Source organism: Azorhizobium sp. AG788, assembly GCF_943371865.1.
Classification (GTDB): Bacteria; Pseudomonadota; Alphaproteobacteria; order Rhizobiales; family Xanthobacteraceae; genus Azorhizobium.
Genome location: NZ_CALRWL010000034.1, coordinates 1 through 57,159, shown reverse-complemented (window position 1 = coordinate 57,159; position 57,159 = coordinate 1). Strand labels below are relative to the sequence as shown.

Below are 57,159 nucleotides of genomic sequence, written 5' to 3'. Positions count from 1 at the left end.
CTCCTGGTGCACATCACACCCGGCGATCCCTTGGTGGCCATCCTGCCCGCCGATGCCTCCCAGGAACTGGCCGCGCAATTGCGCGCCGCCTATGGCTTCGACCGGCCGCTGCCGGTGCAGTTCGGCCTGTGGTTATGGAAGGCGGTGCACCTTGATCTGGGCACTTCCATCGCCTCAGGCCGCCCGGTGTTCACCGAGGTGATGAACGCGGTGAAGAACACCTTCATCCTCGCCTGCGCCGCCTCGGCCATCGGCTTCACGCTGGGCGTGTTCTTCGGGCTGGTGGCGGGCTATTTCCGCGACACCTGGATCGACAAGGTGGCCACCTCCATCGCGGTGGCCGGCGTGTCGGTGCCCCACTACTGGCTGGGCATGGTGCTGGTCATCATCTTCTCGGTGACGCTCGGCTGGCTGCCGGCGGTGGGCGCCGGCCCCGGCGGATCGTCCGACTGGCACTGGGACTGGGCCCATATCCAGTTCCTGATCCTGCCGGCGGTGACCATGTCGGTGATCCCCATGGGCATCGTGACGCGCACCATCCGCGCGCTCACCGGCGACATCCTCAGCCAGGATTTCGTCGAGGCGCTGCGCTCCAAGGGCCTGCGCGAGACCCGCGTGTTCCGCCATGTGGTGAAGAATGCCGCCCCCACCGCCATCGCGGTGATGGGCCTGCAACTGGGCTATCTGCTGGGCGGCTCGATCCTGATCGAGACCGTGTTCTCCTGGCCCGGCACCGGCTTCCTTCTGAACTCCGCCATCTTCCAGCGCGACCTGCCGCTGCTGCAGGGCACGATCCTGGTGCTGGCGCTGTTCTTCGTCTTCCTCAACCTCGTGGTCGATATCGCCCAGGCGTCCATCGATCCGCGCATCAAGCGGGCGTGACCCCATGACCGCGATCGACACCTCGCTCCAGGTGGCCCCGGTGCGCAATGCGCGCGGCTACTGGTCCACCGTGATGCGCCGGCTCTCCCGCGACAAGGTCAGCATGGTCTGCGCCTTGCTGCTGCTGGCCATCCTGCTGGCGGCGATCTTCGCCCCCTATCTGCATCTGGCCGACCCCTACCAGGGCTCCATGGTGCGCCGGCTCCGGCACATCGGCACGCCCGGCTATCCGCTCGGTACCGACGAACTGGGCCGCGACATGCTCTCCCGGCTGATCTATGGCGGGCGGCTGTCACTGCTGATCGGCATCCTGCCGGTGGTGCTGGCGTTCGGCATCGGCACCACCTTGGGGCTGGTGGCCGGCTATGCGGGCGGCTGGCTCAACACCGCCATCATGCGCACCATCGACGTGTTCTATGCCTTCCCCTCGGTGCTGCTGGCCATCGCCATTTCCGGCGTGCTGGGTGCGGGCGTGGTCAATTCCATCGTCTCGCTCACCGTGGTGTTCGTGCCGCAGATCACCCGCGTGGCGGAGAGCGTCACCACCGGCGTGCGCAATCTGGATTTCGTGGATGCCGCCCGCGCCTCCGGCGCCGATGCGCTGACCATCATGCGTGTGCACATGCTGGGCAATGTGCTCGGCCCCATCTTCGTCTATGCGACGGGGCTGATCTCGGTCTCCATGATCCTGGCCGCGGGCCTGTCCTTCCTCGGCCTCGGCACCAAGCCGCCGGAGCCGGAATGGGGCCTGATGCTCAACACCCTGCGCACCGCCATCTATGTGAACCCGTGGGTGGCGGCCATGCCCGGCGTGATGATCTTCGCCGTTTCCATCTGCTTCAACCTGCTGAGCGACGGCCTGCGCAGCGCCATGGACATCAGGAACTGACATGCTGGAGCCCATCGAAGACTTGGGCGGCGTTGCCCAGCCGCTCCTGGAGGTCAAAAGCCTCACCAAGCATTTCCCCGTGGGCGGCGGCTTGTTCGCCAAGAAGAAGACCGTGCGCGCGGTGGACGACGTGTCGTTCGCGGTGGCCAAGGGCGAGACCGTGGGCATCGTCGGCGAGAGCGGCTGCGGCAAGTCCACCACCGCACGCCTGCTAATGCAGCTCATGCCCCGAAATGCCGGCGAGATCGTCTTCGACGGCCAGTTGGTCGGCGAGGCCATGAGCCTGCGCGAGCTGCGCCGGGCCATGCAGATGGTGTTCCAGGACAGCTATGCCTCGCTCAATCCGCGCCTGACCATCGAGGAGAGCATCGCCTTCGGCCCCAAGGTCCACGGCATGGGCGATGGCGAGGCCCGCATCTTGGCGCGCGATCTGCTCAATAAGGTCGGTCTCAAGCCCGAGACCTTTGCCAACCGCTATCCGCACGAAGTCTCCGGCGGCCAGCGCCAGCGGGTCAACATCGCCCGTGCCTTGGCGCTGAGCCCCCGCCTCGTCATCCTCGATGAGGCGGTGTCGGCGCTGGACAAGTCGGTGGAAGCCCAGGTGCTGAACCTGCTGGTGGATCTCAAGCGCGAGTTCGGCCTCACCTATCTGTTCATCAGCCACGATCTGAATGTGGTGCGCTACATCTCCGACCGGGTGCTGGTGATGTATCTGGGCGAGGTGGTGGAGCTGGGTCCGGTGGACGCGGTGTGGGACGGCCCCGCCCATCCCTATACGCGGGCGCTGCTGGCGGCCATGCCGGCCAGCGATCCGGACAACCGCACCCAGACCGCCCCCATCACCGGCGATCCGCCCAATCCAATCGACCCGCCCTCCGGCTGCCGCTTCCACACCCGCTGCGGCTTCTGCGAGGACGTGTGCATCTCCACCTCCCCCAAACTCTCGTCCGTGGATGAGAGCGGCCATCAGGCCGCCTGCCACATGGTCATTCCCGGTTCCGGCCACACGCGGGCGCCGTCTAACGAGAAGGCCGCCGCATGAGCCCCTCCCCGCTCGCCCCCACCACCGACGACGTGGCTGCCACCGCACGCACCGCCGGCCTCGCGCTCTCACCGGAGACGGCGGCACGCATCGCGGTCGCCATCACCCCGGCGTTGCAGACCTTCGCCCCGGTGACCGCACATCTGCCGTTCGATCTGGATCCGTCCGACTTTCTCGCCGCCCAGCAGTCGGTGGGAGCCGCCAAATGAGCCCCCGCTCACTTCCCACCGATCTCGCAACCCTGAGCCTCACCGAGGTCGCCGCCGCTATCGCCGCCAAGCAGGTGTCGTCCCGCGAGGCGACACAGGCCTGCCTGGACCGCACCGCGCTGTGGGAGCCCCACCTCAACGCCTTCATTTCGCGGGAGGACGAGGCCGCCCTCGCCGCTGCCGATGTGGCGGATGCGGCCCTGGCCAAGGGCGAAAGCACCGGCCCGCTGCATGGCGTGCCGCTCGCCCACAAGGACATGTTCTACGACGCCGGCAAGGTGTGCACCTGCGGCTCCAAGATCCGCTGCGACTTCGTGCCGGACACCACCTCCACCGCTCTGGCGCGGCTGAAGGCGGCGGGCACGGTGCGGCTCGGCACCTTGCACATGGTGGAATTCGCTTATGGCCCCACCGGCCACAATGTGCACTTCGGCGACTGCCACAATCCCTGGAACGTCGCCCATGCGCCGGGCGGATCGTCCTCCGGCTCGGGCGCGGCGGTGGCGGCGCGGCTCACTTATGCGGCGCTCGGCTCCGACACCGGCGGCTCGGTGCGCATGCCGGCGCATTTCTGCGGCATCACCGGGCTGAAGACCACGGTGGGCCGCATCAGTCGCGCGGGCGCCATGCCGCTGTCGCACTCGCTGGACACGGTGGGCGTGCTCACCCGGTCAGTGGAAGACGCTGCCTTGCTGATGAGCCTCATGGCCGGCGCCGACCCGCGGGACCCCACCTGCATCGGCGGCCCAATTCCCGATTATATGGCGGCGACGCGCGGCACCTTGGCCGGCATCACCATCGGCATCCCCACCGACTTCTATGTGGAAGGCCTCGACGGCGAAACCGGTGCGGTGCTGGACAACACCATCGCCACCCTGACGCGGGAAGGCGCCCGGGTGGTTCCCGTCACCTTGCCGGACCAGAAGCAACTCTCCGCCGCCTCGCAGGTGCTGCTGTCCGTGGAGGCCGCCGCCTTCCACAAGCCCTGGCTGCTGGAGCGGCCGCAGGATTACGGCGCCCAGGTGCGCGCCCGGATCGAAAACGGCTTTGCCTATGCGGGCGTGACCTACATGGAAGCGCTGCGCTGGCGCGGCCCGGCGCTGGCCGCCCATCTGGCGGCGGTGGCGGGCGTGGATGCGGTGCTGGCACCGGTCTGCCCCAGCCCGGCCCCGAGTCTCGCCGAAAGCGACGTGGGCGCCAGCCTCAATGCGGAAGCGGTGATCCAGGGCATCACCCGCTTCACCCGTCCGGTGAACTATCTCGGCCTGCCCTCGCTGGTGGTGCCGGCCGGGCGCGCGTCCAAGGGATTGCCCATCGGGCTGCAATTCATCGGGCGGCCTTTCGCCGAGGACGTGCTGCTGCGCATCGGCGCGGAATTCCAGCGCGCCACCGATTTCCATCTCGCCATGCCGGAGCTGCCCGCATGAGCCTCTCGCCCCTCGTCCCGACGCCCCCGCCCGCCCCGCTGGTGGAGCTGGAAAACCTCACCATCCGCTTCACCGGCGAACGCACGGTGCATGCGGTGAATGACGTCTCCCTCACTTTGCCGGAAGGCCAGGTGCTGGGCCTGCTGGGCGAATCCGGCTCCGGCAAGAGCGTGACCTTGCGCGCGCTCATGCGCCTCTTGCCGAAGAAGCGCACCCAGATCGCCGGGCGGGTCCGCGTGGCCGGGCAGGACGTGCTGGCCATGGACGACGACACGCTCTCCGCGTTCCGTGGGCGCACCATTTCCATGATCTTCCAGGAGCCGGCGCTGGCGCTGGACCCGGTCTATACCATTGGCGATCAGATCACCGAATCCGTGGTGCGCCACGAAGGCGCCAGCCAGGCGGCGGGCCGCGCCCGCGCGCTGGAAATGCTGGAACTGGTGCGCATCCCCTCCGCCAAGCGGCGGCTGGATGCCTATCCCCACGAGATGTCCGGCGGCATGCGCCAGCGGGCCATGATCGCGCTGGCACTCGCCTGCAAGCCCAAGATCCTGCTGGCGGACGAGCCCACCACCGCGCTCGATGCCACGGTGCAGATCCAGATCCTGCTGCTGCTGCGCGAGTTGCAGCGGGAACTGGGCATGTCGGTGATCTTCGTCACCCATGACATCGGCGTCGCCATCGAAATCTGCGACCGGGTGGCGGTGATGTATGCGGGGCAGATCGTCGAGACCGGCACCATGTCGGAGATCGTGCGCGCGCCCAAGCACCCCTATCCGCGCGGCCTGCTGGCCTCCACCGTCCATGGCGCCAAGCGCGGGGCACGGCTGGAGACCATTCCCGGCACGCCGCCCTCCTTGGCGGAAAAACCGAACGCCTGCTCGTTTGCTCCGCGCTGCACTTTTGCAATGCCGGTCTGCCAGGAACGCTTGCCTGCGCCGGTAGAACTCAGCCCCGGCCGGATCGTAAGATGCGTTCTGGCCCAAGAAACCGTTCCGGTGACCTGATGCGTGATGCGCCGTCCAATCTCCAGATCCATGCCGACCGTCTGTGGGGCACCATCCTGGAGACCGCCCAGTTCGGCGGCACGCCCAAGGGCGGCGTGCGCCGTCTGACCCTGAGCCCGGAAGACAAGACGGTGCGCGACTGGTTCCGCGCCGCCTGCGAAGCCGCCGGCTGCACCGTCACCGTGGATGCGCTGGGCAATATGTTCGCGCTGCGTCCCGGCCGTGATGGCTCCAAGCTGCCCGTGGGCTTCGGCTCGCATCTGGACACCCAGCCCACCGGCGGCAAGTTCGACGGCGTGCTCGGCACGCTGGCCGCGCTGGAAGTGTTGCGCACCTTGAATGACGCCGGCATCGAGACCGACGCGCCCTTGTGCGTCGCCAACTGGACCAATGAGGAAGGCTCCCGCTTCGCCCCGGCCATGATGGGCTCGGCAGCCTATGTGGGCGACTTCACGGTGGAGAATATCTTGGCCCGCACCGACGCCGAGGGCGTCACCGTCGCGCAGGCGCTCAACAGCATCGGCTATGCCGGGGCAGAAGCTGTGGGCGCGCAGCCGTTCGGTGCCTTCGTGGAACTGCATATCGAGCAGGGGCCGATCCTGGAGGCCGAGGGCAAGACCATCGGCGTGGTGGAGCATGGCCAGGGCATCGTCTGGTATGACGGCCGCATCACCGGCTTCGAGAGCCATGCGGGCTCCACCCCCATGCCCCTGCGCCGCGACGCGCTGGCGGCCTTTGCCGAAATCGTGCTGGCGGTGGAGCGGCTGGCGCGAGACTTGGGGCCGAATGCGGTTGGAACCGTGGGCGAGGTCACCATTGTCAACGCCTCGCGCAATGTGATTCCCGGCGATGTGATCTTCTCGGCGGAGTTTCGCTCGCCCGAAGCCGAGACGCTGAAGGCTCTGGAGACCGGGCTCGCCGCCGTGTTGGCGGATATCGCCAGCCGCCGCCCGAAGGTCGACATCCAGCTGGAGACCATCTGGCGCAAGGAGCCCACCCATTTCGACGCCAAGGTGATCGGCGCCGTGCGCGAGGCTGCCAATGCGCTGGGCTATTCCAACCGACCCATGGTGTCTGGCGCCGGGCACGATGCCTTCAACCTCGCCACCAAGATGCCTGCGGCGATGATCTTCGTGCCGTGCAAGGACGGCCTCAGCCACAATGAGCTGGAGGACGCCACCAAGGACGACTGCGTCGCCGGCGCCAACGTCCTCCTGCACGCAGTGCTGGCATTGGCCGGCGTGGCGAAGGCGGCATGATCGTCCGCGCCGAACCGCTGACCGTCGCGGCGTTCGCGCCCTTCGGCGGGGTGATTCAGACGCCGCCCACGCCGGGCGCGCGGCATTATTTCGACGGGCCGCTGGAGAACCTGCGGCCCGGCGCCAAGCCGAGCCTGTCGGTGGCCTTCGCCAAGCCGGTGGATCTGCCCCTGGCGGTGAGCATGATGGAGCGGCACTGCTTTTCCTCGCAGAGCTTCATCCCCATGGCGACGACCCCGTGGCTGGTGATCGTCGCCCCGACCGCCCCCGATGGCGGTCCACAGATGGAGGCGCTGCGGGTGTTCCAACCCGGCCCCGGCGCTGGAGTTACGCTGGCCGCGGGCTGCTGGCACTTCCCGCTCACGGTGCTCGACCAGCCCGCCGCCTTCACGCTCACCATGTGGCGCGACGGCGGACCGGACGACGAGGAATTGCGCGAGGTCGTGCCCGTCACCGTGACCGCGTGATCCGCAGCCTGCGGATCAGGTTTTCACCTGGATCTTCAGCACCTGCGCCAAGTGATTTTGCATGATCGGCAGCGTCTCGGCCGCAAACGCCTTGAGCGCGGTTTGGTCACCGTCATTGGCGAAGGCGCCGAACAGTCCGACCGCCTGCTGGTGGGCGGTGGTCTGGATCTGCACATAAAGCGCATCGAACGCAGGCCCGGAGGCGGCGCGGAGCTTCTCCAGCAGCGAGGCATGCTCGCCATCAAGGGCGGTGGGGAACGTGAAGTCGCCCTTGGCATCCGCGGCCGCGCGCTTGAGGCGGGCGGCGATCTTGGTGTGGTCTTCAACCATCATGTCCGCGAAGGCGCGAATCTGCGGCGACTGGGTGCGCGCCAGCGCCAGCTTGCTCGTTTCCAACTCGAACAGGTTGGAGATGGCCGCAGTTTCCAGAAAGCCGGGGCCGGATAGAGTCCCGGGCGATTGAGCTGACGCGCGCTGCGCACAGCACAGGGCGATCAGGGCCATCATGATGACGGCCAGGAGCGGGCGCGAGCGCGGACTGGAATTGGACAGGGGCATACGGCCCTCCTTCTGTCCTCACCCAAGCTCCCCCAGTCGCTTTTGTTCCACCGCGCTCTCGTTTTGCCCTCACGACTTCAGCAGCGACCCCACTTCATCCGTGAGCCGCCCGGCATAGCCGGTGACCTGGTCGGCGATGCGCCGGACGGCCATGGCCGCTCCGCGGATCTCGCCGGTGGCGTCGGAAACGCCGGTAATCATCTGGCTGACCGAGCGGTTGGTGACCACCTGCTCCTCCACGCCGGCGGAGAGGGCCATGAACACGTCGCTGAGCTGGCTGACGTTACCGGTGATGTCGGAGACAGCGCGTGCCGCAGCTTCGCTGGCGTTCTGCACCGTCTCCACCTGCTGGCGGATGTCCTGGGTGGCGTTGGCCGTCTGAACCGCCAGGGCCTTCACCTCCTGGGCGACCACCGCGAAGCCCTTGCCGGCCTCACCTACCCGCGCCGCCTCGATGGTGGCGTTGAGCGCCAGCAGATTGGTCTGCGCTGCGATCTTGTCGATCAGCGAAGTGATGGCGCCGATCCGCTCGACGCTCTGGGCCAGGCCGCCCACCAGACCGTCCGCAGCCACCGCCTTGTCGGCCGCATCGCGGGACATGCCCGTGGCCTGGCGGATCTGGCCGGAGATTTCGTCGAACGAGGCCGACATCTCGACCGCAGCCGCGGACACTGCCGAGGCGGTCTGGTCGGAGTGCTCGGTCAGTTCCAGCAGACGCGAACTGGACGATTGCATCTCGCCGGACGTGTTGGTCATCGAACCGACCACCTCGGTGACACTGGTGGCCATGGTCACGTTCTCGGTCATGATCGACCACGTGATCATCGGCCCGATATAGGTCTGCGCCGCATCGCGCATGGCCGAGACCCGCAGCTGAAGAAACTCGGGGCCGACCTTGATGGTCGCCACATGGGGGAGATTGGACGGATCCGACAACATCCGGTGCTGGTGCGATGGGTTTTTGTGGAACACATCAATGGAGGAGCCGATCAGCTCGTCCACCGAGATCGGCAAATGTTGCTCGATCCGCCGCAGCGTCTCGAGACTGGCGCGATTGGCATAGTTGATGCGGAAGTCGCCCAGCGTACAGGTCATGACATTGATGGGCATCTCCTCGATCATATTGAGGAGATTCTCGGTCTTGCGCTGCTGCTCAAGAACCTGGGTGACCACACTCCAGCTCAGCTGCGCATAACGATACGTTCCGCGTGCATCCCGAACCGCATTGATCTTCAGCTCCAGCGCCTCGCCGCCGGCCCGGATCACCGCCGTATGCGGCAGGTTGCGGGGATCGGCAAGCAACTTGCGCTGATGCGCGGGCGCCTTGTGGAACACGTCGATGGAGGCGCCGATGATGTCTTCAGCGGGCAGCGGCAGGATATGCTGGATGGTTTTGAGAAGCGCGATCGAACTCTTATTCGCGTAGCAGATCAGAAAACTCTGCGGATCGCACAACATGATCGCCGCTGGAAGATCATCAAGATACATCGAAGCGGCGCCAAGCGCGTCGTGCTTTCCCCAAAGTGCTGTCTTGAATGCTTGAACGGCCATCGCTTCCCCCTTGAGATCTTATGCGGCGGCCACGGCTCTTGAATACGGAATACAAGCCAATTCTCGACGCCACCACCGTCGTTGATTTGCACAACAACGCAGAGAATTTCCGCGAAACAGCTTGCGTGGAGCTGGCGAAATATGTCGGAAAGGTTGTGCATCCCATCCATTATGGTTGTATTTTGGATTGTACAAGCGTCCAAACGTGATGCGAGGAGCGGCGCTGGAGGCCGGTATCTCAGACCCCGATCAGGCCACCACCAAAGCCATGGCGAAGCCGTCGTAACCTTTGGCGCCCACCGTCTGGATCGCCGTCGCCACAAGACGCGGCTCGGCTGCCACCAAGTCGAAGAAGCGGCGCACGCCTTGCACACTGGGATCTGTGCTGTCGGCCGCGATAACCTTGCCACCACGCACCACATTATCGCAGATAATCAATGTTCCGGGTCGCGAGAGCCGCAACGACCAGAACAGATAGTCCGGGTTGCTGGTCTTGTCGGCATCGATGAAGATCAGATCGAACGGCCCGATGCCATCGGCTTCCACGCCGGGCAGCGTATCGATCGCCCGCCCTACCCGCAGATCGATCTGCGCGCCTAATCCCGAACGCGCGAAGGTATCGGCTGCCACGGCGGCGTGATGTGGGTCGGCCTCCAGCGTAACCAGACGGCCATCCTGCGCCAGTGCGCGCGCCAACCACAATGTGCTGTAGCCGCCCAACGTGCCGATTTCCAGAATCCGCCGGGCGCCTTGCATGCGGGCGAACAGTTCCAGCATGCGGCCCTGGGCTGCGGAGACGCTGATCGCCGGCAGGCCCGCGGCCGCGCTCGCCGCCAGCGTTTGCGCGAACATCGCCTCATCGGGGACGAGGCGATCGCAGATATAGTCGTCCACCTGGGACCAGAGGGATGGACCTGAGGCCGTCGACATGCGGGGCGTCCTTCGCAGTGTGCGCGCGGCTCAGTCCTGGTCACTCTCCCGCGCGGCGCGGATGGAAAGGATGGCGTAGGACACCACGAGGGCGACCTCGAACAAGGTCAGCACCAGCAGGCGCGACAGCCCCTCGGGCGCCCATGCCCCCACCACCACCTGGCTGGCGGTGGCCAGCAGCCACAGCACCACTGCCCAGCCCGCGCCCAGCCACAGCCCGACCCCGGCAATGGGATCGATGATGGCAGCCCAGATCACCACCCCCTGTGCGGTCATGGGCAGGGACTGGAAGCGGGTATCGGGGCCATCGCCGATGCCGCAGATCACCGCCCAGTGGTAGACGCCCTCCAGCAACAGGAAGCAGGCGACCGCCCGCAGGAAGAACACCAGCCGCCGCCGCCACGGGGTGAGGCGCTCCATATGGGCGCGAGCACTGGCGTCGATGGGGTCGTAATGGCTCATGAGGGACCGATCGGGAAAACGAGTTCATCAGGGATCGGATCGAAATGCGCCGCAATGACGGCCGGATCGATATGCTCCAGCCGATCAGGCTGCCAGCGGGGGGCATTGTCCTTGTCCACCAGCAGGGCGCGGACGCCCTCATAGAAATCATGGCCGTGCAGCACCCGCGTCACCACCCGGAACTCCGCCTGCAGGCAACCCGCAAGGTCGAGATTCGGCCCCCGGCGCATCTGCTCGGCGGCGAGCATGAGGCTGGTGGGGCATTTGCCGCGCAGCGATGATGCCGTGTCGCGGGCAAAATCTGCCGATGCCGAGGTGCCCGCCGCAGCCGCGTCCAGGGCCTCCAGCACCGCAAGCACATCGCCATGGCCGAACGCCTCGGCCACGAACGCCTCGTGTTCAAGGGCCGGCGCGGGGCCGGGATCATGGGCGTGCGCCGCCAGGGTCGCAGCCACATCGCCACCGGCCACCAGCGCCGCCTCCAGAGCCGGCAGGCGCGCGGACGGGACCGCGTGGGTCAGCAGGCCGAAATGCAGCGCGTCGGCCGCCTTGATGCGCGCCCCGGTGAACGCCAGATAGATGCCGCTGGCCTTGGGCAGCCGGGGTAGCACATGGGTGCCGCCCACATCGGGGAACAGCCCGATATTCACTTCCGGCATGGCGAACAGATAGCGCTCGCCGCCCACCCGATAGCTGCCGTGCGCCGAGAGGCCGAAGCCGCCGCCCATGCAGATGCCGTCGATCAGCGACACATAAGGCTTGGGATAGGTGCCGATGAGATGGTTGAGGACATATTCGTCGCGAAAGAAGGCCAGCGACTGGTCCTGATGCCCCGCCCGGCCCAGATCATAGATATGCCGGACATCGCCGCCGGCGCAAAAGGCGCGCTCGCCGGTCGCCTTCAGGATGATGCGTGACACCCCGTCATCCCGGGCCCAGGCCCGCAATTGCGGATCGATCTCGCGCACCATGGCGTGGGTCAGGGCGTTGAGGGCCTTGGGCCGGTTCAAGGTAATGATGCCGGCTTCACCGCGGCGTTCCAGCAGGACCTCGGGCTCGGTCGTCACGGTGGCTCCTCGGGGTGGGACGCCGCCTGATGGGGCGCGGGCGGGACGCGGCGCGGCAATGGTCGAGCGAGGGTTAGCGGTGCCGCGTGCCAGCGTCAACGCATCCCGCGTCACCACGCACCTCGCCGCGGCTCCTTCGAGAAGCTATAAGGAAGCGCAATACCCCCACCGCCCGTGCCGAAAGCGCCGGGCGAAAGGCAGCGAGCGGCGCCTCAGGACGCCGCAGCTGCAAGTCCCGAGCGTCGGCATGAGCCCCCAGCGCGTGCCGAGCCGCAGCAGCGAGATCGCCCGATGACCGTGTCCTCCACCCGCCTCCACGCCGCTGACTACCGGATGGCCTTCAGCGAACGCGGGCTCGATCTGGCGACCCGGCCGCGGCGGAACCGCAAGTGCGACTGGTCCCGCCGGATGGTGCGCGAGAACACCCTCACCGTGGACGATCTGATCTGGCCGATCTTCGTGACCGAAGGCGAGAAGACCCGCACCCAGATCCCCTCCATGCCCGGCGTCGAGCGGCTCACGGTGGACGAGGCGGTGCGCGCGGCCGAACAGGCGGCCAAACTGCACATCCCGGCCCTGGCGCTGTTTCCCTATACCGAGGCCAGCCTGCGCGATGCGGAAGGCAGCGAAGCGCTGAATGAAGACAATCTGGTCTGCCGCGCCCTGCGCGCCATCAAGAAGGAAGTGCCGCACATCGGCTTGATCACCGACGTGGCCCTCGATCCCTATACCAGCCACGGCCATGATGGCCTGCTGGACGGCGAGCGCATCCTCAATGACGAGACCGTGGCGGTTCTGGTGCACCAGGCGCTGGTGCAGGCGCAGTCCGGCGCCGATGTGATCGCCCCGTCCGACATGATGGACGGCCGGGTCGGCGCCATCCGCTCCGGCTTGGACAAGCACGGCCTGACCGACGTGCAGATCATGTCCTATGCGGCCAAATATGCCTCCGCCTTCTATGGCCCGTTCCGTGATGCCATCGGCACCTCCAAGACCCTGATCGGCGACAAGCGCACCTATCAGATGGATCCGGCCAATGGCGACGAGGCCATCCGGGAAGCGGCGCTGGACGTGGACGAGGGTGCCGACATGCTGATGGTCAAGCCCGGCCTGCCCTATCTCGACATCGTCTACCGGCTGAAGCAGACCTTCGGCCTGCCCACCTTCGCCTATCAGGTGTCCGGCGAGTACGCGATGATCGAAGGCGCGATCCGCAACGGCTGGCTGGACGGCGACCGGGTGGTGGTGGAAGGGCTCATGGCCTTCAAGCGCGCCGGCGCCGACGGAATTCTCACCTATTTCGCGCCGCGGGTTGCGGAGCGTCTTGCCGCCGGCGCGTGAGCCGGCGCCGCCCCTTTCTCTTCGCATTGGCCCTCGGCGCCATCTGCGCCGGTCTGTCGGGATGCGGCAGCGTGGTGGATGCCGATCAGGCCGGCCTGTGCGAACGGGTGGCCGCGGCCCTGCATCCGGACGGCACCCGCCTCTCGCGGGCCGCCTTCGCGCCCGCCGGCAACGGCGCCAGCGGGGTGCGGCTGACCTATGTGGCGCGGGAGCCCGACGAGGCCTTCTCCCGCCCCGGCGTCGTCCTCTGCCTGTTCGCGGCGCCCGCCGGCGCTGGGCGCCTGGATCTCACTGCGGTCGAGACCGCAGACGGCGGCATGGATGACAGCCAGTTGTTCATCCTTAAGCGCTGGTGGCTGGACCAAGGGGCCGGCGCCGATGCCGCCCAGGCCTCGGCGCCCTGGGTGTCGCTGCCGCTCGGCCCGGCGTTCGGTTTGCAGCAGGGACTGAACGCGCTCGGCCCCGCGGCGCTGTTCGCCGCCCTGGCCACCGCTTTCACCCTCATCCACGGACTGACCGGGCGGATTGTCCTGGCCGTTGGCGAAATCGCCGTCACGGGTGGGGCGGCGCTCCTGGTGTATGCGAGCCTGGCGCAGCAATCAGGCTCGCTCACCCTGGCGCATGTGGGCCTCGGTATTCTCGCGGCGGTGCTGACTGGCGCGCTGTGGGCCTGGGCCATGGGCCGCTTCGTGCTGTGGCCGTTCCAGCACCGGCGCGGCGGCGGGCAAGGGGTGCTGATCGCCAGCATCGGCCTCGCTCTGGTGCTGCGCGAGGCCCTGACCCTGCGTCAGATTGGTGCCGCGGAATGGCTGCCGCCCCTGCTGCACCAGCCCGTGCCGCTCGCCGGCACTCCCGCCTTCACCGCCACCACCACGCCCGCCCACCTGATGTCGGTGCTTCTGACCGGCGGCGCCGTCGCCGCAACCGTCCTGATACTGCGCAGAACCCCGTTCGGCCGCGCCTGGCGGGCCATGGCCGATGATCCGGGCATGGCGGCCTTGTGCGGAGTTTCGCCCCGCGCGCTGCTGGGGATCACCTGCGCCATGTCCGGCGCCTTGTGCGGGCTGGCCGGGGCGATGATGGTGGTGTCCTTCGGCAGCGTCGATGCCGGCCTCGGCCTGCCGCTGACCTTGAAGGCGCTGGCGGCCGCGGTTCTGGGCGGGGTGGGCTCCGTGGGCGGCGCGGCGCTGGGGGGAGTGGTTGTCGCCGCATTGGAAATGCTCTGGTCTTCGGCGTTCGACATCGCCTATCGCGACGTGGTGATGTATGCGCTGCTCATCGTGGCGCTGGTGGCGCGGCCGCAAGGCCTGCTGGGCGCCGCACCGCGCGACGTGTGACTCTACCCGTACCGGGTGCGGGCCGCCGACCGACCCGAGGATGCCCTATGACCTTGCCTGCGGCCGATCCGCTTGTGTCCGCTCTGACCGTGAGCGATCTGCCGGTCACGCTCGCCGACGTGGAAGCCGCGCGGCCCATCGTGTCGGCGGCGGTGGTGCGCACCCCCACCCTGCGGGCGCCACGGCTGTCGGAACTCACCGGCGCCGATGTCTATGTGAAATATGACAACCTGCAGGTCACCGCCAGCTTCAAGGAGCGCGGCGCGGTGGTGAAGCTGGCGCGGCTGTCGCCAGAGGAAGCCAAGCGCGGCGTCATCGCCATGTCGGCCGGCAATCATGCCCAGGCGGTGGCCTATCACGGCACGCGCCTCGGCATCTCCACCACCATCGTCATGCCCGAGAACACCCCCCAGGTGAAGGTGACTGCCACCCGCGCCTTCGGCGCCCGTGTCGTTCTCCATGGCGAAGGCGTGGGCGATGCGGAGCAGGAAGCCCTGCGTATCGCCGCACTCGAGGGGCGCGTGTTCGTGCATCCCTATGACGATCCCGATGTGATCGCCGGCCAGGGCAGCATGGCGTTGGAGATGCTGGAAGATGCCCCGCCGCTGGATTGCCTGCTGGTGCCGGTGGGCGGCGGCGGCCTGATCTCGGGCATGGCCATTGCCGCGAAGGGACATTCTCCGCAGACCCAGGTGCTCGGGGTGGAGGCCGCGCTCTACCCTGCCATGTGGACCGCACTGACCGGCATCCCCCGCGACAGCGGTGGGCCGACGCTCGCGGAAGGCATCGCCGTGCGCAATGTGGGCCGGCTGACCACGCAAATCGTCCGCGCCCTGGTGCCGGAAATCCTGCTGGTGGAGGAACCGGAGCTGGAACGGGCGGTGAATGCCTACATCACCTTGCAGAAGACCCTGGCGGAAGGCGCCGGGGCCGCCGGTCTGGCGGCGCTCTTGTCCGACCCCGAACGGTTCCGTGGCCAGCGGGTGGGACTGGTGCTGTGCGGGGGCAATATCGACCCGCGCGTGCTGGCTGCCATCCTGATGCGCGAGTTGGAGCGGGATCACCGCATCGTCTCGTTCCGCCTCACCATCCTCGACCGCCCCGGCATGCTGGGCATCATCTCCACCTTGCTGGGCAAGCTTGGCGCCAACATCCTGGAAGTGCATCACCGCCGCACCTTCCTGGATGTGCCGGCCAAGGGAACCCGGCTCGATTTGACGGTGGAAACCCGCGATCAGATCCATGCCCAAGCGATCCAGGACGCGCTGGAGGCGGAAGGACTGGAGGTTCTGCGCCTCGGCGCCGGCGGCGCGGAGGGCTAGCGCCGAGCTTTCCCGCGCAGTCTCTGACCGGCGCCAGCAGGAATCCAGCGTCCGGGCGGGCTTCGCGTCTTGCGCGCAGGCGGTCCCCTCACCACCTTCAAGCGCAAGCAGGAGGAGGACCATGAGCTACACGTCCCGTTATGCCGACCGCAGCGCGCCTTACGCGGGCGTGCGGCCCAACGCCTACGACCCGGTGACCCAGCCGGAGTATTTCCAGGGTGTCCTGTCCCGGCGCATGGTCGCGTTCCTGGTGGATGCGGTCATGGTCACCGCGCCCATCGCCTTGATGGCCATCTTCATCTTCGTGTTCGGCATTGTGACGCTGAGTCTGGGCTGGATGTTGTTTCCTATCCTCGGGCCGGCCTTCGTGGTCTGGGCGGTGGTCTATAATGCCATCACGCTGGGCTCCCCGGCCTCGGCGACGCTGGGCATGCGGCTGATGGATATCCAGATGCGCACCTGGTACGGCGCCCCGGCCTATTCGGTGCTCGGCGCCGTGCATGCGGTCTGCTTCTGGGTCTCGGTCAGCGCGTTCACGCCGTTCGTGCTGCTGGTGGGGCTTCTCAACGGCCGCCGCCGCCTGCTGCACGATTTCTTGCTGGGCACGGTGGTGGTCAACAGCGAAGCGCGCGCTGCCTCCTTGAGGCGGTACAACTGAATTGGTTGCGCTTTGGAACCATAAACCTTTGACCGACTCGATTCGGGGGTGCGATGCTATCGGACCTGAGGCCCGATAGCCGTGACTGAGCACCCGCGCGACACACCGCAATTCTATCTCACCGCTCCCTCCGCCTGCCCTTATCTGCCGGGCAAGGAGGAACGGAAGGTATTCACCCATCTGGTGGGTGAGCGCGCGGCCACGCTTAACGACGTGCTGACCCAGGGCGGCTTCCGGCGCAGCCAGTCCATCGCCTACCGCCCGGCCTGCGAGGGCTGCCGGGCCTGCGTTTCCGTACGCATCCTGGTGGATGAGTTCGTCGAGGGCCGCAGCTTCCGCCGCACCGCCAAGGACAATGACGACCTGATTGGCGTCATGCGCCAGCCCAGCCCCACCTCCGAGCAATATGGCCTGTTCCGCGCTTATGTGAATGCCCGCCACGGCGCCGGTGGCATGGCCGACATGAGCGTGCTCGACTATGCCATGATGGTGGAAGACACCCATGTGCAGACCAGGCTGGTGGAATATCGTCGGCGCGGTCCGGACACCCGCATCAACGGCCGGGGCGTCGGCGATTTGTTCGCGGTGGCGCTGACCGACGTGCTCAGCGACGGGCTGTCCATGGTCTATTCCTTCTACAACCCGAATGTCCCCGAGCGTTCGCTCGGCACCTTCCTCATCCTCGACCACATCGCCAAGGCCAAGGAGATGGGGCTGCCCTATGTCTATCTGGGCTATTGGGTCAACGGCTCGCGCAAGATGGACTACAAGCGCCGCTTCCTGCCGCAGGAACGCCTGTCCCCCCAGGGCTGGGACCGCATCGAGGCCTGAGAGGTCCGCGCCTGAGGGGGCCCGCTCGTCTTGCGGCGGCACCAAGGTCATGCGAAGCACGGGTAACCGGCGGCGGGGGATCGCATGAGCCAGTTCATCAATATCTTCGTAGCGGTGTTCGCGGCGCTGTTTCCCATCGTCAATCCGCTCGGCGGGGCGCCGATCTTCGTGGAGATGACACGGGCGTGCAGTCCGGCGGTCCGCGCGGTCCTGGCGCGCAAGGTGGCCGTGAACGGCTTCCTGCTGCTGGTCTTCTCCATGCTGTTCGGCTCCCGCATCCTCACCTTCTTCGGCATCAGCCTGCCGGTGCTGCGGGTGGCGGGCGGTCTGGTGGTGACCTTCGTGGGCTGGAACATCCTCAACCAGGGCAACACCCCGTCGGAAACCGGCTCCAGCGAGGCAGCCAGCGATGTGGATCTGAGCCGAGTGGAGGCGCAGGCCTTCTATCCCTTGACCATGCCGCTCACCATGGGACCGGGCTCCATCGCCACCGCCGTGGCGCTGGGCACCCAAAGCTCGTTCAGCAGCCATGCGGGCTATGGCATCTTCGCCATCGAGGCGGTGGGCGCCATTCTCGGCCTCGCGGCGGTCTCGCTCAGCGTCTATCTGGCCTATCGCTACGCCAGCCAGATCGAGCGCCTCCTGGGCCGCAACGGCACCAATGTGCTCGTGCGCCTGTTCGCCTTCATCCTGCTGTGCATCGGCATGCAGATCATGTGGCAGGGCATCCGCGACCTGATCCTCAGCCTGCCGTCCCACGCCTAAGTGCTGCTTATTCCAGTTCGTCGCCCAAGGCGTTGCGGCGCAGTTCATCCACCAGCACGGTGATGTTGTCCGCATAATCCACCGGCACCTCCACCAGATGCACGCCGCCGCCGCGGAAGGCGGCGTCCAGCTTGGGCAGCAGGTCGGCGGCGGAGGTGACGCGCGAGCCCTTGGCGCCATAGCTCTGGGCATAGAGCACGAAGTCCGGATTGCCGAAGGTCATGCCGAAGTCGGGGAAATCATCCACCGCCTGCTTCCAGCGGATCATGCCGTAGGCGCCGTCCTTCAGCACCATCACCACCAGGTTGAGGCCGAGACGGACGGCGGTCTCCATCTCCTGCGAATTCATCATGAAGCCGCCGTCGCCGCACACCGCCATCACCCGCTTCTCCGGGTTGAGGATGGCGGCCATCATGGCCGAGGGCAGGCCCGCGCCCATGGTCGCCAGCGCATTGTCCAGCAGCAGGGTATTGGCCACCTGGGTGCGGTAGTGGCGGGCGAACCAGATCTTGTACATGCCGTTGTCCAGGCAGACGATGCCATCGTCCGGCACCACCGCGCGCACATCATGGACGATGCGCTGCGGGGTCAGCGGGAAGCGGTCGTCATGGGCCTTCTCGCTCAGCCGCTCCAGAATGCCGGTGCGCAGATCCATCAGTTCCGGGCTCGGCGCAAGCTTGCCCTCCAGCCGATCGGCCAGGGCGGTGACGGTCTCACCAATGTCGCCGATGACCTCCGCGTCGGGATGGAACACTTCCTCCACGTCGGCGGACAGATAGCCGATGTGGATCACCCGCAACGCCTCCCGCCCCTTCATCAGGAAGGGCGGCTTCTCTACCGTGTCGTGGCCGATGGAGATGATGAGATCGGCCCGCTCAATGGCCTGGTGCACATAGTCCCGCTCGGACAGGGCTGCGGTGCCCACATAGAGATGAGACTCGGCGGTGACGGCGCCCTTGCCCATCTGGGTGTTGAAGAACGGCAGATTGGCCCGCCGCACAAAAGCCGACAGCGCCGCCACCAGGCGCGGGCGATTGCCCGCCGCGCCGATCATGATGAGCGGCCGCTCCGCCGCCAGGATCATGGCCGCCGCCCGGTCGAGCGCCACCTCAGGGGCCACCGGGCGATCCAGCGGATGCAAGGGAATGATCGCCGCCCCGTCGGCGTCTTCGGCAGCGATATCCTCGGGCAGTTCCAGATGCACCGGGCCGGGGCGCTCTTCCATGGCGACGCGGAAGGCGTCGCGCACCGTGGTGGGGATGGCCTGGGCGGAGACGATCTGGCGGGTCAGCTTGGTCAGCGGCTTCATGGACGCCACCACGTCCACGATCTGGAACCGGGCCTGACGGCGGGTGAGAATAGGCTTCTGGCCGGTGAGCATCACCATGGGCATGGCGCCGAGATAGGCATAGGCGGCACCGGTGGAGAAATTCAGCGCCCCCGGCCCCAGGGTGGAGATGCACACGCCGGGCTGTCCGGTCAGCCGGCCATGGGTGGCGGCCATGAAGGCCGCGGCCTGCTCGTGGCGGGTGATCACCAGCTCGATGCGGGACTGCCGCAGCGATTCCACCACGTCGAGATTTTCCTCGCCCGGAACGCCGAAAATCCGCTCGACCCCCTCGTTCTCGAGGGCCGCTACCAGCAGATCAGATCCCTTGGCCATGTCCGATTTCCTCGGTGCGTGATCGCAACCGCAGACTAGCCCTCCGTCAGGTCCTGTCCATGCCGGAGCTCGCAGGGCAGATCTGACCCCACCGCGCCCACATGGCACCCCGGTGCCGGGCGGTGGCGCTAGCGGTCGCCGGAAACGTCCCGGCGGGCCTTGTCCAGTTCCTCCGCATAGCGCTTCAGCGCATGAGCCTCGCTCAACATGCCGACCACCACGCGCGAATGCGGGGCATCCACCACCACCAGTTCGTCGCTCTGGGTGCGGTCGAACAAGCCGGCGGCCTCCTTCACGTTCATTTGCGGCAGCAGCACATCGTCCACATTCTGCGCCAGGGTGGCAATCCTGGTCTCGGGCTGCTGCACGTCCGAATGCGCCTGGGCCACCGAGACGATGCCCGCATAGCGGCCCTCTTCGTCCCGCAGCACCACCTTGCGCACCGAGCCCAGGGGAAAGGCCGCACGGAAGGTCTTCAGCGGGGCGTCCATCCCGAAGGCCGGCACATCGTGACGCATCATCCGCTCCACCGTGAGCGCGCGCAGCCAGCCGATATCCAGCGCGCTGCGGATGGTCTCGCCGCGCAGATGCATGCGCCAGGTGGAGAAGGAATAACCGAACGTCTCGCGCACCAGCAGCGAGCAGACGATGGACGCGGTGAGCACCAGCCCGGCAATGGGCAGATCGCCAGTGATCTCCAGCGTCAGGAAGGTCATGGTCAGCGGCCCGCCGACCACCCCCACCGCCAGCGCGCTCATGCCCACCACGGCGGCAATGACAGGATCCAGCGCCAGATGCGGCAGCACAATCGCCGCCACCCCGGCGAACAGCTTGCCCAGCAGCGAGCCCATGAACAGCGCCGAAAAGAACAAGCCGCCGCGGAACCCTGCCCCAAGCGACAGGGAGGCGGCGGAAATCTTCAGCAGGAAGATGATGGCCACGGCGCTGGTCACCCCGGTGCCCACCTGGATGTGCAAGGCCCCCTCGCCGCTCGCCAGCACCTGCGGGCTATAGAGCCCCAGCGCTCCCACCCCGAGCCCGCCCACCATGGGGCGCAGGTAGCTGGGAATGCCGCTGCGGACAAAACCCTGTTCCACCAGCGTCACCAGCCGCATGATGCCGATGGACACCACCCCGGCCACCAGCCCCAGAAACAGGAACGGCGCATAGGATGAGGCCAGCAGCGGCCCCAGCGGCGGCAGGATGATGGGCGTGGACACCGCCCCCAATTGCTGCGCCGTCAGATAGGCCACCAATGCGGCGGTCATCACTGGCGCCACGGCGGGAATGGCATAAACGCCGATGATCAGTTCAAAGCCGTAGAAGGCGCCGGTGAGCGGGGCCTGGAAGGCGGCGGCGATGCCACCGGCGGCACCGCACCCCACCATCACCCGCAGATCCGCCCGCCGCAGCCGCAGCAGGCTGCCAAGGGTGGAGGCGATGCCGGAGCCGGTCTGGGTATAGCCCGCCTCCATGCCCACCGAGGCGCCGAAGCCATTGGCCAGCATGGTCTGGCCGGCCAGGATGATGCTGTCCACCAGCGACATGCGACCGCCGTGCAGGGCATTGGCCTCGATGGGATCGACGATGGGCCATGGCCGCCAACGCTTCAACGCCAGCCCGAGCCCCCCGACCACCAGCCCGCCCACCGCCGGCCAGAGCAGCAGATGCAGTGGCAACGGACCGGGGAGAGAACTGATGCGCGGGGCGCCATAGAGCCACTCGTGCATCAGCTGCGCGCCGCGGCTGACCGCGGTGACGCCGATGCCGGCGCAGACCCCGATCACCGCCGCCACGACCACCAGCGAAATCTCCCGGGCACGCACGAGGCGGCGCAGAACTCCGAGCAGCCCCCGCCCGGCATCGGCAGGGGGCGCGGACACCTCGTCGATCGCGCCCGCGCTCATGGTCTCACCCGAACTTGTTGTTACGCGGGAAGCCCTTCGGCGGCAGCCGGCCGGACGAGGCCCGCTCGGCTTGCCAGTCCAGCAGTTCGGTCACCGTCCAGGTGCGGCCGGAGGTGTCTTCCCAGGTCAGGCCCTCGGCGCGGTTGAACACCTTCAGGTCGGACAGCGCGCCTTCGCGATAGCGCTGCAGGCGGACGCCGCGGCCGCGGGTCATGTCCGGCACCTGGGACAGGGGGAACAGCAGCAATTTGCGATTCTCGCCGATCACCGCCACCGTGTCGCCATCCGCTGGCACCGCCAGCGCCACCGCGTCGGGCGGATCCACCACCAGTACCTGCTTGCCCTTGCGGGTGGTGGCGATGCAATCGTCCTCCGCCACCAGGAAGCCGCGGCCCTCCTTGGAGGCGACCAGCAGCTTGTGGCCGGGCTGGTGGGCGAACACCGAGACGATCTCCGCCTCCTGCTCCAGCTCGAACATCAGCCGCATGGGTTCGCCATGGCCGCGCCCGCCGGGCAGCTTGGAGGCCTCCAGGGTGTAGAAGCGCCCGTTGGAGGCGAACACCATGATCTTGGAAGTGGTCTCGGCATAGAAGGCGTGGGCCAGGGTGTCGTCGCCCTTGAACTGGATGCCGGTGAGATCGGGCACATGGCCCTTCAGCGCCCGGATCCAGCCCTTGGCGGACACCACGATGGTTACCGGCTCGCGCTCCACCAATGCCTCGGTGAAGGCGTCCTCGCCGAACACCGGCAGCGGGGCGAAGCTGGTGCGGCGCTTGCCGATGGCGGTGTCCGGGCCATAGATCTTGCGAGTCTGGGCGATCTCCTTGGCAATGGCCTTCCATTGCGCCGCCTCGGAGCCCATCAGCTTGTTGATCTGGTCCTGCTCCTTGCTGAGCTTGTCATGCTCCTTGCGCAGTTCCATCTCTTCCAGGCGGCGCAACGAGCGCAGGCGCATGTTGAGGATGGCTTCGGCCTGCACATCGCTCAGCTCGAAGGTGCGCATCAGCTCCGCCTTCGGCTCGTCCTCCTCGCGGATGATGCGGATCACCTCATCCAGATTGAGGTAGGCGATCAGATAGCCGCCCAGCACTTCCAGCCGGTGGGTGATCTCGGCGAGGCGATGACGCGAGCGGCGCAGCAGCACGTCGCGGCGATGGGCCAGCCATTCGCGCAGCGCATCCGCCAGGGACAGCACCTTGGGGATCTGGCCGCGCACCAGCACATTCATGTTCAGCGGCACCCGGGCTTCCAGCTCGGTCAGCTTGAACAGGCTCTCCATCAGCACGGCGGCATCCACCGTGCGGGCACGGGGCTCCAGCACCAGGCGGATGTCCTCGGCGCTCTCGTCGCGCACATCGGCCAGCAGCGGCAGCTTCTTGTCGATCAGCAGTTCGGCGATCTTCTCCACCAGGCGCGACTTCGGCACGCCATAGGGGATCTCCGTGACCACCACCACGTAAGTGCCGCGGCCGGTTTCTTCCTTCTCCCAGCGCGCCCGCACGCGGAACGAACCGCGGCCGGTGGCATAGGCCTCCGCCGTGCCGATGGGGTCTTCCACCAGGATGCCGCCGGTGGGGAAATCCGGGCCCGGCACGAATTGCAGCAGGTCGGAGGCCGGGGCGTTGGGGTGGTCCAGCAGATAGAGCGCCGCATCCAGCAATTCGGCCGCATTGTGCGGGGGAATCGCCGTGGCCATGCCCACCGCGATGCCTTGCGAGCCGTTGGCGAGCAGGTTTGGGAAGGCCGCCGGCAGCACAACCGGCTCTTCTTCCGAACCGTCATAGGTGGGGCGGAAATCCACCGAATCTTCGTCGATGCCGTCCAGCAGCAGGCGGGCGGTCTCGGTCAGGCGGGCTTCGGTGTACCGCATGGCAGCGGCATTATCGCCGTCCACATTGCCGAAATTGCCCTGGCCATCCACCAGCGGGTAGCGCTGGGCGAACTCCTGGGCCAAGCGCACCAGCGCGTCATAGACCGACTGGTCGCCATGGGGATGGAACTTGCCGATCACGTCGCCCACCACGCGGGCGCACTTCTTGAAACCGGAGCCGGGATCCAGCTTGAGCTGGCGCATCGCATGAAGAATGCGGCGGTGAACCGGCTTCAGTCCATCACGGGCGTCGGGCAGCGCCCGATGCATGATGGTGGACAAAGCATAAGCCAGATAGCGCTCCTCGAGCGCGGCTTTCAGCTGCACCGGCTCGATGGTGCCCTCACCGGGCGGAAGGGGTCTGGTTGCCATGTGCTGCAAGTAGCGCGCTGCTTCGCGTCAGACAAGGAGAAGCATGCCCCTGCACAGCTTTGTCGCGGGTCTGCCTTGGGCGCGACCCATGGATGAACGGAACGGCAGCCGCCGTTCAACTTGATGAACGCAGGTTCAGACCCACTGTATCAGGGCACCAGAAAACGATCCATAAATTCATCTGCGCCGGCCCAATTGAACATAATAGAGACATTCAATTTTTTAAAATTTGATGACAGTGCAAACACGCACGAAGAAGCTTCGAAGGAGAAGCTGCCATGACCAAGATCTTTCTCCCGCTGTGCGGTGCTGCCATTCTTGGTTTTTCCATGCTGTCGACTGGCGCGTCTGCCGCGACACTATCCAACGTCGGCGGACCGATGCCGCTGCTCTCGACTGAGGTCGAGGCCCCCGTCGAGACGGTGGGCTGGCGACAGGTCTGCCGTCCGGTTCCGCGTTGGTTCAACGGCCGGCAGGTGTTCGTTGAGCGCTGCCGGAACGTCTGGGTGGACCGCCGTGGCCCCGGCTATGGCTACGGTGGCTATGGCCGCCCGGCCTATGGCCCTCCTGGTCGCGGTTATGGTGACGGCCGTCCCGCCTATGGCCCTCCCGGCCCGGCCTATGGCTATGGCGGCCCCTACCGCGGCGGCCCCGGCTATTATTGACCGGCGTCCGCATGCCTGAGGGGCGCCCCCGCTCAGGCTCCCACCACTCCACCGCCTGCCCCACCCCTGGGGCAAGGCGCCCGGGGACCAGAAACAGCGGCAGCGATCTGGGAACAAATCACAGACCCCAGACTTGTCTCCTGCGATGACAGTGCACAAACGCACGAAGAAGCTTCAAGGGAGAAGCTAGTATGAAAAAATTCATTATTCCATTTTGCGGCGCAGCCATACTGGGCTTGGTAGCACTGTCAACTGGCGCTTCTGCCGCGTCTTTGTCCAATGCGGGCGGACCGTTGGTTAATTCTTCTGCCGCCATTCAGTCTCCCGTCGATAACGTGGCATGGCGCCGGGTGTGCCGTCCCGCCACCATTTGGCGCAATGGCCGCCGCATCGTGGTGCAGCGCTGCACCAATGTGCGGGTCAGCAACGGTCCGGGCTACGGCCGTCCCGGCTATCCCGCCGCCGGTCGTCCCGGCTATCCCGATGCCGGTCGCCCCGGCCCCGGCTATCAGGGCGGCATGGGCGGCCCGGCTCCCGGTCCCGGCTGGGGTCGCTGAGGCTAAGGTGTCTCACTGGCCCGCTTGAGGGCCGATAGAAATCCCGCGCGGGCCTCGGATAGAACGAGCCCGCGCGGTTCCATGACTCGGCTCGCCAAAAAGTGACCGGTGATCCGCAGCGCCGCCTCCATGTCGTCATGGCTGGGCGGCATTATGCCCCCGATCAGGAACGTGGGCAGCACAAACAGCTTGTCCGCATAGGGGTCGCCGGCGCTGCGCGATACCGCGCGCCCGGTCCGCGGCGAGACGAAAGCCAGATCGTTATTGCCGCCGGTGGCCGCGCAGCGGCTGAGATCCAGGCCGAAGCCCAATTCCGCAAGCATCGCCATTTCGAACCGCGCCATCAGCTCGCCCGCATGGGCCGGCGCGTCGAACGCGTCGAGGATGGCATCGGCGGTGGCGAACAGGCCGGGATGGGGATCCCGCTCGGGCAGCAGGCGCAGCAGCCCGGTGAGATGGGTTACGCCGAAGCTGCCATGGGGCGTCTGCATCAGGGCGTCCGCCCGCAGCGTCACCGGCTCCACCAGGAAGTGGCCCAATTGGCTTTCGATGCGGGCGCGCCAGGTGGCGTGCAGCGTGTTGCCGGGCTGGAGCAGCGGCGTCATGCGCCGCGCGGCGCCACCCCGCACCAAGCCCATATGACGCCCGCGGGCGCGGGTCAGCAGCTCGACGAGGGCGCTGCTCTCTCCGTGGCGCCGAACGCCGAGAACGATGCCCTCGTCGGTCCACTCCACGGCGATGTCAGTCTCCCCGCGGGAATTCCAGGCCCATTTCGCGATAGCGCTCCGGATCGTCCGCCCAGTTCTCGCGCACCTTCACGAACAGGAACAGATGCACCGGAACTTCGACGATCTCGGACAGTTCCGCCCGCGATTCGGACGAGATGGCCTTGATGGTCGCGCCCGCCTTGCCCAGCACGATCTTCCGCTGGCTCTCGCGCTCCACAAAGATGGTCTGCTCGATGCGGACCGACTTGTCCTTCAGTTCCTTCCACGATTCGGTTTCCACCGTGGAGCGGTAGGGCAGTTCGTCATGCAGGCGCAGGAACAGCTTCTCGCGGGTGATCTCGGCGGCCAGCATGCGCAGCGGCGCGTCGGAGATCTGGTCTTCCGGATAGAGCCAGGGACCGGCCGGCACCGTCTCGGCGAACCAGCGGCGCACGTCTTCCACGCCATTGCCGTTGAGCGCCGAGACCATGAACACCCGCTCGAAGGCCAGCTTCTCGGTCAGCGATGCGGCGAGCCCCAGCAGGGTGTCGCGGCGGATCAGGTCGATCTTGTTGAGGATCAGCGCACGGGGCCGCTTCACCTGCGCCAACGGCGCAAGCAGGGCCTCGATGTCCGCATCAACGCCGCGATTGGCGTCCACCAGCAGCGCCACCAGATCCGCGTCCGAGGCGCTGGTCCAGGCGGTGGAGACCATGGCCCGCTCCAGCCGCCGCTTGGGCGCGAAGATGCCTGGGGTATCCACCAGGATGATCTGCGCCGCGCCTTCCAGGGCGATGCCGCGGACAATGGCGCGGGTGGTCTGCACCTTGTGGGACACGATGGAGACCTTCGAGCCCACCAACTGATTGGTGAGCGTGGACTTGCCCGCATTGGGCGCCCCGAGCAGGGCCACGAAGCCGCACCGTGTCGGCTCCGCACCCTCTCCGTCCGCCCGTACCAGCTCGTTCATTCACCACTCTCCGTCACCACACCCTCACGGGCGAGAAAGGCAGCCGCCGCAGCCTTCTGCGCCGCCTGCTTCGAGGCCCCCGCCGCCTCCACCGCGGTCAGACCAGGAAGGTCCACCGCCACGCGGAAGTTGGGGGCATGGTCGGGGCCGGTTCGCCCCACATCCCGATAGACCGGCGGCGGCAGGCCGCGCGCCTGGGCCCATTCCTGCAACACCGTCTTTGCGTCCCGCAGCGGGCGGCGGGGCGTCTCCAGGCGGCTGCGCCAGAAGCGCTCCACCACCTTCAGGGCCGCATCATAGCCGCCATCGAGATAAACCGCAGCCACAACCGCTTCGGCCACGTCCGCCAGGATCGCCCGGCGCTCGCGGGCGCCGGACTGGCTCTCGCCGGGACCGAGCCGCAGATGGGCGCCAAGGCCCATGTCCTGCGCCACCTCGGCACAGGCTTCCTCCCGCACCAGTTCCGCCAGGCGGCGAGACAGCTCGCCCTCCTCCGCCTTTGGAAAGGTGGTGTAGAGCATGTGCGAGACAACGCTGCCCAGCACGTGGTCGCCGAGAAACTCCAGGCGCTGATAGGAGCGCACGCGGGGGCCTTCGCCCTTCACGGCGCTGATGTGGGTCAACGCCAGATCGACCAGATCGCGGTCGTTGAAACGATGGCCGATGCGCTCCTCCAGGAGCGCCAGATCGGGGGAGGCTGTCATCGGACCTGACTGAAGATCCGCGACCACCGCACGGCCCACGGCCATGTCCACACCTGCCAGGCGGCGGCGCGTTCATCGATGGAGAAGAAGATCATCTGGGCCTTGCCCACGAGATTGTCGAACGGAACATAGCCCACCTGGCTCAGGACGCGGCTGTCGGCGGAATTGTCCCGGTTGTCGCCCATCATGAAGAAATGCCCGGCGGGCACATGATAGACTTGGGTGTTGTCGTAGAAGCCGTTGTCGACGATATCGAGGGTCTCGTAGGAGACGCCGTTGGGCAAGGTCTCGCGCCAGCGCTTCACCGGCGCCATGCGGCCGGTACCGTCATCCTCGGTCACGTCGGACAGGCGCTCGCGCTTGACCGGAACCCCGTTGATGTTCAGCACGCCGTCGATCATCTGGATGCTGTCGCCGGGCATGCCGACCACGCGCTTGATATAATCGGTCTCATTGTCCTTGGGCAGCTTGAACACCACCACGTCGCCGCGGGTCGGCTCCTGGCCGAGGATGCGGCCGGAGAACAGCGGCGGCGAGAACGGGATCGAGAACCGCGAATAACCGTAGCTGTATTTGGAGACGAACAGATAGTCCCCGATCAGCAGCGTATCCTTCATGGATCCGGAGGGGATATTGAACGGCTGGAACAGGAAGGTGCGGATCACCAACGCGATCAGGAGCGCATGGACGATAACGCGGACGGTTTCGAGAAAACCGCCGTCCTTCTTGGAATCACTGGTCGCGGTCATAGAGGGTCCGATGAAACGAGGTCCGCGCAGTGTGCAGCAAACTGCGCCGAAAAACGGGCTGAAACCCTGTCGTAGCGGCAGCATCCGGCACGTACGGATTGTGCTGCTATAGACGTTTCACCGGCGCGCGGCAACGCGCGGCCCGCCGAAGCTTGCCTCAGGCAACAGGGCCGGACGCGGCGCCCACCGGCTCGGCGCTGATGATCACATAGGCCGCCGACAACGGCCCCTCGTCGGTCAGCGATAACGCGATGCGCGGCTCGTAGCCCGGTGGTACCAGTTCCTGGAGGCGGATCGCGGCGCCGCCGGTGAGTTCCAGGGTCGGCTGGCCGGAGGGCAGATTGACCACGCTCATGTCGCGCCAGAACACGCCGCGGGCGATGCCGGTTCCCAGCGCCTTGGCGCAGGCTTCCTTGGCGGCGAAACGCTTGGCATAGGTCTCGGCCGGCCGTGCGCGGGCCTGCGCCTTGGCCTGCTCGGCGGGGGTGAAGATGCGCTCGACAAAGCGGTCGCCAAAACGGGCGATGGATTTCTCGATCCGCCGCCGATCGGTGAAGTCCGAGCCGATACCGAGGATCATGCCGCGCGCTCCCCCATGGCCTGGCCTCGGGAGATGGCCTCCCGCATTTGCAGGACCACCCCGTCCAGACCGTCGAAGATGGCCTCGCCGATCATGAAATGCCCGATGTTCAATTCGGCAATCTCGGGAAAGTGAGCGATTTGCGCCGCGGTGTCGAAATCGAGCCCATGCCCGGCGTGCACTTCCAGGCCCAGGCTGGCAGCCTGACGCGCCCCGAGTCGCAGGCGCTCGAACTCTCCATCCGCGCCCGTCTTATCCCCCTCCGCCAGCGCCTCGCACCAGGCGCCGGTGTGCAGTTCGACGATGTCCGCGCCCAGCGCCTTGGCGGCCGCGATCTGCGCCGGATCGGCGGCGATGAACAGCGAGACCTTGATACCGGCGGCCTTCAGTTGCTTGATCTTCGGCATCAGGTCGGCGGCTTGCCCCGCCGCATCCAGGCCGCCTTCGGTGGTGCGCTCCTCGCGCCGTTCGGGCACCAGACAGCAGGCATGGGGATGGGTGGCCAAAGCGATGGCCACCATCTCGTCCGTGGCTGCCATCTCGAAATTGAGCGGCAGCGCCACCTGCGCCTTGATGCCGGCGATGTCCGCATCGCGAATGTGGCGCCGATCTTCCCGCAAATGGGCGGTGATTCCATCTACCCCGGCGGCTGCCGCCAGCAAGGCCGCGCGCACCGGATCGGGATGGGCGCCGCCGCGCGCGTTGCGAACGGTGGCGACGTGGTCCACGTTCAATCCCAGCCGGATGGGCGCGCGCGCGGTCATGAAGCAGATCTCCTGGAGCAGGGTGCCAAAAGCGGGCCTGTGCCCGGTCGGCAAGATGCGGTTGGCATTGATCGGGCTTTGAAGCTGTAAAATCAATCGCCCCACCGCCGCAGGCGCGGCGAACACGGCTCTCGCTCAGCCGTTCACCCGTTCGACGCTGGAAATCACCGGCCGTGCCCGCAGGTCGGCGAGAATGCCGTTGAGATGGCGCAGGTCGAACACTTCCAGGTCGATCACCAACTCGGTGAAGTCCGGCGAGCGCGAGCGCATGTTGATGCCGGCGATATTGCCGTTGCGCTCGCCGATGATGGTCGCCACCTGCCCCAGCGTGCCGGGCTCGTTCACCGCCGTCACCAGGATCCGCGCCGGAAAGCGGCCGTCGCTCAGTTCGTCCACATCCCAGCGCACGTCCAGCCAACGCTCGGGCGCGTCCTCGAAATGCTGCAGGGCCTGGGACTGGATCGGATAGATGGTGATCCCCTCCCCCGGCGCCAGGATGCCGACAATACGGTCCCCCGGCACCGCGCCGCCCTCGGGGGCAAAGCGCACCGGCAGATCGGAATTGATGCCGCGGATCGGGATGGCGGAGGCGTAGCCCTCCTGCGCCCCGTCGGGGATCTTGAACTTGAGATTGTGCCCGCGCTTCAGCTCGAACCAGCCCTCGCCCTGGGGCGCCTTGTTGCCGCCGGTGGCGCGATCCTCGGGACGCTGGGCGGTCCATTCGGGATAGACCGCGCGGATCAGATCATCGGTCTTGATCTCGCCGCGTCCGACCGCCGCGAACACATCCTCCACGGCGGTGCGGGCAAGCCGCGGCATACCCTTGGCCACGGATTCCTCCGAGAAGGCCTTGCCGGCGCGGGCAAACGCGCGTTCGGCAATCTTGCGGCCAAGGCCGGCATATTGGGCGCGCACGGCGGTTCGCGTCGCGCGGCGCACGGCGGCGCGGGCCTTGCCGGTGACGGCAATGGTCTCCCAGGCGCCGGGCGGGGTCTGGGCCTTCGAGGTGATGATTTCCACCTCGTCGCCATTCTTCAATTCCGACACCAGCGGCGCGATGGTGCCGTTGATCTTGCAGCCCACGGCGGTGTTGCCGATGTCGGTGTGCACCGCATAGGCAAAATCGATCGGCGTTGCCTTGCGCGGCAGCGCGATCAGCCGCCCCTTGGGTGTGAAGCAGAACACCTGATCGTGGAACAGCTCGAGCTTGGTGTGCTCCAGAAACTCTTCCGGCGACAGGCCTTGCGCCAGATTTTCGATGGTCTTGCGCAGCCAGGCATAGGCCCGGCTCTCATTGGACAGCATCACGCCGGGGGCGCCGGTGTCGTCCTTGTAGAGCGCGTGGGCGGCGATGCCGTATTCGGCGATTTCGTCCATGTCGCGGGTGCGGATCTGCAACTCCACCCGCTGGCGGCGCGGGCCGATGACCGTGGTATGCAGCGAGCGATAGTCATTGGGCTTGGGCGAGGAGATATAGTCCTTGAACCGGCCCGGCACGGTCCGCCATTTGGTGTGCACCACCCCCAAGGCCCGGTAGCATTCCTCCACACTGCCCACGATCACGCGGAAGCCATAGATGTCGGAGAGCTGCTCGAAGCCGATGGCCTTGCGCTCCATCTTGCCCCAGATGGAGTGAGGCTTCTTCTCGCGCCCCTTCACCTCGGCCTTCATGTCGCGGCGCGCCAGTTCCTCGGTCAGCTCGCGCTCGATCTCCTGCACCAGGGGGCCGTTGCGCTCGCGCAATTCGGTCACCCGCCCGGTGATGGAGCCATAGGCTTCCGGGGAGAGCTGGCGGAACGCCAGATCCTCCAGTTCCTCGCGCATCTCCTGCATGCCCATGCGGGCGGCCAGCGGCGCGTAGATGTCCAGGGTTTCCTGGGCGACGCGATCGCGCTTTTCCTGCGGCACATATTTCAGCGTGCGCATGTTGTGCAGACGGTCGGCGAGCTTCACCAGCAGCACGCGCACGTCGTCGGCGATGGCCAGCAACAGCTTGCGCAGGTTTTCCGCCTGCTTGGCCTGCTTGGACACCAGGTCCAGCTTCTTGATCTTGGTGAGGCCTTCCACCAATTGCGCGATCTGGCTGCCGAACAGGCGCTCGATCTCGGCCTTGGTGGCCCCCGTATCCTCGATGGTGTCGTGCAGCAGCGCGGCGATGATGGTGGCGTCGTCGAGCTTCAGCTCGGTCAGGATCGCCGCCACTTCCAGCGGATGGGAGAAATACGGGTCCCCGGAGGCCCGCAGCTGGGTGCCGTGGGCCTTCATGGCATAGACATAGGCGCGGTCGAGCAACGCCTCGTCGGTCTGGGGATTGTACCGTCGAACGCGCTCGACGAGCTCGTATTGGCGCATCATGGCCGGAACGGGTCCGTCGCAGCACGGGCAGGCCGAACAGCCCCGCCGTGTGGTTTTATGGAATCGGACATATCATGCAGGATGCGGACGCGCGCAAGTCACGCGGCGCATTTTTGCGAATGTTTCGCATGATTTGCGGCCGACGCACCGCCATCCGGCGGACCGCAATGGCGCCTCCCCGTGGGTCAGGATCGAAGCCGCGTCCCCTACGGCAGCAGCACCGTGGAGCCTGTGGTGGCACGGCTTTCCAGGTCGCGATGGGCCTTCTGCACCTCTTTCAGATCATAGCTCTGGTGGATGGGCACCTTCACCGCGCCGGTGAGCACCGCCTCGAACAAATCGTTGGCGGTGGCCACCAGGGAGGTGCGCGTGGCCACATGGGTGCCCAGCGTTGGGCGGGTGGCGTAGAGCGAGCCCTTCTGTGACAGCGCCAGCAGATCGAAATTGCGGATCGCGCCGGAGGCATTGCCGAACGAGACCCACAGGCCGAACGGCTTGAGGCAATCCAGCGAGGCCGGATAGGTGGCTTGGCCGACGCCGTCATAGACCACGTCGCACATCTTGCCGCTGGTGATCTCCTTCACCCGATGCACGAAATCCTCGTCGCGATAGAGGATCACATGGTCGGTGCCGCTGGTGAGCGCCAGCTCGGCCTTTTCCTTCGAGCCCACGGTGCCGATGACGGTGGCGCCCAGCGCCCGCGCCCATTGCGCCAGGATCAGCCCGACGCCGCCAGCCGCCGCCTGGATCAGCACCACGTCGCCCGGCTTCACCGCATAGGTGTGCTTGACCAGATAGGAGGCGGTCATGCCCTTCAGCATCATGCCGGCGGCGGTGCGATCATCGATGGAGGCCGGCAGGTGCAACAGGGCGGAGGCGGGAATGTTGCGCACGGCGGCATAGGCGCCCATGGCGGTGGCATAGGCCACCCGATCGCCCACATGGAAATCGGTGACGTGCTCGCCCACCGCCTCCACCTCGCCGGCGCCCTCGCTGCCGGGAATGAAGGGCAGAGCCGGGGCCTTGTAGAGGCCGGAGCGGAAATAGGTATCGACGAAATTCAACCCGATGGCGGTGTGGCGCAGCCGCACCTCGCCCGGCCCCGGCGGCGGCAGATCCATGCGCTCGTAGGACAGCACCTCGGGCCCGCCCACCTGATGCACCCGAACTGCCGCAACCATGGCCAACTCCCCCTCACTGCAAACGGGTCGGATCATAGGGGTGTCTGCGGTCCCGGCAAGGGCGCCGCCGCGATCACAACACCCCGCCTCAGGCGCCGTTGCGCGCAGCCGCCCCGCTGAGACGATGCGCCCGCGCGACGGCGCCGGCCTTCGGCGCTAGACTGCACGCCGAAATCAGCACCGACCGGGCGGCGCGCGTGGCGCGCGGTCCCGGTCCCCGCACAGGCAGGAGATGGTCATGTCGCAGCTCACCCAGACCGATGTGGCAGTGGTCGGCGCGGGACCGGCGGGACTCGCCGCCGCCATCGGGTTGGCCGCCGCCGGGATCTCCACCACCCTGATTACCGGCCCGGAGCGCGGCAACGACCACCGCACCACCGCCTTGCTGGATGGCTCGGTGAAGATTTTACAGCAATTCGGCGTGTGGCAGCATTTGATGCCGCACACCGCGCCGCTGCGGGACATGCGCATCGTCGACGGCACCCGCCGCCTGATCCGCGCGCCCGAAGTCACCTTCCGCTCCGGCGAGATCGGCCTGGAGGCGTTCGGCTACAATATCGAGAACGACGTGCTGCGGCGCGAGTTGAGTGCCGTGGCGCGGACCATGCCCGCCTTGCGGCTGGCGCGGGCCTCGCTCGCCGGGCTGACCTCGGAGATGGACGCAGCCACCCTGACGCTCGACACTGGCGAGGCCCTCGCCGCCCGCTTGGTCGTCGCCGCCGACGGGCGCAACTCCAAGGTGCGCGAGATCTGCGGCATCACCATGAAGAAGCGGGAATATCCGCAGGTGGCGGTCACCGCCACCGTGCGCCACACCCGGCCCCATTGGGACATCTCCACCGAATTCCACACCGAGACCGGCCCCTTCACTTTGGTGCCGCTGCCCGGTGACCGCTCCAGCATCGTCTGCGTGGTGGACGACAAGGAAGCGGTGCGCCTGCTGGGCCTGGATCTGCCGGCACTGGCGCGGGAGTTCGAGCGCCGCGCCGGGTCGATCCTCGGCGCGTTCGAGGTGGAGGACGGCCGCGCCGCCTTCCCCCTGGTGGCGGAAACGGCCACCGACCTGACCGCCCCCCGCGTCGCCCTCATGGCGGAGGCGGCCCATGTGATGCCGCCCATCGGCGCGCAGGGGCTCAATCTGGGCCTGCGCGATGCCCTGTCCATCGTCGATCTGGTGTCCGCCGCCCTCCCCAGAGGCGGCGACATCGGCGGGGCCGATCTCCTGGCCCGCTATGCCGCCGACCGCACCCGCGACATCGACGGGCGTATGAAGGCGGTGGACCTGCTCAATCGCTCGCTGCTGTCGGACCTCATGCCGGTGCAGGGCGCCCGTGGTCTCGGCCTCTATCTGCTGGACCGCATCGGCCCGCTGCGCCGCCAGGTGATGCGTCTCGGCCTCGGCAGCCGCGCGGCCTGAGCGACGGATCGGCGGCGGCGGGAGACCGCCCCCCGCCTCCCAGCCCCAGCACTGGGCGCAGCCGCCCTTCCCGCTCAATGCAGCAAATGCAGCGGCAGCAGCTTCTGCTGGATCAGATAGAGCAGTCCGGTGACGGTGGCCACCGACAGGACCGTGCCCACCAGCACCCCGGCCGAGGCCTGCTCCATATAGACGCGATACTGCCGCGCCAGCACGAAGCAGTTCAGCGCCGGCGGCAGGGACGCCATCAAGACCGCCGTCTCCATCCAATGGTCCGAGAACGGTCCGAAGGCACTGAACACCACCAGCGCGATGGCCGGGTGGAAGAAGAGTTTCAGCGCCAGCAGCGGCGGCAGCTCCCGCGGCACGCGCTGGAGCGGACGCAGCGCCACGGTAACGCCCAGCGTGAACAAGGCGCACGGCGCGGCCGCATTCTTCAGGAAATCCAGCATCCGCTCCACGGCGCCGGGGGCGCGGAACTCGAACGCCGCCGCCAGCACGCCGAGGAAGGTGGCGATGTTGAACGGATGCGTGGCGATTCGCTTCACCACCGTCAGCAGCGTGGCGCCCAGATGGCCGCTGCGGCCGTGCACGGCGATCAGCAGCGGCACCAGCGTGAAAAACAGCAGACTGTCGCAGGCGAAGATCAGCGCCGCCGGCGTGGCCGCATCCGCGCCCAGCGCCGCCAGGGACAAGCCGGGGCCCATATAGCCCACATTGGCATAGGCGCCGACATTGAGCGCGATGGCGGATTGGGCGAGGTTGCCGCGCAGGAACCAGAGCGCGATGGCCAGCGCCAGCGCTGCCGTGGTGGCGGTGGAGATCACCGCCGCCAGGATGAAGCGCGGATTGGCCAGCTCCGCGAACGGGGTCTGGGAGACGATGCGGTAGAACAGCGCCGGCAGCGCCACATAGATGATGAAGAAGGACAGCCACGCGAGCCCCTCCTCCGGCAGACGCACGAAGCGCCCGCACGCAAAGCCGAGGAAGATCAGGCCGAAGAAGGGAAAGGCGAGGCCGAAAAGGTCGGTCATGGCACCTGCAGACACTGGCAGGCGCGAAGAGACGATGTTCGCGGGTCCCTCACAAGTCACGCCGGACGCAAGGCGGCACGCCAAGCTATGCGCGATGCACTGCGGTAGGCCTCAGGGTCGCGCCGGTTCCAGGGTGCGCGCGGGGATCAGATAGCGCGCCGCATAGTCTTCGCTCAGCAGCCGCCGGGCAAAGGCCGCCTCTGCCGGCGGCGTGGTGGCCAGCAGGCGGTCAATGGTGCCCGCGGACGGGTTGGCCGACCAGGGCCGGCGGGCAAACGGCCGGTCATTCAGCCAGAAGCTGTCCCAGCCGAAGGTGGTCTCGACCACCTCGCGAGCGAACGGCTCGCCATAGGCCAGCGCGCCGGAGAGCACGAGATCCACATAAGACTGGACGATGGGATGGCCCGCGTCCGGCACCGAGGTGCGCGCGCCCGGCTTCGGCACATAGATCCAGACCCTGCCGGCCTCCGGCAGGCGCATCCAGGACAGTGACTGGATCAAAGCGTTGGGCACCAGAACCCGGTCATAGCCCGCCTCCCGCCGGTCGAACTTGGCCAGCGTCGGCGCATCCACCGGAAACAGCACCCCATTGATGGTCTCGGCGGCGGCATCGGTGCGGCCAGCCTCCAGGCCCAGTGCGGTGAATCCGCTCCCCGCCACCAGATTCCACACCCGTCGCCAGCCGAAATCCGCAGCCACCCGCATGGGTACCGCCTCCAGCCGCGCCCCGGCTGTGCCGGCGCGTGAGTCGGCGTCGATCAGACTGCCGTAGCCGATCAGGAATTGCGTCGGCAGGTCGGAGGCCCCGACCCGCGCCCACGCCGGTACGCCCGGCACCGCCCCGCCGAGGCCGAGAGCCAGCCCCGCCAATAGTCCGCGCCGTGACAGCACCGCGTTCCTCCAATCCGTGTGGGCGCGAATGGTAGGGGCCGGGACCTTGGGGTCAAGGCACGCCCACGCGAGGACGGCGCGATGGCTCCAAGTCGGCTCCCCGTCATCGCTGCACCGCCGCACCGCCATGCTGCACGGCAAAGTTGCTCTTGCCGCGGCGGGATGGGCTGTCCATTCTGGCGGCATAATTCCAGGGGGGATCCCGTGAAGCTGCCGCGCAACTTCTTCAAGCCGCTCGCCATCGGCGCGCCGGCGCCTTATCGCGACCTGCCGGTGCGCCTGGAGCGCATGATCCACTTCGTACCGCCGCATCTGGAAAAGATGCGCGGCAAGGTGCCGGACATCGCCCGCCAAGTGGATGTGGTGCTGGGCAATCTGGAAGATGCCATCCCCATCGACGCCAAGGAGGCCGCGCGCGCCGGCTTCATCGAGATGGCCAAGGCGGTGGACTATGGCACCACCGGGCTATGGACCCGCATCAATGCGCTGAACAGCCCCTGGGCGCTGGACGACATCACCCAGATCGTCGGCGCGGTGGGCGACAAGCTGGATGTGATCATGCTGCCCAAGGTGGACGGGCCGTGGGACATCTTCTATCTCGACCAGTTGCTGGCCCAGCTGGAGGCCAAGCATGGGGTGCGCAAGCCGATCCTGATCCACGCCATTCTGGAGACCGCCGAGGGCGTGAAGAATGTGGAGGACATCGCGAGCGCCTCCCCGCGCATGCACGGCATGAGCCTCGGCCCGGCGGATCTGGCCGCCTCCCGCGCCATGAAGACCACCCGCGTCGGCGGTGGCCATCCCGAATACAAGGTCCTGGCGGACCCGGACGGCGACAATCCGCGCGCCGCCTATCAACAGGATCTGTGGCACTATACAGTCGGCAAAATGGTGGACGCCTGCGCGGCGGCGGCCATCAAGCCGTTTTATGGCCCGTTCGGTGACTTCGCCGACCTGGCCGCGTGCGAGAGCCAGTTCCGCAACGCCTTCCTTCAGGGCTGCGTCGGCGCCTGGTCGCTGCACCCGACCCAGATCGAGATCGCCAAACGGGTGTTCAGTCCCGATCCGGGCGAAGTGGCATTCGCGCTGAAGATTCTGGAAGCCATGCCCGATGGCGCCGGCGCGGTGATGATCGACGGCAAGATGCAGGATGACGCCACCTGGAAGCAGGCGAAGGTCATCGTCGATCTGGCGCGGATCGTCGCGGCGAAAGACGCAGACCTCGCCAAGGTCTATGGACTGTGAGGTCGCACGGCCCGGGCGATCGCCTGGGCCGGACTACCCGGCCGGTGCGAGACGGGCTTGCGCAAGGTTAGCCAGGGTAAGATGCTGACGACTCAACCGGTGGCCCCGCGCGGCATCGGGCGAGGTCTGGACACGAAGGAACAGTGGCATGGCGAGGAGCGTGAAGGACCAGGGGCAGTCGGGCACGCCGGGCGCGCGCAAGCGCCCCACTGTGCGCGATCTGGCCGGCCCCGCCCTCGCCGCCCTTGAGGCGCCCTCGGCGCCGGCAGCGGCGCCCGTAACCCGCACCCGGACGGCGCGCTTCTCCATCGGCGATGTGGTGCGCCACCGCCATTTCCCCTTCCGGGGCGTGGTGTTCGACGTGGACCCGGTGTTCGACAATACCGAGGAATGGTGGTTGTCGATCCCGGAGGAAATCCGGCCCCGCAAGGACCAGCCTTTCTATCATCTGCTGGCCGAGAATGCGGAGAATGAATACGTCGCTTATGTCTCCGAGCAGAATCTGGAGCCCGACACCTCCGACGAGCCGGTGCGCCATCCCCGCGTTGCCGAAGCCCTTGCCGAGGATGGAGCCGGTGGCTGGCGGGTGCGGCGCGACCTTCTGAACTGACGCGCCTGCCGTCGATCGGGGGCGCTCACTCGCCCGCGGCCGATACGGCTGATCGCGTGAACCGGTACACCTCCGGCCGGCCTGACCCTACGACGCCCTGCGGCCAGCCCTGTGACCTGACGTGCCTCCTGCGGACACGCCCGCATATCGCGCCATGCCGCTGCGTAATCGACACCGCGTGATCGGCACCGCGGCGCACCTGTGCGCGCACCGCCGCCCCCACCATCAACGCCACCTCCGCACCTCGCCCGCACATGTGCAATGCGTCCAAAAAATTGTGCATTGCACGCGTCGATAGCTAGCAATGACAAACACAGCCTCGGACAAGCTCACTCGGTAAGATTGCACTCTGGGTTCTCGCGATCCGGAGGATAGGATGCGCATTCGGGGGTTGTTTCTACTTTGCATTTCAACGTTGGGGGCGGTTTCGCTCGCCGGCGGTGTCATGTTCGCGGTCGGCGAGTGGCGAAACTGGCAGTCGGCAACGACCGCCCAGGCCCTGATGCAGGTCTTCGCCAACCTCGCTTATGTCAATGAGCGCTACTCCGTCGAGCGCGGCGACTACAACCAGATGCTGCTCGGCGAGGCTGCGGCGACTCCGGCCATGATCGAGACCGCCAAGAGGAACACCGGCCGCACGGATGAGGTTCTGGCCGCGTCGCAGACGTTTGCCGCAGCCCTCGGTGCCAGCGATCGCGCGGCCGTGGAAGGCCCGATCGCCGCTGCCGCGAAGAACATGCGCCAATTGCGCGATACCGCCTGGCCGCAGATGCAGAAGCCCCGCGCCGAGCGCGACCCCCAAGTGGTCGCCCGCTACGTGCCGGAAGCCACCGAGGTGCTCCAGGCGATCGCCAAGATCTCTTCCGCGCTGGAATTGCGCGCGAGCAACGAAAATACCTCCATCGGCCGCCTGGCCTCCCTGGCCCGCATTTCCGCCGCCATGCGCGATACCGCCGGGCGTCGGTCCACCATGCTGACGACCTATCTCGGCTCCGGCAAGAAATTCACGCCGGAGACCATGGAGCAGTTCCTGCTGCTCGACGGTCAGGTCGCCGCTTATTGGGCCGTGTTGCTGCACGCCGGTCACGAACTGGATGACGTTCCCGGCATCTCCGCCGCGCTGGAAGCGGCCGAAAAGGGCTTTGTCGTCGAGGGCGGCCGGGCCACCCGGAAGATTTTCGACGCCGCCAAGTCCCCCGACGCACCGGCGCCCATGCCGGTGGGTGAATGGCGCGCCCAGATCAGCCCGATCCTGGTCAAGTCGCTGGCGCCCCGTGACGCGGCCTTCGCCGCTGCCGCGATCCAGTCGCAGACCAGCATCGCCAATGCCCGCCTCGGCTTCATCCTCGCCTGCGTCGGCATCGTGGCGATCCTGGCCCTGATCGCCGGTTTCGCCGTCTTCATCACCCGCCGCGTGGTGCAACCCATCCGCACGCTCGCGGTCGGCATCGAGCAGATCTCCAAGGGCGTCTTCGACGTGGACATCCCGGGCCTGGACCGCCGGGATGAAGTGGGCGAGATCGGTCGCGCCGTCGAGGTCCTGCGCGGCAACAGCCAGGAGATGGTCCGGCTGCAGGAAGACCAAGTTACCATTCGTGTCCAGGCCGAGCAGGATCGCCGCAAAGCCTTCCACGATGTGGCCGACGAACTGGAACGGGTGGTCGGGCAGATCGCCGGATCGGTCTCCTCCACCTCCGAGGAACTGCAGGCTTCCGCCCGCGGCATGTCGATCATGGCCGAGCAGACCTCCAGTCGCTCCGGCCAGGCCACCCAGGCCTCTCAAGTGGCCAACGACATGGTGGGTGCAGTCGCCGCCGCCGCCGAGGAACTCTCCGCCTCGGTCACTGAAATCGGCGCGCGGGTGAAGGAATCCGCCCGCATCGCCGGCGTCGCGGTGACCGAGGCCAATGACGCCGCCTCCAAGGTCACCACCATGTCCGAGGCCGCCCGCCGCATCGGCGACATCCTGCGCCTCATCAGCGACATTGCCGGCCAGACCAACCTGCTGGCCCTCAATGCCACCATTGAGGCCGCCCGCGCCGGCGAGGCCGGTCGCGGCTTCGCCGTGGTCGCCTCCGAGGTGAAGAACCTCGCCGAGCAGACCTCAAAGGCCACCGCCGAGATCGAGGCCCAGATCTCCACCGTCCAGCGCGCCACCGATGAGGCGGTCTCCGCCATCACCGGCATCGCCTCCACTATCGGCCATATGAACGAGATCTCCACCACCATTGCCTCGGCGGTGTTCCAGCAGTCCGCCGCCACCGACGAGATCGCCAGCTCCATCGCCCGCGCCTCCGAGGGCGCGCGCGATGCCTCCGAGAACATGATCGAGGTCAATCAGACCGCGGCGGAGACCGGCAGTGCCGCCAGCCAGGTGCTGGGCGCATCCACCGAGCTGTCGCGCACCTCCACCGAATTGCGGGTGGCCACCGACACCTTCGTCGCCCGCATCCGCAGCGCCTGAGATACGCCACCCGAAACACCAAACGGCGCGCCAATGGCGCGCCGTTTGCGTTTCAGGGGATGGGCGGGACGACCTGTGCGCGCGCTCCAGATTAATTCAACATTATGATGCGTAAAATCAACAGCCCCACGCAAGCTTCACGCTAGATGTTGCAGCGCGGGAGACTTTGCTGCCTGGAGATTTTTATGCGTATTCGCGGCATTATATTACTGTGCATATCAACACTTGGCGCTTTTTCTCTCATTGCAAGCACAGCTTTCGCCGTCAACCAGTGGTACCTTTGGCAGGCTGCACTTGACGCGAAGGCGCAGATGCAAGTCTTCGCCAACCTCGCTTCTGTGATGGATAAATACTCTCTGGAGCGCGGCGATCTCAGCCCGGCCCTCCTGGCCGAAGCCGCCCCCACCGCAGCGCAACTCGACAACCGCCGCGCGGTGATCTCCCGCACCGAGGACAGCATCAAGGCGACGCAGGCCTCGGCGGAAAACCTTGGCGCCGCCGATCGCACGTCGGTCGAGGCTGCCATCAAGACCATCGCGGGCAACATCCGCACCTTGCGCGCCCGCGCGCTCGTGGAACTGGATCGGCCCCGCGCCCAGCGCGACGGTGCCTTCGTTGCCAGCTTCCTGCCCACCGCCCAGACCTACCTGCAGGATCTGTCCCGGGTGTCCGCCACGCTGGAACTGCGCGCCGGCGACAATGACACCTCCATCGGCCGCCTCGCCTCGCTGGCGCGGATGTCGTCCACCATTCGCGACGTGGGTGGGCGCCGCGCCACCATGATCACCGTGTTCCTCGGCTCGGGGAAGACGTTCTCACCCGCCCAGATCGAGCAGTTTCTCCAGTTGGACGGCCAGGTCACCGCCTATTGGGCAGCGCTGACGCATATGGGCAAGGACGTGGAGACGGTGCCCGGCCTCGCCGCCGCGATGCAAAAGGCCAAGGCCGGCTTCCTGGACGCAGGCAATGCCATCACCCTGAAGGGCTTTGCCGCCGCCAAGGGCGAAACCCCGCCCCCCTTCACCGTCGATGACTGGCGCGCCCAGATCCGCCAGAGCCTGCTGGATGGCCTTGCCCCGCGCGATGCCGCCTTTGTTGCCGCTAGCGCCCAGTCGGACACCAGCATCGCCACCGCGCGCAGCGGGTTCTTCATGGCCTGCGCCGTCGTGCTGGCCATTCTCGCCATCGTCGCCGGCTTCGCTATCTTCATCAACCGCCGCCTGATCCAGCCCATCCGGGACATGACCCGGGGAATCGAACAGATCGCCCACGGCGTGCTGGACGTCGAAATCACCGGCACCGCCCGCAAGGACGAGGTCGGCGAGATCGGCCGCGCGGTGGAGATCCTGCGCGGCAACAGCCTGGAGATGGTGCGCCTGCAGCAGGAGCATGTGCAGATGCGGGCCCAGGCGGAGGAGGATCGCCGCCGCGCCTTCCATGATGTCGCCGACGAACTCGATCGGGTGGTCGGCAAGATCGCCGGATCGGTCTCCTCCACCTCCGAGGAACTGCAGGCTTCGGCCCGCGGCCTGTCCATCATGGCCGAACAGACCTCCAACCGCTCCGGCCAGGCCACCCAGGCCTCCCAGGTCGCCAATGAGATGGTGGAGGCGGTCGCCGCCGCCGCCGAGGAACTCTCCGCCTCGGTCACCGAAATCGGCGCGCGGGTGAAGGAATCCGCCCGCATCGCCGGCGTCGCGGTGACCGAGGCCAATGACGCCGCCTCCAAGGTCACCACCATGTCCGAGGCCGCCCGCCGCATCGGCGACATCCTGCGCCTCATCAGCGACATCGCCGGCCAGACCAACCTGTTGGCCCTCAACGCCACCATCGAGGCCGCCCGCGCCGGCGAGGCCGGCCGCGGCTTCGCCGTGGTCGCCTCCGAGGTGAAGAACCTCGCCGAGCAGACCTCAAAGGCCACCGCCGAGATCGAGGCCCAGATCTCCACCGTCCAGCGCGCCACCGACGAGGCGGTCTCCGCCATCACCGGCATCGCCTCCACTATCGGTCACATGAACGAGATCTCCACCACCATCGCCTCGGCGGTATTCCAGCAGTCCGCCGCCACCGACGAGATCGCCAGTTCCATCGCCCGCGCCTCCGAGGGCGCGCGCGATGCCTCGGAGAACATGATCGAGGTCAATCAGACCGCGGCGGAGACCGGCAGTGCCGCCAGCCAGGTGCTGGGCGCATCCACCGAGCTGTCGCGCACCTCCACCGAATTGCGGGTGGCCACCGACACCTTTGTCGCCCGCATCCGCAGCGCCTGAGAGCGGCCCCCCATACGCAAAACGGCGCGCCAGAGGCGCGCCGTTTTCAGTTCTGGGACCGAGGCTTGATCAGCGCGCCGGGGCGGCCGGGGCGGGAGCCGCAGGGGCCGCGCCGGGAGCAGGCGCGGCGCCGGCAGGCTGGTTGGCTTCCATCTTCTTCTGCGCCAGCTTCTGCAGTTCGTCCGCCAGCTTCTGACGCTCGGCCGCCACCACGTTGGGATCGGACGGCGCGCCGTCATAGGCCTTGGCGAATTCCTTGGTGGGCAGCACGAAATTCAGCGTGCGACCGCCCATCTGCAACGCCTGGATGGTCATGCTCTGCGACTTCTTCAGCTTGGTCACGAACTCCGCGTTCACGTCCATGCCGGCGAAGCAGCCGTTCGGGAAGCAGATCTCATACTTCAGCGCCAGCGGCGGCTGCTGATCGATCACCACCCGGGTGCCGGGCTGGAGCAGCATGCCCACCGGCACGGACACGATGAACTTCTTGTTCGGATCGTCCTTGACCTCGCGGATCGCCGCGGAGGCCAGGGGCTGGCCCGTCTCCGCCGTGAAATCCTGCGTGGTCATGCAGATTTCCTTGTTGGAGGCCGGATCGGAGCCGCACACCTTGGTCCAAGGCGTATTGATGCCCGGCACGGCCACCGACTGCGGCGCCTGCTGCTGCGCGGCGGGCGCCTGCGCGGGCGCGGCGGGCTGCGCCTGGGCGGGCTTGGCGGCGGGCTTCGCCGGTGCTGCGGTCTGGGCCAAAGCCCCGCCCGCGACACCGAGCGTGATCGCGGCGACGGCGAGCGCGCTCACGCGACGCAAAGTGGTGGCTTTTGTCATTCCCGTTTTCCCTGTGGTGCGTGTCGCCAAGCGCAAGGACAGCGGCGACGTGCGAGCCTTCGCCCCTCGTAACGCCCGCTCTGTCGGTGTCAAATGAGGCAAGACCGTGGCCGCTGCTGCGCGCTGCGCACTGGATTCGTGCGTCATGTGCTACCTTGCCCAAGAATACGGCCAGGGCGCGACAGCGTTGCCGAAAACATGGGTGCCATGGGTGAGACAACGCCAGTTTCGGAAGCGCTGATGCCGCCGCGCGCAAATCTTCACCGCCCCGCCGGCCGCAGCGGCGTCCGGGCCGCATGGCAAGTGATTCTCTCCCTTGTTCTGCTGACTTGCGCGACGGTGACCTTGCCGTCTGGAAGCGCGCAGGCCCAGCCTTCTCCTCCGTCCGCCGGGGGCGAGGCCGCCATCGCCATGCACGGCCTGCCCGCGCGGGCGCCGGGCTTCGCCCATTTCGACTATGTGAACCCGAAAGCGCCGCAAGGCGGACGCCTGTCGCAGTCGGTGCTGGGCACCTTCGACAGCCTCAATCCGTTCGTGGTGAAGGGATCGGCGACCCCGTTCGTGCGCGGCTATGTGATCGAGAGCCTGTTGGTGCGGGGCCTGGACGAACCCTTCACCCTCTATGGCCTGCTGGCCAAGACGGTCCGCACCGATGCCGATCGCAGTTTCGTGGAATTCGAGATCGATTCGCGCGCGCGCTTTTCCGACGGCACCCCGGTCACCGCCGACGACGTGCTGTTCTCCTTCACGCTGCTGCGGGAGAAGGGCCGGCCCAACCTGCGACTCTATTATTCCAAGATCGCCGCCGCGACCGTGGACGGCCCGCGCATCCGCTTCACCTTCATCGCGCCGGACCGCGAACTGCCGCTGATCATGGGCCTGATGCCGGTGCTCCCCCGGCACGCGGTGAACGCCGAGACGTTCGAGGAAACCACCCTCACCGCGCCCATCGGCTCCGGCCCGTACCGGGTGGCGCAGGTGGATCCCGGCGCCACCGTCACCCTGGCGCGCAATCCCGATTATTGGGCCCGCGATCTGCCGGTCACCCGCGGGCTCTACAATTTCGCCGAATTGCGCTTCACCTATTTCCGCGACGCCAACACCGAATTCGAGGCCTTCAAGCGCGGTCTGGTGGAGGCCCGGTTCGAGACCGACCCCGGCCGCTGGAAGACCGGCTATGATTTCCCGGCGGTGCGGGCCGGGCTGGTGGTCACCGAAACCATTCCCACCCAATTGCCCAAGCCGCACTATGCCCTGGTGTTCAACACCCGCCGGGCCATGTTCGCCGATGTGCGGGTGCGCCGGGCGATCATCGAGCTGTTCGATTTCGAGTGGCTGAACCAGAATTTCTACCACAACCTCTATCGCCGCACGGCGGGGTTCTTTGATGGCTCCGAGCTATCGAGCCTGGGCCGGGCGATGGACGCGCGCGAGGCCACGCTGCTGGCTCCCTTCCGCGGCGACCTGCGCCCCGACGTGTTGGATGGCACCTATGCCCCGCCGGTCAGCGATGGGTCGGGGCGGGACCGCCTGCGGCTGAGGGCGGCGCTCGACCTGTTCGCGCAGGCCGGCTGGAAACAGAAGGACGGCAAGCTGCGGCAGGTGACCACCGGCACGCCGTTCGCGTTCGAGATCATGGTGGCCACCCGCGAGCAGGAACGCCTCGCCCTGGGCTTTTCCAGCCAGATGCAGCGCGCCGGCCTCACGGTCGCGGTGCGGATGGTGGACGCGGTCCAGTTCGACGCCCGCCGCAACGCCTATGAATTCGACATGGTCCCCTTCACCTGGGTCCAGTCCCTCTCTCCGGGCAATGAGCAGGCGTTCTATTTCGGCTCGCCGGCGGCCGACATGCCCGGCACGCGGAACTATATGGGGGCGAAATCCGCGGCCATCGATGCTGCCATCGCCGCCTTGCTGGAGGCACAGACCCAGGCGGAGGTCGTCTCTTTCGCCCGGGCGCTGGATCGGGCACTGATCTCCGGCGCGTACGGGGTGCCTTTGTTCCACGCGCCCGGCCAATGGCTGGCGCGCTGGACGCGGATCGCGCGGCCGGAGCGGACCTCGCTCTATGGCACCTTGCCGGAGACCTGGTGGCGCGCGCCGGGGCCTTGAAGCCTGCTCCGGTGCGCAGGTGGCATAAGCAGCCTGCACACCAGCAGCGTGGAGGGCCTGCGTCCGCTATTGGGTGCGCAGGCGCAACTGGTCGAGGGTCGCTTCCACCGTCATGGGCCGGAAGAACAGGAAGCCCTGCGCCATGCGGATGCCGATGCGCCGGATGCGGTCCAGCTGCCGCTCGGTCTCGATGCCCTCGGCGATGATGCCGACGCCGAACTCGCGGGCCATGACCACGATGGTATCCACCACGTTGGGTTCGGTGCCGCGCCGCTCCAGCTCCTGAACGAAGCTCTTGTCCACCTTGATGAAATCGATGTCGAGCAGGTTCAGCGACGCCAGATTGGAATAGCCGATGCCGAAATCGTCCAAGGCAAATTGCGCCCCCCGCTCGCGCAGGCGCGAGACCACCTGCTGCACTATCGGCGAGGCATAATCGCCCGCCTCGCGCTCGGTGAGTTCGAACATCACCCGACAGAGGCTGAGCGGATCCGAGCCGAAGGCGTCCAGCGCCGCATCCACCACCCGCAGATCATTCAGCTGGGTCGGGGGCAGATTGATGCCCACATAGAGTTCGCCATGCAGTTCGTTCATGCGGGCAAGGTCGGTGGCCGCCTGTTGCAGCACCCAGCTGGTGGTGTCGTGGATCAGCGCGCTGCGCTCGATCCAGGGAATGAAGGCCGCCGGCTGAAGCAGGCCATGCTTGCCGTGTCTCCAGCGCATGAGCGCTTCCACCCCGAGCCAATCGCCGGTGTCCACTTCCACCGTGGGCAAATAGGTGAGGAAGAACTCGCCCCGGCGCAAAGCGGTGCGCACCTGGCCTTCCACCGACAGGCGGCGGCGCAGCATGGCAATGGGGCCGAACCAGATCAGCGCGCCGAACACGGTGAACAGACCCACCTGGACGGGCAGATCCGCCATCCAGCGCCGGGCCATCCAGCTGGTGGGCGCGGCCACCTCCACTTTCATGGGCCAGGATTGGGAGCGGATCGCCACCGTCGGCAGCGGCCCCTCGGTGGCGACGCCGGGCGCCTTCACATTCACCAGGGAGAGGCGAATGTCTTCGATGGTCAAAGAGAAGGGCGCCAACAGGCAGGCCGGATAGACCCGCGCCTCCGCGGTGACATCCCCCACCGTGTGCAGGATGCGCATGGGCGATCCCAGCTCGGCGCCGCAGCTGGCGGTCTCCGGGAAGCGCTCCGCCGTCCAGTCGCACAACACCGTTCCGCCCGCTGAAATGGCCACGCGGTCCACCGGCACGTTGAGGAGGGAGCTGAAGAGCTGCCGGTCCACTTCGCCGTTGCGGCAGGCCAGGGCACCGCGCTTGGCCGCGTCACTCATGGCGACCGTCGTGGCATCCAGGCCCTTCTCGGACCATTTCAACGCCGCCGTGGCATGGGTGTCCAGGCGCCGCAGGGAGTCGCTCCAGGACCGCTGAAGATCAAAGGCCAGATAGACCGCGAAACAACAGACCAGCGCCAGGACATAGATGGCGGCAAGTTTGCCGGAAAGTTTGTCCCACGACTCTGTCATGCTGGCGCGGCTCTCAATCATTCCATGGCGCCATTCGCTTCCTAGCGGGCGCCTATGCCATGTGGGTATCGCTCACACTAAACAGCGGAGGCACCCAGGTCCATCATCCGCCGGGGCGTGAAACGTGAATTTCATTGTAAATTCAAGGGATAAAGCCGGCGCACCGTACCTCAAATGGGGGATAAAAGAGGTACCAAAGTAGCCCACCCCATTCCACGCGGGTTAAGCCAGCCAAACCTCCCCATACCGCCGCCGGTCAGGCCACCTTGCGTTTCTCCACCAGGCCCGCGAGCTTGCGGAGCACCTGCAAGGTGCCCTTGAGGCGCGCCTCGGCGGTGGGCCAGTCCTTCAGGAACACCACCTTGAAGTCCGGGCGCACCTTGGCCTGGGGGCCTTCCGCATTGATCATCTGCACCAGCCCGGCCGGATCGGCGAACTGGTTCTCGCGGAAGGCGAGCACCACGCCCTTGGGGCCGGCATCCACCTTCTCCACATTGGCCTTGCGGGCCAGGGTCTTGATCTGGGCCAGGCGCAACAGGTGGGTGACCTCCTCCGGCGCGGGGCCGAAGCGGTCCACCAGCTCGGCACCGAAGGAATCCAGGTCCGCATCCTCCACGATGTCGGCGAGGCGGCGATAGAGCGCCAGGCGCACATGCAGGTCGGTGACGTAGTCCTCCGGAATCAGCACCGGCATGCCGATGGTGATGTTGGGCGACCACTTGTCGTCCACATAGTCGGTGATGCCGGCCTTGAGGTGCGCAATCGCCTCCTCCAGCATCTCCTGGTAGAGTTCGTAGCCCACTTCCTTGATGTGGCCGGACTGCTCGTCGCCCAACAGATTGCCGGCGCCGCGGATGTCCAGATCGTGGCTGGCCAGCTGGAAGCCGGCCCCCAATGTCTCCAGCGACTGCAGCACCTTCAGCCGCCGCTCCGCCTGCGTGGTCATGGCCTTGGTGGCCGAGACGGTGAAGATGGCATAGGCCCGTGCCTTGGCGCGCCCCACCCGCCCGCGCAGCTGATAGAGCTGCGACAGGCCGAACATGTCGGCGCGGTGGACGATCAGCGTGTTGGCATTGGGCACGTCCAGCCCGCTCTCGATGATGGTGGTGGAAAGCAGCACGTCATATTGGCCGTCATAGAAGGCCGACATGATGTCTTCCAGGGTGGTGGCCGCCATCTGGCCATTGGCCACCGCCACCTTCACCTCGGGCACCTGCTTCTCCAGGAAGTCGCGCACTTCGGCGAGATCCTCGATGCGCGGCACCACATAGAAGCTCTGGCCGCCGCGATAGCGCTCGCGCAGCAAGGCTTCGCGCACGATCAGCGGATCGAACGGGGTGATGAAGCTGCGCACCGCCAGGCGATCCACCGGCGGCGTGGCGATGAGGGAGAGCTCGCGCACGCCGGTCATGGCCAGTTGCAGGGTGCGGGGAATGGGCGTCGCGGTCAGGGTCAGCACATGCACTTCCGCCCGCAGCGCCTTCAGGCGCTCCTTGTGGGCGACGCCGAAATGCTGCTCCTCGTCGACGATGACGATGCCCAGATCGCGGAACTGGATGGTCTTGCTGAGCAGCGCGTGGGTGCCGACCACGATGTCCACGGTGCCGTCGGCGAGGCCCTTCTTGACCTCGGTGAGTTCCTTGCCGGTGACCATGCGCGAGGCCTGCGCCACCTTGACCGGCAGATCCTTGAAGCGCTCGGCGAAGGTGCGGAAATGCTGCCGCGCCAGCAGCGTGGTGGGCACCACCACCGCCACCTGCTTGCCGGACAGAGCCACGGCGAAGGCCGCGCGCAACGCCACTTCGGTCTTGCCAAAGCCCACGTCGCCGCACACCAGCCGGTCCATGGGATGGCCCGAGGCCAGATCCTCCAGCACCGCCTCGATGGCCGCTTCCTGGTCGTCGGTCTCCTCATAGGGGAAGCGGGCGCGGAACTCGTCATAGAGCCCCATGGCCGGCACCAGTTTGGGCGCATCGGCTAGATGGCGCTGGGCGGCGATCTTCACCAGTTCGCCAGCCATCTCGCGGATGCGCTTCTTCATCCGCGCCTTGCGCACCTGCCAGCCGCCGCTGCCCAGCCGGTCCAGCTGGGCGGTGGTGTCCTCGGAGCCGTAGCGGGTCAGCAGTTCGAGATTTTCCACCGGCAGGAACAATTTGTCCCCGCCCGCATAGTGCAGTTCCAGGCAATCATGGGGCGCGCCCATGGCCTCGATGGCTTTGAGGCCGATGAAGCGGCCGATGCCATGGTCCACATGCACCACCAGATCGCCGGCGGTGAGCGCGGTGAGTTCGGAGATGACGTCCTGCGGCCGGCGCGCCTTGCGCTTGGGCCGCACCAGCCGGTCGCCCAGAATGTCCTGCTCGCCGATGATGGCGAACTCCGGGGTCTCGAAGCCGGTCTCCAGCCCATAGACCGCAAGCGTCGCCTTGTTGCGCGGAATGGCATCGATCAGCGCGAAGCGCGAGACGGTGGTGACGTCCTTCAGCCCGTGATCGGCGAGCACCGTGCCAAGGCGCTCGCGCGAGCCCTCGCTCCAGCCGGCGAGGATCACCTTCTTGCCCTGCCCTTGCAGCGCCCGCACATGGGCCACCGCCAGATCGAACACGTTCACGTCGGGATCGGCCCGCTCGGCGGTGAAGGACTTGCCGTCCACGCCGCCGGCGTCGATCACCTTGCCGGCGCCGCCGTCTGGCACCGCGAACGGGCTGATGCGCACCAGGCTTTGGCCGGCGATGCGCTTGCGCCATTCATCCGCGGTCAGATAGAGCCGCTCCGGCGGCAGGGGCTTGTAGACCGCGCCCGCCGCGCCGTCCGCCAGGGCTTCCTTGCGGGCAGCATAATAATCGCCGATCTGGGTGATGCGCTCGACCGCCACATCCTCCGCCTGCGCCTGCACGGCGAAGGGGGTGCCGGGGAGATAGTCGAACAGCGTGTCCATGCGCTCATGGAACAGCGGCAGCCAATGCTCCATGCCCGCATGGCGGCGGCCTTCGCTCACCGCCTCATATAGGGTGTCGCCCTTGGTGTTGGCGCCGAACTCCGCCAGATAGGCCATGCGGAAGCGCTTCATGGTCTCGGTGGTGAGCTGGAACTCGGCCATGGGCACCAGTTCCAGCGCCTTCAGGCTGCCGGAGGAGCGCTGGGTCTCCGGATCGAACGCGCGGATGCTCTCCAGCGTATCGCCGAAGAAATCCAGCCGGATCGGCGCGTCGAATCCCGGCGGATAGAGATCGATCAGGCCGCCGCGCACCGCATATTCGCCGGTGTCGCGCACGGTGGGGGTGCGCAGATAGCCATTGCGCTCGGCCCATTCCGCCACCCCTTCCAGGGCAATGGCATTGCCCGCTGCCGCCGAGAGCGACTGCACCGCCAGCAGCGCCTTGGATGGCACCCGCTGCACGGTGGCATTCACCGTGGTCAGCAGCACGCTGGGGCCGCCGCCCTTCACCCGCGCCAGACGGGCGAGCGTCGCCATGCGCCGGGCGACGATGGCCGCATTGGGCGAGGCCCGGTCATAGGGCAGGCAATCCCAGGACGGGAAGGTATGCACCTCCAGCTCCGGCGCGAAGAAGGCCAGTCCCCGCTCCAGCGCCGCCAGCCGCCGCCCATCCCGGCACACCACCGCCAGACTGGGCCAGGGCGCATCCTTGCGGGCGGCCGCGCTGCGGGCCAGATCCGCCACCACCAGGCCTTCCATGCCGTCGGGCACGCGGGCCAGGGTCAGGGGCCGGCCCGGGGTCAGGTCTTCGGCAAGGGAACGGGGACGCTTCACGGGGGGCTTCCATCAGATGGCCGCGGCGATCAACGGACGCGCGGCAGGCAGGCGGGAGGGCGCCGGCCCGCTGGCCGACACCGAGGGGCGATGGCCGATCCGGCTCAGGCGTTGCGCAGCGGGCTTTCGTCCGGGATCGAACCGCCGGACAAATGCCAGTCCCGCAGCTTGCGGAAGATGGGCGTGTCCACCGCGGCAGGGGTCGGCAGCGAGCCGCTGATCCAGGCGAACAGGTCGGGATCTTCCACCTCGATCAGGATTTCGAACGCGGCCACTTCGTCCTCGGTGAGGCCCTCGATCTGGGCATCGGCGAACCGGCCCATGAGCAGGTCCATCTCTCGCGTGCCCCGGTGCCAGGCGCGAAACAGGATGCGGCGGCGGCGCACGTCCAGGCCGGCGCTCGACTTCACGGTTCCCGTCATGGGGCAGACCCTCCTCGCCGATGAGACAACAAACGCAAATGCGGCCGGGCTGCGAAGCCCGTCCGTTGGCGCTGCTTATAGGAGCAAAGCGCGGCGCGCGAAAGCGCGGCATCCTGCCGTGCGGCGGCGGGAAACGCTCAGCCTGCGTCGAACACCTGGGCAAGGCGGGTCATGGTGGGCTCATCGGTCTGGTCCACCCGCAGCGGCGTCACAGAGATGCGACCCTCGTCCAGCGCCCGCAGGTCCGAGCCCGGCACGGTCTCGCTTTTCCGGCGCTCGAAGGCGATCCAGAAATAGTCATTGCCGCGGCCATCCTTGCGCGGCTCGATGCGCATGAGGCGCTGGTCGCGCTTGCCCTGGGCGGCGACCGCGATCCCCGCCACGCCCTCCGGCGGGCGGTCGGGGAAGTTCACATTGATGAGAATGCCGGCGGCGATGCCCTCGTTCAGCAAGGTGCGGATCACCTTGGGGCCATGGGCCTCGGCGGTGGCATAAGAGGGATTGTCGCGGGTGGTGGGGCCGAACGCCTGCGACAGCGCCACCGAGGGAATGCCTAGGATGGTGCCCTCGATGGCTCCGGCCACCGTGCCGGAATAGCTCACGTCCTCTGCGATGTTCTGGCCGCGATTGACGCCGGACAGCACCAGATCCGGCGGCTGGTCCACCAGGAGATGGCGCACGGCCATGATGACGCAATCGGTGGGCGTGCCCTTCACCGCGAACCGCCGCTCCGACACCTGCCGCAACCGCAGCGGATCGCTGAGCGACAGCGAATGGGCGACGCCGGACTGGTCGGTCTCGGGCGCCACCACCCACACGTCATCGGACAGAGCGGCGGCGATGCGGGCGCAGGCATCGAGGCCCGGCGCGTGGATGCCGTCGTCATTGGTGACCAGGATGCGCATGGGGCTGCCTCTCCGTATGCACACCCGCCGCGCCCTCCAGCGGGGCCGGCGCGGGCGCGCGATCGCAGGGGCTGCTTAGCCCCTGTCCCGCCGGACTGCAACGCGGGTGCGCGATGGGGCGCCGTGGGGCGCGAGCGCGGGCGCGCCGATCCAGCGATGTGTGCCCAACGCTCCCGACCGCATGACTTAGCCCTGGCTCAACCGCATCGGCCAGCCGCATCAGTCAGCCGGTCAACCGCATATGCACCTCCCCCCAAGCTGACGCGGGCTCCTCCCCCCTTGCGGGGGAGGTCAGGGAGGGGGGTGAAACGGCCTCCGAAGAGAGGGCTGCATGTGGCGGGCGGGAGCGGAAGGATGCCGCGCAGGGCCGCGACCTCAGGAGGGGAGGACGCGCACCATCGGGACGCGTTTCACCCCCCTCCCCAGCCCTCCCCCGCAAGGGGGGAGGGAGCGCGGTGCGCGAGTGGATGACGCCCGGTCGGCGGTTGGATGGCCCGCCCCTGGGATTACTTCGCCTTTTCGATCACCGTGACGCCGCCCATGTAAGGCCGCAGCACGTCGGGGACGATCACCGAGCCGTCGGCTTGCTGATAGTTCTCCAGCACCGCCACCAGCGCCCGGCCCACGGCGACGCCGGAGCCGTTGAGCGTGTGGACGAAGCGCGGGCCTTTCCCCTCGGTGGGGCGGTAGCGGGCGTTCATGCGCCGGGCCTGAAAATCGCCACACACCGAGCAGGAGGAAATCTCCCGATAGGCATTCTGCCCCGGCAGCCAGACCTCGATGTCATAGGTCTTCTGCGAGGCGAAGCCCATGTCGCCGGTGCACAGCGTCACCACCCGATAATGCAGGTCCAGCTTCTGCAGCACCGCCTCGGCGCAGGCCAGCATGCGGTCATGCTCGGCCAGCGACTGTTCCGGGGTGGTGATGGAGACCAGTTCCACCTTGGTGAACTGATGCTGCCGGATCATGCCGCGGGTATCGCGCCCGGCCGACCCCGCCTCGGCGCGGAAGCAGGGCGTGCAGGCGGTGAAGCGCAGGGGCAGTTCATCCTCCGTGAGGATGGATTCGCGGACCAGATTGGTCAGCGGCACTTCGGCGGTGGGGATGAGCCAGAGACGCGAAAATTCAAACCATTTCGCAATCTGCGCTGCATTATCGCCGATCAGATCAGGCATTCCCTCTGGGGCCCTAGGATGACGTTCCTGGGACGCGGCTAGATTGGTAAGCACCTGATGGACAGTGAGGCCATCTACAACTGCAAATTGATCATCCCGAAACTTCGGCAACTGCGCCGTGCCGAACATGGCCGCATCCCGCACCAACAAAGGCGGGTTGACCTCGGTGTAGCCACCGATGCCGCCTTCCGCCGCTGCCGTATGCACGTCCAGGAAGAACTGCCCCAGCGCCCGCTCCAGCCGCGCCAGGGGGCCCTTGTTGACCACGAACCGCGCGCCGGAGAGCTTCGAAGCGGTCTCGAAGTCCATCAGGCCGAGGCCCTCGCCCACTTCGAAATGCTGCTTGGGCTCGAAATCATAGCTGCGCTTGGTGCCGACGAGCTTCAGCTCCACATTGTCGTGCTCGTCCTTGCCGTCCGGCACCACGTCCAGCGGGGCGTTGGGGATGGCGGCGAGCACCTTGTCCAGTTCCGCCTCGGTGGCATTGGCGGTCTGCTCCAAGGCCGGCACTTCCACCTTGAGGCGGCCGACCTCCTCCATGAGGGCGGCGGCGCGGGCCTCATCCTTGGCGGCCTTGGCCTGGCCGACTTCCTTGGAGGCGGCGTTGCGGCGGGCCAGCAGGCCCTCCAGCTTGGTCAGGGTTTCGCGGCGGGTCTCATCCAGGGAGCGGATGCGCGCCAGCAGCACGGCGCGCTCTTCGGCGGGCATGTTGCGGCGTTCGAGGGCGCGATCCAGGCCCTCGGGCGTCTCGCGAATCCACTTGATGTCATGCATGAAACCGGCTCCGCCGCGCGATGGCGAACGCCGCTTCCCGCACCTTCGTCATGCCCGGGCTGGTCCCGGGCATCCACGCCGCGCCGCACATGCGCGGCAGCCGGTCCGTGGATGGCCGGGTCACGCCCGGCCATGACGACCGCGTGAGGCCGCCGTTCGCAAAATGAAAACCCTGGAACGATGCGTCCCGCGATGCGTCAGGAGCTGGACGATGCCGCGTCCCGTGCGGCTTCTTCCGCTGCCCGGCGCTTTTCCACGATCTGCACCAGATAGACGGAGATTTCGTAGAGAAGCAGCGTCGGGATCGCAAGGGAGAGCTGGCTGACCACGTCCGGCGGGGTCAGCACCGCCGCCAGCACGAACACGCCGACGATGGCGTAACGCCGCGCCTTGCGCAGCTGCGCCGAGGTGATGATGCCGATGCGCCCCAGCAAGGTCAGGATCACCGGCATCTGGAAGCAGATGCCGAAGGCCAGGATCAAAGTGGTGATGAGCGAGAGATATTCGGAAACCCGCGGCAGCAGCGAGATTTCCGCCCGGCCGTCGCCGCCCACCTGCTGCATGTTCAGGAAGTAGGTCATGGCCAGCGGCATGGCGACGAAATAGACGAACGCCGCGCCGATCAGGAAGCAGATCGGGGTCGCCACCAGATAGGGCAGGAACGCATTCTTCTCGTGCTTGTAGAGGCCCGGCGCCACGAACATGTAGACCTGGGACGCCACCACGGGGAATGACAGGAAGGCGGCGCCGAACATGCCCAGCTTGATCTGGGTGAACAGGAATTCCTGCGGCGCGGTGTAGATGAGCTTTATCCCGCCGGAAAAGCCCGAGGCGAACTCATAGGGCCACAGCAGGACGTTGTAGATCTGCTTCGCCAAAGTGAAGCAGAGGAAGAAGGCGATCAGGAAGGCGATCACCGACTTGATCAGTCGCGAGCGCAATTCGATCAGATGCTCGATGAGGGGCGCCTTCGAGGCGTCGATATCCTCCTCGCTCATGTGCGGTCCATCATCTGCGGTTCAACCAGCTCGCCAATTGCACGGGCACTGCTCACGCCGCGCCGCCAGAAGCCGTGCGCGGCGCGGTCGCGAGGGGGTTCTGCGACAGATCGGGGCCGGTGTCGAGTAGGGGTTCGGCGGCCGGTCCCGGAAGCGGCACCAGCGGCTCGGTCGGAAGCGCGGCGCGCTCCACCGCCGGAGTGGGGGCCGCCGCCAGCGGCGCAACGGCGGCGGATGCCACCGCCGCCCCGCCGGTGGCCTTGGCCACCGAGCCGGCGATCTCGTCGCGCATGCTGCGATAGGGATCATAGACCTCCGCCGGCGGCGGCGGGTCCAGATGGATGGGGGTTTCCGGCGGCAAAGCGGCGTCGGTGGGCGACTTGGTGCCGCCCTCCACCGCCGTGCGGATATCCTCGCGGATGGAGCGCAAAGGATCGAACGACTCGGTGCCGGGGAAGGATTTCGTCACCGAATCCTTCACGCCACCGACGATGTTGCCGATGTCGGTGCGGATCTCCGACAGCTCCGCCTCGCGCAACGCCTCGTTGAACTGGCCCTGAAACTCGCCGGCCATGCGGCGCAGTTTCGTGACCGTCTTGCCGACCGTGCGCAGCACGGAAGGCAACTCCTTCGGCCCGATGACGATCAGCGCCACGATGCCGATCAGCATGAACTCAGACCAGCCGATATCGAACATGACCGCTCACTGCCTGCGGCGGAACCGCGGCCCTCTTTCGCGCGACGCGGACCGTCAGACGGCCTTTTTCTCGGTTTCCGGGGCGGGGCTTGCCTGGTGCGGCAGGGGACGCGGCGGCTCGGATGCCTTGGGCGCGGGGACGTCGTCGTCCTCGGCCATGCCCTTCTTGAAGGACTTGATGCCCTTCGCCACGTCGCCCATCAGGTCGGAGATCTTGCCCCGACCGAACAGCAGGAGCACCACCGCGAGCACAATGATCCAGTGCCAGATGCTCAACGAACCCATGCTTTACCCTCCGCGAGGATCTTGTGTCCAAGGGGCCGGATTCCCGATCCCCCATGATTGAGGCGCGAGACTAGGACCCGGACGCGGCGAAAACAAGGACTTCTGCCGGGTCCACGTCGATGCCCACCTCGGTTCCGCGCGCCAGATCCCCGCCGGGCCGCACGCGCGCCACGAGCGGGCGCTCCAGGCCCTCGATGATCACTTCCAGGAGATCGACCTCGCCCAGGAAGCGCCGATCGATCACCCGGCCCTGCACCCGCCCGGTGCCGCGGGTGAATCCCAGCCCCTGCGGCCGGATCGCCACCACTGCCGCGCCATCCCCCAGTCCCGCCGGGGCGGCGAAGGCACCCAGCGGGGTGGAGACCTGCCCGCCCGACACGATGCCGCGCACCTCGTTCAGCTCGCAGAAGAAGCGGGCCACGCCAATGTCGCGTGGGGCGCGATAGAGCACCTCCGGCGCGGCCAGTTGCACCAGTTCGCCCTCGCGCAGCAAGGCGATGCGGTCGGCGAGGCGCATGGCCTCCTCGGGGTCGTGGGTGACGATGATGCAGGTGGCGCGGGCATCGCGCAGCACCGCCAGCGTGTCCGCCCGCACCTGGTCGCGCAAGCGCCGGTCGAGGCCGGAAAACGGCTCGTCCAGCAGCAGGATGCCGGGGCGCGGCGCCAGCGCGCGGGCCAG

At 67.2% G+C, this 57,159-nt stretch carries 50 protein-coding genes (1 of these 50 only partly in view); 22 read left to right on the top strand and 28 right to left on the bottom strand.

What is annotated here, in order from left to right; genetic code table 11:
* The 8 genes in view from AAG816_RS18430 to AAG816_RS18395 are tightly spaced (at most 4 nt apart) and all read left to right on the top strand, a layout consistent with a single transcriptional unit that may run on beyond the window.
* Positions 1–882, top strand: the 3' portion of a protein-coding gene (locus tag AAG816_RS18430; RefSeq protein WP_341991132.1) for an ABC transporter permease. 72 nt of this gene lie to the left of the window's left edge; 882 of the gene's 954 nt are visible here — the last part of the coding sequence; its start codon lies beyond the left edge, outside the window; it ends in the stop codon at positions 880–882.
* A gap of 4 nt (positions 883–886) precedes the next feature.
* A complete protein-coding gene (locus AAG816_RS18425) occupies positions 887–1,771 on the top strand; it encodes an ABC transporter permease (RefSeq protein ID WP_341991131.1) in 885 nt (294 codons plus the stop codon).
* A 1-nt stretch (position 1,772) separates the two neighbouring features.
* On the top strand, positions 1,773–2,813 hold the full coding sequence (locus AAG816_RS18420) for an oligopeptide/dipeptide ABC transporter ATP-binding protein (RefSeq protein WP_341991130.1): 1,041 nt from the start codon (positions 1,773–1,775) through the stop codon (positions 2,811–2,813).
* Positions 2,810–3,022 carry a hypothetical protein gene (locus AAG816_RS18415; protein ID WP_341991129.1) on the top strand — a complete coding sequence of 71 codons (213 nt, stop codon included), beginning with the start codon at positions 2,810–2,812 and terminating at the stop codon, positions 3,020–3,022. The genes AAG816_RS18420 and AAG816_RS18415 overlap by 4 nt, the downstream gene beginning before the upstream one ends.
* Positions 3,019–4,449 (top strand): amidase, encoded by a 1,431-nt coding sequence (locus AAG816_RS18410; protein WP_341991128.1) that lies wholly within the window; start codon positions 3,019–3,021, stop codon positions 4,447–4,449. Before AAG816_RS18415 ends, AAG816_RS18410 begins: the two co-directional genes overlap by 4 nt.
* Complete coding sequence (locus AAG816_RS18405; RefSeq protein ID WP_341991127.1) at positions 4,446–5,456, top strand: ABC transporter ATP-binding protein; 1,011 nt, start codon at positions 4,446–4,448, stop codon at positions 5,454–5,456. The genes AAG816_RS18410 and AAG816_RS18405 overlap by 4 nt, the downstream gene beginning before the upstream one ends.
* Positions 5,456–6,715: a Zn-dependent hydrolase gene (locus tag AAG816_RS18400; RefSeq protein WP_341991126.1), complete on the top strand. Its 1,260-nt coding sequence runs from the start codon at positions 5,456–5,458 to the stop codon at positions 6,713–6,715. Before AAG816_RS18405 ends, AAG816_RS18400 begins: the two co-directional genes overlap by 1 nt.
* Entirely contained in the window at positions 6,712–7,182 is a 471-nt protein-coding gene (locus tag AAG816_RS18395) for an ureidoglycolate lyase (RefSeq protein WP_341991125.1), read from the top strand. Before AAG816_RS18400 ends, AAG816_RS18395 begins: the two co-directional genes overlap by 4 nt.
* Positions 7,183–7,197: 15 nt before the next feature.
* Here AAG816_RS18395 and AAG816_RS18390 read toward each other — a convergent pair whose 3' ends face one another.
* The 5 genes from AAG816_RS18390 to AAG816_RS18370 form a co-directional block, all read right to left on the bottom strand.
* Positions 7,198–7,740: a DUF4142 domain-containing protein gene (locus AAG816_RS18390; RefSeq protein WP_341991124.1), complete on the bottom strand. Its 543-nt coding sequence runs from the start codon at positions 7,738–7,740 to the stop codon at positions 7,198–7,200.
* Between the two features lie 69 nt (positions 7,741–7,809).
* Positions 7,810–9,228: a methyl-accepting chemotaxis protein gene (locus AAG816_RS18385; RefSeq protein ID WP_341991123.1), complete on the bottom strand. Its 1,419-nt coding sequence runs from the start codon at positions 9,226–9,228 to the stop codon at positions 7,810–7,812.
* 312 nt (positions 9,229–9,540) lie between these two features.
* A complete protein-coding gene (locus tag AAG816_RS18380) occupies positions 9,541–10,143 on the bottom strand; it encodes an O-methyltransferase (RefSeq protein WP_341991146.1) in 603 nt (200 codons plus the stop codon).
* Positions 10,144–10,251: 108 nt separating this feature from the next.
* The gene (locus AAG816_RS18375) at positions 10,252–10,683 is read right to left on the bottom strand and encodes a DUF6163 family protein (protein WP_341991122.1); all 432 of its coding nucleotides are present in this window, start codon (positions 10,681–10,683) and stop codon (positions 10,252–10,254) included.
* Positions 10,680–11,750: an enoyl-CoA hydratase/isomerase family protein gene (locus AAG816_RS18370; protein ID WP_341991121.1), complete on the bottom strand. Its 1,071-nt coding sequence runs from the start codon at positions 11,748–11,750 to the stop codon at positions 10,680–10,682. The genes AAG816_RS18375 and AAG816_RS18370 overlap by 4 nt, the downstream gene beginning before the upstream one ends.
* 333 nt (positions 11,751–12,083) lie before the next feature.
* On the opposite strand from AAG816_RS18370, the gene hemB reads away from it, so the two are divergent.
* The 6 genes from hemB to AAG816_RS18340 all read left to right on the top strand — a co-directional run bounded on the left by hemB (position 12,084) and on the right by AAG816_RS18340 (position 18,004).
* Entirely contained in the window at positions 12,084–13,091 is a 1,008-nt protein-coding gene (gene hemB, locus AAG816_RS18365; RefSeq protein WP_341991144.1) for a porphobilinogen synthase, read from the top strand.
* Positions 13,088–14,428 (top strand): branched-chain amino acid ABC transporter permease, encoded by a 1,341-nt coding sequence (locus AAG816_RS18360; protein WP_341991120.1) that lies wholly within the window; start codon positions 13,088–13,090, stop codon positions 14,426–14,428. Before hemB ends, AAG816_RS18360 begins: the two co-directional genes overlap by 4 nt.
* A gap of 47 nt (positions 14,429–14,475) precedes the next feature.
* Positions 14,476–15,750 carry a threonine ammonia-lyase gene (locus AAG816_RS18355; RefSeq protein ID WP_341991119.1) on the top strand — a complete coding sequence of 425 codons (1,275 nt, stop codon included), beginning with the start codon at positions 14,476–14,478 and terminating at the stop codon, positions 15,748–15,750.
* Positions 15,751–15,871: 121 nt separating this feature from the next.
* On the top strand, positions 15,872–16,408 hold the full coding sequence (locus AAG816_RS18350; protein ID WP_341991118.1) for an RDD family protein: 537 nt from the start codon (positions 15,872–15,874) through the stop codon (positions 16,406–16,408).
* Positions 16,409–16,489: 81 nt separating this feature from the next.
* Positions 16,490–17,239 (top strand): arginyltransferase, encoded by a 750-nt coding sequence (locus AAG816_RS18345; RefSeq protein ID WP_341991117.1) that lies wholly within the window; start codon positions 16,490–16,492, stop codon positions 17,237–17,239.
* 84 nt (positions 17,240–17,323) lie between these two features.
* Entirely contained in the window at positions 17,324–18,004 is a 681-nt protein-coding gene (locus tag AAG816_RS18340; protein WP_341991116.1) for a MarC family protein, read from the top strand.
* A 7-nt stretch (positions 18,005–18,011) separates the two neighbouring features.
* On the opposite strand, the gene AAG816_RS18335 is transcribed toward AAG816_RS18340, so the two are convergent.
* The 3 genes from AAG816_RS18335 to parC form a co-directional block, all read right to left on the bottom strand.
* On the bottom strand, positions 18,012–19,667 hold the full coding sequence (locus AAG816_RS18335) for an acetolactate synthase large subunit (protein ID WP_341991115.1): 1,656 nt from the start codon (positions 19,665–19,667) through the stop codon (positions 18,012–18,014).
* Between the two features lie 128 nt (positions 19,668–19,795).
* Positions 19,796–21,574, bottom strand: coding sequence for a chloride channel protein (locus AAG816_RS18330; RefSeq protein WP_341991114.1), 1,779 nt, complete (start codon positions 21,572–21,574; stop codon positions 19,796–19,798).
* Between the two features lie 4 nt (positions 21,575–21,578).
* Complete coding sequence (gene parC, locus AAG816_RS18325; RefSeq protein WP_341991113.1) at positions 21,579–23,816, bottom strand: DNA topoisomerase IV subunit A; 2,238 nt, start codon at positions 23,814–23,816, stop codon at positions 21,579–21,581.
* 278 nt (positions 23,817–24,094) lie between these two features.
* On the opposite strand from parC, the gene AAG816_RS18320 reads away from it, so the two are divergent.
* Both AAG816_RS18320 and AAG816_RS18315 read left to right on the top strand, forming a co-directional pair.
* The gene (locus AAG816_RS18320; protein ID WP_341991112.1) at positions 24,095–24,481 is read left to right on the top strand and encodes a hypothetical protein; all 387 of its coding nucleotides are present in this window, start codon (positions 24,095–24,097) and stop codon (positions 24,479–24,481) included.
* 350 nt (positions 24,482–24,831) lie between these two features.
* Positions 24,832–25,038 (top strand): hypothetical protein, encoded by a 207-nt coding sequence (locus AAG816_RS18315; protein ID WP_341991111.1) that lies wholly within the window; start codon positions 24,832–24,834, stop codon positions 25,036–25,038.
* 2 nt (positions 25,039–25,040) lie between these two features.
* Here the strand turns inward: AAG816_RS18315 and recO are convergent, their stop codons facing one another.
* The 8 genes from recO to AAG816_RS18275 form a co-directional block, all read right to left on the bottom strand.
* Entirely contained in the window at positions 25,041–25,772 is a 732-nt protein-coding gene (gene recO, locus AAG816_RS18310) for a DNA repair protein RecO (RefSeq protein WP_341991110.1), read from the bottom strand.
* Positions 25,773–25,779: 7 nt separating this feature from the next.
* Entirely contained in the window at positions 25,780–26,715 is a 936-nt protein-coding gene (gene era / locus AAG816_RS18305; RefSeq protein WP_341991109.1) for a GTPase Era, read from the bottom strand.
* Positions 26,712–27,419 (bottom strand): ribonuclease III, encoded by a 708-nt coding sequence (rnc, locus tag AAG816_RS18300; protein WP_341991108.1) that lies wholly within the window; start codon positions 27,417–27,419, stop codon positions 26,712–26,714. The genes era and rnc overlap by 4 nt, the downstream gene beginning before the upstream one ends.
* Positions 27,416–28,168 (bottom strand): signal peptidase I, encoded by a 753-nt coding sequence (lepB, locus tag AAG816_RS18295; protein WP_341991107.1) that lies wholly within the window; start codon positions 28,166–28,168, stop codon positions 27,416–27,418. The genes rnc and lepB overlap by 4 nt, the downstream gene beginning before the upstream one ends.
* A gap of 157 nt (positions 28,169–28,325) precedes the next feature.
* Positions 28,326–28,748 (bottom strand): holo-ACP synthase, encoded by a 423-nt coding sequence (gene acpS, locus AAG816_RS18290; RefSeq protein WP_341991106.1) that lies wholly within the window; start codon positions 28,746–28,748, stop codon positions 28,326–28,328.
* Positions 28,745–29,512, bottom strand: a complete 768-nt coding sequence (locus tag AAG816_RS18285) for a pyridoxine 5'-phosphate synthase (RefSeq protein WP_341991105.1) — start codon at positions 29,510–29,512, stop codon at positions 28,745–28,747. Before AAG816_RS18285 ends, acpS begins: the two co-directional genes overlap by 4 nt.
* A gap of 135 nt (positions 29,513–29,647) precedes the next feature.
* Positions 29,648–31,867 (bottom strand): bifunctional (p)ppGpp synthetase/guanosine-3',5'-bis(diphosphate) 3'-pyrophosphohydrolase, encoded by a 2,220-nt coding sequence (locus AAG816_RS18280; protein ID WP_341991104.1) that lies wholly within the window; start codon positions 31,865–31,867, stop codon positions 29,648–29,650.
* Positions 31,868–32,073: 206 nt separating this feature from the next.
* Positions 32,074–33,048 (bottom strand): quinone oxidoreductase, encoded by a 975-nt coding sequence (locus tag AAG816_RS18275; RefSeq protein WP_341991103.1) that lies wholly within the window; start codon positions 33,046–33,048, stop codon positions 32,074–32,076.
* Positions 33,049–33,286: 238 nt separating this feature from the next.
* On the opposite strand from AAG816_RS18275, the gene AAG816_RS18270 reads away from it, so the two are divergent.
* Positions 33,287–34,465, top strand: coding sequence for a UbiH/UbiF family hydroxylase (locus AAG816_RS18270; RefSeq protein WP_341991102.1), 1,179 nt, complete (start codon positions 33,287–33,289; stop codon positions 34,463–34,465).
* Between the two features lie 74 nt (positions 34,466–34,539).
* Here AAG816_RS18270 and AAG816_RS18265 read toward each other — a convergent pair whose 3' ends face one another.
* Both AAG816_RS18265 and AAG816_RS18260 read right to left on the bottom strand, forming a co-directional pair.
* Entirely contained in the window at positions 34,540–35,499 is a 960-nt protein-coding gene (locus tag AAG816_RS18265) for an AEC family transporter (protein ID WP_341991101.1), read from the bottom strand.
* A gap of 111 nt (positions 35,500–35,610) precedes the next feature.
* On the bottom strand, positions 35,611–36,390 hold the full coding sequence (locus tag AAG816_RS18260; RefSeq protein WP_341991100.1) for a gamma-glutamylcyclotransferase family protein: 780 nt from the start codon (positions 36,388–36,390) through the stop codon (positions 35,611–35,613).
* A 204-nt stretch (positions 36,391–36,594) separates the two neighbouring features.
* Between AAG816_RS18260 and AAG816_RS18255 the strand changes: the two genes are divergently transcribed.
* The 4 genes from AAG816_RS18255 (at position 36,595) to AAG816_RS18240 (ending at position 42,979) form a co-directional block, all read left to right on the top strand.
* Positions 36,595–37,635, top strand: coding sequence for a CoA ester lyase (locus AAG816_RS18255; RefSeq protein WP_341991099.1), 1,041 nt, complete (start codon positions 36,595–36,597; stop codon positions 37,633–37,635).
* Positions 37,636–37,942: 307 nt separating this feature from the next.
* Positions 37,943–38,245 (top strand): heat shock protein HspQ, encoded by a 303-nt coding sequence (gene hspQ, locus AAG816_RS18250; RefSeq protein WP_341991143.1) that lies wholly within the window; start codon positions 37,943–37,945, stop codon positions 38,243–38,245.
* Positions 38,246–38,690: 445 nt separating this feature from the next.
* A complete protein-coding gene (locus AAG816_RS18245; protein ID WP_341991098.1) occupies positions 38,691–40,709 on the top strand; it encodes a methyl-accepting chemotaxis protein in 2,019 nt (672 codons plus the stop codon).
* A gap of 311 nt (positions 40,710–41,020) precedes the next feature.
* A complete protein-coding gene (locus AAG816_RS18240; protein WP_341991097.1) occupies positions 41,021–42,979 on the top strand; it encodes a HAMP domain-containing methyl-accepting chemotaxis protein in 1,959 nt (652 codons plus the stop codon).
* Positions 42,980–43,048: 69 nt separating this feature from the next.
* On the opposite strand, the gene AAG816_RS18235 is transcribed toward AAG816_RS18240, so the two are convergent.
* Positions 43,049–43,807 carry an invasion associated locus B family protein gene (locus tag AAG816_RS18235; protein ID WP_341991096.1) on the bottom strand — a complete coding sequence of 253 codons (759 nt, stop codon included), beginning with the start codon at positions 43,805–43,807 and terminating at the stop codon, positions 43,049–43,051.
* A 411-nt stretch (positions 43,808–44,218) separates the two neighbouring features.
* Here AAG816_RS18235 and AAG816_RS18230 point away from each other — a divergent pair, with 411 nt between their 5' ends.
* The gene (locus AAG816_RS18230) at positions 44,219–45,919 is read left to right on the top strand and encodes an extracellular solute-binding protein (protein WP_341991095.1); all 1,701 of its coding nucleotides are present in this window, start codon (positions 44,219–44,221) and stop codon (positions 45,917–45,919) included.
* 66 nt (positions 45,920–45,985) lie between these two features.
* Here AAG816_RS18230 and AAG816_RS18225 read toward each other — a convergent pair whose 3' ends face one another.
* The 9 genes from AAG816_RS18225 to AAG816_RS18185 all read right to left on the bottom strand — a co-directional run.
* Positions 45,986–47,452: an EAL domain-containing protein gene (locus AAG816_RS18225; RefSeq protein ID WP_341991094.1), complete on the bottom strand. Its 1,467-nt coding sequence runs from the start codon at positions 47,450–47,452 to the stop codon at positions 45,986–45,988.
* Between the two features lie 256 nt (positions 47,453–47,708).
* Positions 47,709–51,224: a transcription-repair coupling factor gene (mfd, locus tag AAG816_RS18220; RefSeq protein WP_341991093.1), complete on the bottom strand. Its 3,516-nt coding sequence runs from the start codon at positions 51,222–51,224 to the stop codon at positions 47,709–47,711.
* A gap of 104 nt (positions 51,225–51,328) precedes the next feature.
* Entirely contained in the window at positions 51,329–51,646 is a 318-nt protein-coding gene (locus AAG816_RS18215; RefSeq protein ID WP_341991092.1) for a succinate dehydrogenase assembly factor 2, read from the bottom strand.
* A 137-nt stretch (positions 51,647–51,783) separates the two neighbouring features.
* Complete coding sequence (gene surE, locus AAG816_RS18210) at positions 51,784–52,551, bottom strand: 5'/3'-nucleotidase SurE (protein ID WP_341991091.1); 768 nt, start codon at positions 52,549–52,551, stop codon at positions 51,784–51,786.
* A 506-nt stretch (positions 52,552–53,057) separates the two neighbouring features.
* Complete coding sequence (serS, locus tag AAG816_RS18205) at positions 53,058–54,500, bottom strand: serine--tRNA ligase (protein ID WP_341991090.1); 1,443 nt, start codon at positions 54,498–54,500, stop codon at positions 53,058–53,060.
* Between the two features lie 197 nt (positions 54,501–54,697).
* Positions 54,698–55,498: a twin-arginine translocase subunit TatC gene (gene tatC, locus AAG816_RS18200; protein ID WP_341991088.1), complete on the bottom strand. Its 801-nt coding sequence runs from the start codon at positions 55,496–55,498 to the stop codon at positions 54,698–54,700.
* 52 nt (positions 55,499–55,550) lie between these two features.
* Positions 55,551–56,195 (bottom strand): Sec-independent protein translocase protein TatB, encoded by a 645-nt coding sequence (gene tatB / locus AAG816_RS18195; protein ID WP_341991087.1) that lies wholly within the window; start codon positions 56,193–56,195, stop codon positions 55,551–55,553.
* 54 nt (positions 56,196–56,249) lie between these two features.
* The gene (locus AAG816_RS18190; RefSeq protein ID WP_341991086.1) at positions 56,250–56,480 is read right to left on the bottom strand and encodes a twin-arginine translocase TatA/TatE family subunit; all 231 of its coding nucleotides are present in this window, start codon (positions 56,478–56,480) and stop codon (positions 56,250–56,252) included.
* A gap of 70 nt (positions 56,481–56,550) precedes the next feature.
* A partial coding sequence (locus AAG816_RS18185) for an ABC transporter ATP-binding protein (RefSeq protein ID WP_341991085.1) occupies positions 56,551–57,159 on the bottom strand: 609 nt, incomplete at its 5' end.

What these genes read in the sequence shown, in the direction of transcription:
- AAG816_RS18425 (WP_341991131.1), top strand. Translation starts at nt 887, where the DNA reads ATGACCGCGATCGACACCTCGCTCCAGGTGGCCCCGGTGCGCAATGCG.
- AAG816_RS18420 (WP_341991130.1), top strand. Translation starts at nt 1,773, where the DNA reads ATGCTGGAGCCCATCGAAGACTTGGGCGGCGTTGCCCAGCCGCTCCTG.
- AAG816_RS18415 (WP_341991129.1), top strand. Translation starts at nt 2,810, where the DNA reads ATGAGCCCCTCCCCGCTCGCCCCCACCACCGACGACGTGGCTGCCACC.
- AAG816_RS18410 (WP_341991128.1), top strand. Translation starts at nt 3,019, where the DNA reads ATGAGCCCCCGCTCACTTCCCACCGATCTCGCAACCCTGAGCCTCACC.
- AAG816_RS18405 (WP_341991127.1), top strand. Translation starts at nt 4,446, where the DNA reads ATGAGCCTCTCGCCCCTCGTCCCGACGCCCCCGCCCGCCCCGCTGGTG.
- AAG816_RS18400 (WP_341991126.1), top strand. Translation starts at nt 5,456, where the DNA reads ATGCGTGATGCGCCGTCCAATCTCCAGATCCATGCCGACCGTCTGTGG.
- AAG816_RS18395 (WP_341991125.1), top strand. Translation starts at nt 6,712, where the DNA reads ATGATCGTCCGCGCCGAACCGCTGACCGTCGCGGCGTTCGCGCCCTTC.
- AAG816_RS18390 (WP_341991124.1), bottom strand. Translation starts at nt 7,740, where the DNA reads ATGCCCCTGTCCAATTCCAGTCCGCGCTCGCGCCCGCTCCTGGCCGTC.
- AAG816_RS18385 (WP_341991123.1), bottom strand. Translation starts at nt 9,228, where the DNA reads ATGTATCTTGATGATCTTCCAGCGGCGATCATGTTGTGCGATCCGCAG.
- AAG816_RS18380 (WP_341991146.1), bottom strand. Translation starts at nt 10,143, where the DNA reads ATGTTCGCGCAAACGCTGGCGGCGAGCGCGGCCGCGGGCCTGCCGGCG.
- AAG816_RS18375 (WP_341991122.1), bottom strand. Translation starts at nt 10,683, where the DNA reads ATGAGCCATTACGACCCCATCGACGCCAGTGCTCGCGCCCATATGGAG.
- hemB (WP_341991144.1), top strand. Translation starts at nt 12,084, where the DNA reads ATGGCCTTCAGCGAACGCGGGCTCGATCTGGCGACCCGGCCGCGGCGG.
- AAG816_RS18355 (WP_341991119.1), top strand. Translation starts at nt 14,476, where the DNA reads ATGACCTTGCCTGCGGCCGATCCGCTTGTGTCCGCTCTGACCGTGAGC.
- AAG816_RS18350 (WP_341991118.1), top strand. Translation starts at nt 15,872, where the DNA reads ATGAGCTACACGTCCCGTTATGCCGACCGCAGCGCGCCTTACGCGGGC.
- AAG816_RS18340 (WP_341991116.1), top strand. Translation starts at nt 17,324, where the DNA reads ATGAGCCAGTTCATCAATATCTTCGTAGCGGTGTTCGCGGCGCTGTTT.
- AAG816_RS18335 (WP_341991115.1), bottom strand. Translation starts at nt 19,667, where the DNA reads ATGGCCAAGGGATCTGATCTGCTGGTAGCGGCCCTCGAGAACGAGGGG.
- AAG816_RS18330 (WP_341991114.1), bottom strand. Translation starts at nt 21,574, where the DNA reads ATGAGCGCGGGCGCGATCGACGAGGTGTCCGCGCCCCCTGCCGATGCC.
- parC (WP_341991113.1), bottom strand. Translation starts at nt 23,816, where the DNA reads ATGGCAACCAGACCCCTTCCGCCCGGTGAGGGCACCATCGAGCCGGTG.
- AAG816_RS18320 (WP_341991112.1), top strand. Translation starts at nt 24,095, where the DNA reads ATGACCAAGATCTTTCTCCCGCTGTGCGGTGCTGCCATTCTTGGTTTT.
- era (WP_341991109.1), bottom strand. Translation starts at nt 26,715, where the DNA reads ATGAACGAGCTGGTACGGGCGGACGGAGAGGGTGCGGAGCCGACACGG.
- rnc (WP_341991108.1), bottom strand. Translation starts at nt 27,419, where the DNA reads ATGACAGCCTCCCCCGATCTGGCGCTCCTGGAGGAGCGCATCGGCCAT.
- lepB (WP_341991107.1), bottom strand. Translation starts at nt 28,168, where the DNA reads ATGACCGCGACCAGTGATTCCAAGAAGGACGGCGGTTTTCTCGAAACC.
- acpS (WP_341991106.1), bottom strand. Translation starts at nt 28,748, where the DNA reads ATGATCCTCGGTATCGGCTCGGACTTCACCGATCGGCGGCGGATCGAG.
- AAG816_RS18285 (WP_341991105.1), bottom strand. Translation starts at nt 29,512, where the DNA reads ATGACCGCGCGCGCGCCCATCCGGCTGGGATTGAACGTGGACCACGTC.
- AAG816_RS18280 (WP_341991104.1), bottom strand. Translation starts at nt 31,867, where the DNA reads ATGATGCGCCAATACGAGCTCGTCGAGCGCGTTCGACGGTACAATCCC.
- AAG816_RS18275 (WP_341991103.1), bottom strand. Translation starts at nt 33,048, where the DNA reads ATGGTTGCGGCAGTTCGGGTGCATCAGGTGGGCGGGCCCGAGGTGCTG.
- AAG816_RS18270 (WP_341991102.1), top strand. Translation starts at nt 33,287, where the DNA reads ATGTCGCAGCTCACCCAGACCGATGTGGCAGTGGTCGGCGCGGGACCG.
- AAG816_RS18265 (WP_341991101.1), bottom strand. Translation starts at nt 35,499, where the DNA reads ATGACCGACCTTTTCGGCCTCGCCTTTCCCTTCTTCGGCCTGATCTTC.
- AAG816_RS18245 (WP_341991098.1), top strand. Translation starts at nt 38,691, where the DNA reads ATGTTCGCGGTCGGCGAGTGGCGAAACTGGCAGTCGGCAACGACCGCC.
- AAG816_RS18240 (WP_341991097.1), top strand. Translation starts at nt 41,021, where the DNA reads ATGCAAGTCTTCGCCAACCTCGCTTCTGTGATGGATAAATACTCTCTG.
- AAG816_RS18235 (WP_341991096.1), bottom strand. Translation starts at nt 43,807, where the DNA reads ATGACAAAAGCCACCACTTTGCGTCGCGTGAGCGCGCTCGCCGTCGCC.
- AAG816_RS18230 (WP_341991095.1), top strand. Translation starts at nt 44,219, where the DNA reads ATGCACGGCCTGCCCGCGCGGGCGCCGGGCTTCGCCCATTTCGACTAT.
- AAG816_RS18225 (WP_341991094.1), bottom strand. Translation starts at nt 47,452, where the DNA reads ATGACAGAGTCGTGGGACAAACTTTCCGGCAAACTTGCCGCCATCTAT.
- AAG816_RS18215 (WP_341991092.1), bottom strand. Translation starts at nt 51,646, where the DNA reads ATGACGGGAACCGTGAAGTCGAGCGCCGGCCTGGACGTGCGCCGCCGC.
- surE (WP_341991091.1), bottom strand. Translation starts at nt 52,551, where the DNA reads ATGCGCATCCTGGTCACCAATGACGACGGCATCCACGCGCCGGGCCTC.
- serS (WP_341991090.1), bottom strand. Translation starts at nt 54,500, where the DNA reads ATGCATGACATCAAGTGGATTCGCGAGACGCCCGAGGGCCTGGATCGC.
- tatC (WP_341991088.1), bottom strand. Translation starts at nt 55,498, where the DNA reads ATGAGCGAGGAGGATATCGACGCCTCGAAGGCGCCCCTCATCGAGCAT.
- tatB (WP_341991087.1), bottom strand. Translation starts at nt 56,195, where the DNA reads ATGTTCGATATCGGCTGGTCTGAGTTCATGCTGATCGGCATCGTGGCG.
- AAG816_RS18190 (WP_341991086.1), bottom strand. Translation starts at nt 56,480, where the DNA reads ATGGGTTCGTTGAGCATCTGGCACTGGATCATTGTGCTCGCGGTGGTG.